Origin of the sequence: Thalassotalea eurytherma (assembly GCF_030161415.1) — a bacterium.
Lineage (GTDB): Bacteria > Pseudomonadota > Gammaproteobacteria > Enterobacterales > Alteromonadaceae > Thalassotalea_G > Thalassotalea_G eurytherma.
The window spans coordinates 1-57,671 of record NZ_BSSU01000006.1; the positions used below are offsets into that span (position 1 = coordinate 1).

At 39.0% G+C, this 57,671-nt stretch carries 51 protein-coding genes, 1 pseudogene and 1 riboswitch (1 of these 53 running past the window's edge); of the genes and pseudogenes, 25 read left to right on the plus strand and 27 right to left on the minus strand.

What is annotated here, in order from left to right; genetic code table 11:
* From QQK02_RS06350 to ppsR, 3 genes are all read right to left on the minus strand, one after another.
* The coding region (locus tag QQK02_RS06350; RefSeq protein ID WP_284207148.1) for an exonuclease domain-containing protein at positions 1-1,986 on the minus strand (1,986 nt) is incomplete at its 3' end.
* Between the two features lie 259 nt (positions 1,987-2,245).
* Positions 2,246-3,286: a 3-deoxy-7-phosphoheptulonate synthase gene (locus tag QQK02_RS06355; protein WP_284207149.1), complete on the minus strand. Its 1,041-nt coding sequence runs from the start codon at positions 3,284-3,286 to the stop codon at positions 2,246-2,248.
* Between the two features lie 307 nt (positions 3,287-3,593).
* Positions 3,594-4,403: a posphoenolpyruvate synthetase regulatory kinase/phosphorylase PpsR gene (ppsR, locus tag QQK02_RS06360; RefSeq protein ID WP_284207150.1), complete on the minus strand. Its 810-nt coding sequence runs from the start codon at positions 4,401-4,403 to the stop codon at positions 3,594-3,596.
* 181 nt (positions 4,404-4,584) lie between these two features.
* Here ppsR and ppsA point away from each other — a divergent pair, with 181 nt between their 5' ends.
* Both ppsA and QQK02_RS06370 read left to right on the plus strand, forming a co-directional pair.
* Complete coding sequence (ppsA, locus tag QQK02_RS06365; protein ID WP_284207151.1) at positions 4,585-6,960, plus strand: phosphoenolpyruvate synthase; 2,376 nt, start codon at positions 4,585-4,587, stop codon at positions 6,958-6,960.
* 234 nt (positions 6,961-7,194) lie between these two features.
* On the plus strand, positions 7,195-7,737 hold the full coding sequence (locus tag QQK02_RS06370) for a hypothetical protein (RefSeq protein ID WP_284207152.1): 543 nt from the start codon (positions 7,195-7,197) through the stop codon (positions 7,735-7,737).
* Between the two features lie 86 nt (positions 7,738-7,823).
* On the opposite strand, the gene QQK02_RS06375 is transcribed toward QQK02_RS06370, so the two are convergent.
* The 13 genes and pseudogenes from QQK02_RS06375 to QQK02_RS06435 form a co-directional block, all read right to left on the minus strand.
* The gene (locus tag QQK02_RS06375; protein ID WP_284207153.1) at positions 7,824-8,183 is read right to left on the minus strand and encodes a helix-turn-helix domain-containing protein; all 360 of its coding nucleotides are present in this window, start codon (positions 8,181-8,183) and stop codon (positions 7,824-7,826) included.
* 110 nt (positions 8,184-8,293) lie between these two features.
* A pseudogene (gloA2, locus tag QQK02_RS06380) lies at positions 8,294-8,677 on the minus strand (SMU1112c/YaeR family gloxylase I-like metalloprotein).
* Between the two features lie 10 nt (positions 8,678-8,687).
* A complete protein-coding gene (locus QQK02_RS06385) occupies positions 8,688-9,293 on the minus strand; it encodes a class I SAM-dependent methyltransferase (protein ID WP_284207154.1) in 606 nt (201 codons plus the stop codon).
* Positions 9,294-9,356: 63 nt separating this feature from the next.
* Entirely contained in the window at positions 9,357-9,650 is a 294-nt protein-coding gene (locus QQK02_RS06390; protein ID WP_284207155.1) for a hypothetical protein, read from the minus strand.
* Positions 9,651-9,659: 9 nt separating this feature from the next.
* The gene (locus QQK02_RS06395; protein WP_284207156.1) at positions 9,660-10,016 is read right to left on the minus strand and encodes a hypothetical protein; all 357 of its coding nucleotides are present in this window, start codon (positions 10,014-10,016) and stop codon (positions 9,660-9,662) included.
* 238 nt (positions 10,017-10,254) lie between these two features.
* Complete coding sequence (locus QQK02_RS06400) at positions 10,255-11,289, minus strand: Leu/Phe/Val dehydrogenase (RefSeq protein ID WP_284207157.1); 1,035 nt, start codon at positions 11,287-11,289, stop codon at positions 10,255-10,257.
* Between the two features lie 190 nt (positions 11,290-11,479).
* Positions 11,480-11,941 (minus strand): GNAT family N-acetyltransferase, encoded by a 462-nt coding sequence (locus QQK02_RS06405; RefSeq protein ID WP_284207158.1) that lies wholly within the window; start codon positions 11,939-11,941, stop codon positions 11,480-11,482.
* A complete protein-coding gene (locus QQK02_RS06410; RefSeq protein WP_284207159.1) occupies positions 11,931-13,091 on the minus strand; it encodes a cupin domain-containing protein in 1,161 nt (386 codons plus the stop codon). The genes QQK02_RS06405 and QQK02_RS06410 overlap by 11 nt, the downstream gene beginning before the upstream one ends.
* A 97-nt stretch (positions 13,092-13,188) precedes the next feature.
* A complete protein-coding gene (gene purB / locus QQK02_RS06415) occupies positions 13,189-14,559 on the minus strand; it encodes an adenylosuccinate lyase (protein ID WP_284207160.1) in 1,371 nt (456 codons plus the stop codon).
* 21 nt (positions 14,560-14,580) lie between these two features.
* Positions 14,581-15,204: a high frequency lysogenization protein HflD gene (gene hflD / locus QQK02_RS06420; RefSeq protein WP_284207161.1), complete on the minus strand. Its 624-nt coding sequence runs from the start codon at positions 15,202-15,204 to the stop codon at positions 14,581-14,583.
* Between the two features lie 9 nt (positions 15,205-15,213).
* Entirely contained in the window at positions 15,214-16,353 is a 1,140-nt protein-coding gene (gene mnmA, locus QQK02_RS06425; RefSeq protein WP_284207162.1) for a tRNA 2-thiouridine(34) synthase MnmA, read from the minus strand.
* 64 nt (positions 16,354-16,417) lie between these two features.
* The gene (locus QQK02_RS06430) at positions 16,418-16,897 is read right to left on the minus strand and encodes an NUDIX hydrolase (protein ID WP_284207163.1); all 480 of its coding nucleotides are present in this window, start codon (positions 16,895-16,897) and stop codon (positions 16,418-16,420) included.
* Positions 16,898-16,914: 17 nt separating this feature from the next.
* Entirely contained in the window at positions 16,915-17,499 is a 585-nt protein-coding gene (locus QQK02_RS06435) for a pseudouridine synthase (protein ID WP_284207164.1), read from the minus strand.
* A 233-nt stretch (positions 17,500-17,732) separates the two neighbouring features.
* On the opposite strand from QQK02_RS06435, the gene QQK02_RS06440 reads away from it, so the two are divergent.
* Positions 17,733-19,967, plus strand: a complete 2,235-nt coding sequence (locus QQK02_RS06440; RefSeq protein WP_284207165.1) for an NADP-dependent isocitrate dehydrogenase — start codon at positions 17,733-17,735, stop codon at positions 19,965-19,967.
* 94 nt (positions 19,968-20,061) lie between these two features.
* Here QQK02_RS06440 and QQK02_RS06445 read toward each other — a convergent pair whose 3' ends face one another.
* Both QQK02_RS06445 and queC read right to left on the minus strand, forming a co-directional pair.
* On the minus strand, positions 20,062-20,955 hold the full coding sequence (locus QQK02_RS06445; RefSeq protein ID WP_284207166.1) for a prenyltransferase: 894 nt from the start codon (positions 20,953-20,955) through the stop codon (positions 20,062-20,064).
* 217 nt (positions 20,956-21,172) lie between these two features.
* On the minus strand, positions 21,173-21,829 hold the full coding sequence (gene queC / locus QQK02_RS06450) for a 7-cyano-7-deazaguanine synthase QueC (RefSeq protein WP_284207167.1): 657 nt from the start codon (positions 21,827-21,829) through the stop codon (positions 21,173-21,175).
* 61 nt (positions 21,830-21,890) lie between these two features.
* Here queC and queE point away from each other — a divergent pair, with 61 nt between their 5' ends.
* Positions 21,891-22,613 (plus strand): 7-carboxy-7-deazaguanine synthase QueE, encoded by a 723-nt coding sequence (gene queE / locus QQK02_RS06455; protein WP_284207168.1) that lies wholly within the window; start codon positions 21,891-21,893, stop codon positions 22,611-22,613.
* Positions 22,614-22,662: 49 nt separating this feature from the next.
* Here the strand turns inward: queE and dinG are convergent, their stop codons facing one another.
* On the minus strand, positions 22,663-24,741 hold the full coding sequence (dinG, locus tag QQK02_RS06460) for an ATP-dependent DNA helicase DinG (RefSeq protein ID WP_284207169.1): 2,079 nt from the start codon (positions 24,739-24,741) through the stop codon (positions 22,663-22,665).
* 70 nt (positions 24,742-24,811) lie between these two features.
* Here dinG and QQK02_RS06465 point away from each other — a divergent pair, with 70 nt between their 5' ends.
* From QQK02_RS06465 to QQK02_RS06555, 19 genes are all read left to right on the plus strand, one after another.
* Positions 24,812-27,190, plus strand: coding sequence for a DNA polymerase II (locus QQK02_RS06465; protein ID WP_284207170.1), 2,379 nt, complete (start codon positions 24,812-24,814; stop codon positions 27,188-27,190).
* Between the two features lie 91 nt (positions 27,191-27,281).
* Positions 27,282-28,457 (plus strand): cystathionine beta-lyase, encoded by a 1,176-nt coding sequence (locus tag QQK02_RS06470; RefSeq protein ID WP_284207171.1) that lies wholly within the window; start codon positions 27,282-27,284, stop codon positions 28,455-28,457.
* Positions 28,458-28,496: 39 nt separating this feature from the next.
* A complete protein-coding gene (hinT, locus tag QQK02_RS06475) occupies positions 28,497-28,847 on the plus strand; it encodes a purine nucleoside phosphoramidase (RefSeq protein WP_284207172.1) in 351 nt (116 codons plus the stop codon).
* A gap of 119 nt (positions 28,848-28,966) precedes the next feature.
* Positions 28,967-29,104, plus strand: a riboswitch (TPP riboswitch).
* Positions 29,105-29,165: 61 nt separating this feature from the next.
* On the plus strand, positions 29,166-31,262 hold the full coding sequence (locus QQK02_RS06480; protein WP_284207173.1) for a TonB-dependent receptor: 2,097 nt from the start codon (positions 29,166-29,168) through the stop codon (positions 31,260-31,262).
* Positions 31,263-31,273: 11 nt separating this feature from the next.
* A complete protein-coding gene (locus tag QQK02_RS06485) occupies positions 31,274-31,546 on the plus strand; it encodes a hypothetical protein (RefSeq protein WP_284207174.1) in 273 nt (90 codons plus the stop codon).
* A gap of 16 nt (positions 31,547-31,562) precedes the next feature.
* Positions 31,563-32,198 (plus strand): nicotinamide riboside transporter PnuC, encoded by a 636-nt coding sequence (pnuC, locus tag QQK02_RS06490; RefSeq protein ID WP_284207175.1) that lies wholly within the window; start codon positions 31,563-31,565, stop codon positions 32,196-32,198.
* Entirely contained in the window at positions 32,191-33,033 is an 843-nt protein-coding gene (locus QQK02_RS06495; RefSeq protein WP_284207176.1) for a phosphotransferase, read from the plus strand. The genes pnuC and QQK02_RS06495 overlap by 8 nt, the downstream gene beginning before the upstream one ends.
* 126 nt (positions 33,034-33,159) lie before the next feature.
* A complete protein-coding gene (locus tag QQK02_RS06500) occupies positions 33,160-34,227 on the plus strand; it encodes a sensor histidine kinase (protein ID WP_284207177.1) in 1,068 nt (355 codons plus the stop codon).
* The gene (locus QQK02_RS06505; RefSeq protein ID WP_284207178.1) at positions 34,228-35,052 is read left to right on the plus strand and encodes a LytR/AlgR family response regulator transcription factor; all 825 of its coding nucleotides are present in this window, start codon (positions 34,228-34,230) and stop codon (positions 35,050-35,052) included.
* Positions 35,053-35,191: 139 nt separating this feature from the next.
* Positions 35,192-36,838, plus strand: a complete 1,647-nt coding sequence (locus QQK02_RS06510) for a response regulator (protein WP_284207179.1) — start codon at positions 35,192-35,194, stop codon at positions 36,836-36,838.
* Positions 36,839-36,884: 46 nt separating this feature from the next.
* On the plus strand, positions 36,885-38,267 hold the full coding sequence (locus QQK02_RS06515; RefSeq protein WP_284207180.1) for a sensor histidine kinase: 1,383 nt from the start codon (positions 36,885-36,887) through the stop codon (positions 38,265-38,267).
* A 155-nt stretch (positions 38,268-38,422) separates the two neighbouring features.
* A complete protein-coding gene (locus tag QQK02_RS06520) occupies positions 38,423-39,031 on the plus strand; it encodes an ANTAR domain-containing response regulator (RefSeq protein ID WP_284207181.1) in 609 nt (202 codons plus the stop codon).
* Between the two features lie 323 nt (positions 39,032-39,354).
* On the plus strand, positions 39,355-40,737 hold the full coding sequence (locus QQK02_RS06525) for a CmpA/NrtA family ABC transporter substrate-binding protein (protein WP_284207182.1): 1,383 nt from the start codon (positions 39,355-39,357) through the stop codon (positions 40,735-40,737).
* Positions 40,738-40,821: 84 nt separating this feature from the next.
* Positions 40,822-41,751, plus strand: coding sequence for an ABC transporter permease (locus QQK02_RS06530; protein ID WP_284207349.1), 930 nt, complete (start codon positions 40,822-40,824; stop codon positions 41,749-41,751).
* 15 nt (positions 41,752-41,766) lie between these two features.
* Positions 41,767-42,612 (plus strand): ABC transporter ATP-binding protein, encoded by an 846-nt coding sequence (locus tag QQK02_RS06535; protein WP_284207183.1) that lies wholly within the window; start codon positions 41,767-41,769, stop codon positions 42,610-42,612.
* Positions 42,613-42,706: 94 nt separating this feature from the next.
* Positions 42,707-43,885, plus strand: a complete 1,179-nt coding sequence (locus tag QQK02_RS06540) for an alginate export family protein (RefSeq protein ID WP_284207184.1) — start codon at positions 42,707-42,709, stop codon at positions 43,883-43,885.
* 91 nt (positions 43,886-43,976) lie between these two features.
* The gene (gene nirB / locus QQK02_RS06545) at positions 43,977-46,523 is read left to right on the plus strand and encodes a nitrite reductase large subunit NirB (RefSeq protein ID WP_284207185.1); all 2,547 of its coding nucleotides are present in this window, start codon (positions 43,977-43,979) and stop codon (positions 46,521-46,523) included.
* Between the two features lie 9 nt (positions 46,524-46,532).
* Entirely contained in the window at positions 46,533-46,880 is a 348-nt protein-coding gene (gene nirD, locus QQK02_RS06550; protein WP_284207186.1) for a nitrite reductase small subunit NirD, read from the plus strand.
* Positions 46,881-46,890: 10 nt separating this feature from the next.
* Positions 46,891-49,620, plus strand: a complete 2,730-nt coding sequence (locus tag QQK02_RS06555) for a nitrate reductase (protein WP_284207187.1) — start codon at positions 46,891-46,893, stop codon at positions 49,618-49,620.
* On the opposite strand, the gene QQK02_RS06560 is transcribed toward QQK02_RS06555, so the two are convergent.
* Both QQK02_RS06560 and QQK02_RS06565 read right to left on the minus strand, forming a co-directional pair.
* Positions 49,613-49,852, minus strand: coding sequence for a hypothetical protein (locus tag QQK02_RS06560; protein WP_284207188.1), 240 nt, complete (start codon positions 49,850-49,852; stop codon positions 49,613-49,615). The genes QQK02_RS06555 and QQK02_RS06560 overlap by 8 nt on opposite strands.
* A 108-nt stretch (positions 49,853-49,960) precedes the next feature.
* A complete protein-coding gene (locus QQK02_RS06565; protein ID WP_284207189.1) occupies positions 49,961-51,202 on the minus strand; it encodes a tyrosine-type recombinase/integrase in 1,242 nt (413 codons plus the stop codon).
* A 283-nt stretch (positions 51,203-51,485) separates the two neighbouring features.
* On the opposite strand from QQK02_RS06565, the gene QQK02_RS06570 reads away from it, so the two are divergent.
* Together QQK02_RS06570 and QQK02_RS06575 are read left to right on the plus strand one after the other, a co-directional pair.
* A complete protein-coding gene (locus QQK02_RS06570; protein WP_284207190.1) occupies positions 51,486-52,214 on the plus strand; it encodes a sulfotransferase family protein in 729 nt (242 codons plus the stop codon).
* A 131-nt stretch (positions 52,215-52,345) separates the two neighbouring features.
* A complete protein-coding gene (locus tag QQK02_RS06575) occupies positions 52,346-52,903 on the plus strand; it encodes a cold shock domain-containing protein (protein ID WP_284207191.1) in 558 nt (185 codons plus the stop codon).
* Between the two features lie 439 nt (positions 52,904-53,342).
* Here the strand turns inward: QQK02_RS06575 and QQK02_RS06580 are convergent, their stop codons facing one another.
* The 6 genes from QQK02_RS06580 to yejK all read right to left on the minus strand — a co-directional run.
* Positions 53,343-53,540, minus strand: a complete 198-nt coding sequence (locus tag QQK02_RS06580; protein ID WP_284207192.1) for a hypothetical protein — start codon at positions 53,538-53,540, stop codon at positions 53,343-53,345.
* A 33-nt stretch (positions 53,541-53,573) separates the two neighbouring features.
* Positions 53,574-53,762, minus strand: a complete 189-nt coding sequence (locus tag QQK02_RS06585; RefSeq protein WP_284207193.1) for a hypothetical protein — start codon at positions 53,760-53,762, stop codon at positions 53,574-53,576.
* A gap of 160 nt (positions 53,763-53,922) precedes the next feature.
* A complete protein-coding gene (locus QQK02_RS06590; RefSeq protein WP_284207194.1) occupies positions 53,923-54,753 on the minus strand; it encodes a M23 family metallopeptidase in 831 nt (276 codons plus the stop codon).
* Entirely contained in the window at positions 54,740-55,621 is an 882-nt protein-coding gene (locus QQK02_RS06595) for a 6-carboxytetrahydropterin synthase (protein ID WP_284207195.1), read from the minus strand. Before QQK02_RS06595 ends, QQK02_RS06590 begins: the two co-directional genes overlap by 14 nt.
* 8 nt (positions 55,622-55,629) lie before the next feature.
* Positions 55,630-56,661 carry a dihydroorotase gene (gene pyrC, locus QQK02_RS06600; protein WP_284207196.1) on the minus strand — a complete coding sequence of 344 codons (1,032 nt, stop codon included), beginning with the start codon at positions 56,659-56,661 and terminating at the stop codon, positions 55,630-55,632.
* 63 nt (positions 56,662-56,724) lie between these two features.
* On the minus strand, positions 56,725-57,671 hold the 3' portion of the coding sequence (yejK, locus tag QQK02_RS06605) for a nucleoid-associated protein YejK (protein WP_284207197.1). Its footprint extends 109 nt past the window's final position; only the last 947 of its 1,056 coding nucleotides appear in the window; its start codon lies off the right edge, out of view; the stop codon is at positions 56,725-56,727.

The following is a 57,671-nucleotide window of genomic DNA, read 5'->3' on the forward strand; positions in this document are numbered from 1 at the left end:
TTCTTCTTTGGTGATATCTGGGTTGTCTTTTGTTAATTCATTTCGAATTTCTTTGAAACGCTCTAATGATATATCATCAAGGTACTGAGCGCTTCCTGACTTGTCAGCAGAGATTTGAAAGGCGTAAAGCTTATGATGGGCTATCCAATCACAGAAAATGGCTCCTAGGGCCAATTTGATGCCTGAATCGTTATCGGCATACAAGTGAACACGGTTTGCATATTTAAGCTTTTCTTTAAGCAATGCATAGTGAGCTAACACGCTGTAAGTTTGTTGGACCAATAACCCTTTTGGTGGCATCTGTAGCTCAACATTACGCTCAGTTTCTGGTGCTTGCTCGTTAACATCATCGTCACTTAATACGTATTGTGCATAACGTCTGTAATATGGAAACTTCTCTTGCTCTTTCTTTTCTCTGTGCTCTTTGTTTATTTCTTGGTAATCACTGGTAAAGTCAAAATTGACGTTAGAGACAAACACAAAGCCAGAATCATTATCCACTGTTGAGGTGTTCACTATAGGCGTAGGCTTTGGCATATCATGGTCGCCCCAGTTGCTTAGGTAGAATTGTCTATCTGAGCTTAAATTAAGCTCTCTAGTGGCTACAGCATGGTCAAGCATTTGTGAGTGATAATGGTCAAACGCTAAGGCTTGCTCATAGAAAAAATTGATTTTATCGTAGATGACTTTAGCACCAATCTCATACTTATCCATCATCCGATTGATAATGTCTTTGTTCATTAAATCTTTAAAGATTGTAACGTTAGTTAAATCTCGGTAATGACGGTTAGCGGGGTTTACCTTAATGGCAAATTTACTGCCACACTCCTTACAGGTTATAAGTTGAGAGCCTAATCTATCTTCTTTAACAACTTGAGTTACTGGCTTGCCACCTTTTTTCAGTGGCTCTTTGATTATATGCTCAATAATGCGGTCAGGTTGAGTTTTACCATCTAATTTATAAAGCTCTGGGTGAGTGTAAATGCCTTTATCTCTATTTTTACACCTTGGCTTTTGAATACGAGTCCCGCGCCTGTTTTCAGGTGAATGCGGAATGTAATAATACCGATAACTGCTTGGTATGGCTGGTATCGCTTTATTAGGGCAATTAGGCTCTATTGGTTCATATACCGTTGATAAACGTGTTACTTCAGCGTCAAAGCAACGGTTGTGTATCATGGTCGTGCTGTGCCCACATAGTTTACAGGTCAGCATATGCTCAGATTTATCATCACTCCACGTAAGTTTGTATTCATTTCCTAAGCCACGCTTTAGTTCTCCGTTGTCTTTATACGTTGGATTTTTAGCTATAACACCAAAGTTTTCACACTCTGGATTTTTACAAAAATTGAGTTGCGTGTAATTTTCCGTTTCTTTGTTTTTATACGCTCTTGGGATTGATATCGCTTTTGTTGGGGTATGCTTCTTCTGTTGAGGTGTTGACTTAAGTGGTATTTCAGTTTCATCGCGTAATTTAAAAAAGAGTTGTGCGCAAAGGGATGAATCAAGAAATGCGCTGTGTTTAGTTCGACTCGAAATATCTATACCATATCGCAGACAAGCAGCATCTTGTCTGATTTTTCTCACGCCAATTTTTTTCTTGGCAAGCTCCATAGCACATGTCACTTCAGCGCAAATATCAGAAATCGTAGACAGGTAATTTATACGGTTTAGCTCTGCATTTAAGAACTTTAAATCAAATGGGGCATTGTAGATAACAAGGTGGGTATCTTTAATAAATTCGATGAATTTCTCATGGATATCCTTAAAGGTGGGCATATCCACCAAATCTTCATCTAGGATTCCGTGAATTTGAAAAGCCTTCTTAACAGACTTTTTGCCTTCAGGGTTAATTTTGAGGTTAAATACATTACCTGTCGGAGTGGCACCTTCATACTCTATGCAGGCTAGGTCGATTATTCGATGACCACCAACATGAGGGTCTAACCCTGTAGTTTCCGTATCTAAAAAGACATACTTCGTCATTATTACCACTCCTATAGGTAATATTATAGGAGGTTTTAGCGAGTTTTAAATAACTTATTGAAAAAACTAGCTAATCGTACAATATCTCAATGGTGTTTATCGAAGCATGCGAATAATTGAAGAAATTTAATTGTTATTTTTCAGTGGTGAAAAACGAAAAAGAGCTACTATCGTAAAATAGTAGCTCCGAGTTGACTCAATAGCCCGCGCCAATAGCGAGCTTTTTTTGTCATTAGCTGAGCTAAATAATTACGTCGAACTACTTAATCGCATCAGCTAGGGTAGATAAAATACGATTGGTTTCTTCGATATCTACACATGCGTCGGTAATACTCTGGCCATATGTTAATGCTTGGTCATTCACTACTGCTTGATTACCTTCTTCAATAAAGCTTTCAATCATTACACCAAAAATATTCGTTGCTCCTTGCGTTATTTGGTTTGCTATTGCTTGTGCTACAGTCGCTTGCTTTTTATGATCCTTACTACTGTTGCCGTGGCTACAGTCAACCATCAACTTGTCGTTTAGCCCTGCAGTATTTAATTTGCTATGTGCGTCATCAATGTCTTCTTGATGATAGTTTGGTGCTTTACCGCCACGAAGGATGACATGTGCATATGGGTTGCCATGAGTGCGATAAATACACATTTGACCGGTTTTATTCGGTGAATATAAAACATGTGGAACACTAGACGCTTTTATTGCGTCCATCGCTATTTTTACATTTCCGTCGGTGCCATTTTTAAAGCCAACAGGGCAGCTTAATGCTGAAGCAAGTTCTCTGTGTACTTGACTTTCAGTTGTACGCGCACCAATAGCACCCCAACTGATAAGATCGGAAATATATTGGCCTGTCACCATATCTAAAAACTCTGTACCAGCGGGTAAGCCTAGCTTGTTGATATCCATCAGTAAGTTACGTGCTAAACGCAGGCCCTTGGCGACATTAAATGATTTATCTAAATCAGGATCACTAATTAAGCCTTTCCAACCAACTGTCGTACGCGGTTTTTCAAAATAAACACGCATAACAATATACAATTCATTTTTGTATTTTTGACTTAACGTTTTAAGTTGATTTGCGTAGTCAATTGCAGCTTCAGTATCGTGAATTGAACATGGACCAACGACTACAAGTAAACGTGAATCAGTTCCTTTGATAATGTTCTCAACCGTTTTTCGGCTTTCTAAAATAAAGTCGGCAGTTTCTTGATCTAACGGAATGTCTTGCGCAAGTTGTGCAGGTGATACCAAGTTTTCAATTAAACTGGTTCTAAGTTCGTCTGTTTTAATGGTCATGGGAAATTAGCCCGTAGGCTAGGAAGTAGAGATAATTAATGGCGCTTAACATAGCTAATTTACTCAGATAATACCAGTAAATTCCATTTGATAGCGCGAAAAAAGCAGACAATTTATCTGCTTTTTTCGTTATATATTATTAGCGTCTGTTGATTTTTCAGTTTGTAACTCTGTTGCCTCGAAAAAGATTAGATTCGCGGCGCTTAAAGTAATGTTTGGTTGTTCCAAATACACTTTAAGCAACAAAAAATATCGCTTTTTCAAGTCAACCCAAAGGGCTATGGCTAAAATGAAAGATCAACAGCCCCTAATATTTGTGTCGTTGTAATCCTGTGATAGACAAAATTTTTGCTGAGATTTCTTCAACACTAAAGCGTGTACTGTTGATATAAGAAATTTTTTCTTTTTTATAGAGCTTTTCTACTTCCCTCAACTCCATTCTACATTGCCTTGCTGAAGCATATTTTGAGTTGGCTAACCGATTAACCCTGATATCCATTAATCGCTCAGCATCTATTGTTAGGCCGAATATTTTCTTTTTATGCGGCTTTAAGAAGTCAGGTAGCTTTAATTCATCCATGTCATCGTCGGTGAACGGATAGTTAGCTGCTTTAATACCATATTGTAAGGCGAGGTAGAGTGATGTAGGCGTTTTCCCTGAGCGTGATACACCAACTAAAATAATATCGGCATGTGCATAGTTGCTAACGTTTGAGCCATCATCATTGGCAAGTGCGTAGTTAACAGCATCTATTCTGTGCTCGTAGCTATTTTGATTAATGCTATGCGTTCTATGTGCTTTAGGTTTTGCTTCTACGCCTAGGTGTTTTTCTAACGGTGAAACAAAATGTTCGAGGAAGTTATAAATAATGCCATCGCAACTATCGATAATCATTCTTATTTCAGGGTTAACAAAGGTGTGGAAGACTAAAGGCTTTTCACCCGTTCGCTTGTATACGTCATTAATCGCTTGCTTGGCTTGTTCTGCTTTTTCAATATTCTCAATAAAGGAAATGGTTTGGTGCTTAAAGTCCACCGGGAAAAGGGAAAGTAGAGCGTGACCAAAAACCTCAGAGGTAATCGCTGTACCGTCAGAAATATAAAACGCAGTGCGCATGAACCTTCCTTTTTGTAATCTAGTATGAAAACTTACAAATATTCTTTTAGTTTGTGTTAATTGCAGTGTAGAATGTTGGCCAATTGAAATAAAGCGCAGTTTTGAATTTATTCGAATATCTTTGATTTACACCAAAAGGTATTCGAATAAATTTAATTTAATTCCTTATGGAGAGATTGCTGTGCAAGAAAACGTACTTTGGTATGAAGAGTTAGGTATGAATGATGTAGACCGTGTAGGCGGTAAAAATGCATCATTGGGTGAAATGATTTCTAACCTAGCTAATGTAGGCGTACAAGTACCTGGTGGCTTTGCTACAACGGCCTTTGCTTTTAATGAATTTTTAGAGCAAAGTGGTTTAAACGACAAAATTTATCAACTTCTAGATACATTAGATGTGAGTGACATTAATGCATTAGGTGAATGTGGCAGCACGATTCGTCAATGGATTATCGACACACCTTTCTTACCTCAAATGCAAGCTGACATTGAAGCTGCATACCAACAACTGGCCGGTAACTTTACCGAAGATGCTTCTTTTGCTGTACGTTCGTCAGCAACTGCAGAAGATATGCCAGACGCTTCATTTGCTGGCCAGCAAGAAACTTTCCTAAATGTTCGCGGCTTAGATGCTGTAATGGTCGCCATTAAACATGTATTTGCCTCGCTATTTAATGACCGCGCTATTTCTTACCGTGTACACCAAGGATATGATCACCGTGGTGTAGCATTATCGGCTGGTATTCAGCGTATGGTACGTTCAGATATTGCTTCTTCAGGTGTCATGTTCTCTATTGATACTGAATCAGGCTTTGAAGATGTCGTTTTTGTAACATCAAGCTATGGTTTAGGTGAAATGGTTGTGCAAGGCGCTGTTAACCCAGATGAGTTTTATGTGCACAAGCCAACCCTTGAAAAAGGTAACCCTTCTGTTGTTCGTCGTAACCTGGGCTCTAAGGCCATTAAAATGGTTTATGCCGATACCCAAGAGCATGGAAAACAAGTTGAAATTGTTGATATTGAAGAAGCACAGTCTAACCAGTTTTCTTTAACCGATGATGAAGTTCAAGAGCTTGCAAAACAAGCTGTTATTATTGAAAAACACTACCAACGTCCGATGGATATTGAGTGGGCTAAAGACGGTTTAGATGGCAAGTTATATATCGTGCAAGCTCGTCCAGAAACCGTGCGTAGTCGTGAAAATGCTAACGTTATGGAACAATTCCAATTACAAGACAGTGCCGATGTTATCTGTGAAGGCCGTTCAATTGGCCATAAAATTGGTGCTGGTAAGGCAAAAGTGCTTGCGTCATTAGATGAAATGGACAAAATTCAGCCTGGTGACGTGCTCGTTACCGACATGACCGACCCAGATTGGGAACCGATCATGAAACGCGCATCAGCGATTGTCACAAATCGTGGTGGCCGTACCTGTCACGCGGCTATTATCGCACGTGAAATGGGTATTCCTGCAGTGGTTGGTTGTGGTGACGCAACATCACGTATTAACAATGACGATGAAGTGACGGTGTCTTGTGCCGAAGGTGATACCGGCTTTATCTATGATGGAAAATTAGAATTTAGTGTAACGACTTCTGAAGTTGATCATATGCCTGACTTACCACTGAAGATAATGATGAACGTTGGTAACCCAGACAGAGCATTTGCTTTTGCCAAACTACCACATGCTGGCGTTGGTTTAGCGCGTTTAGAGTTTATCATTAACAAAATGATTGGTATTCATCCTAAAGCATTACTTAACTTTGATGCTCAAGAAGCTGATCTGAAAGAAGAAATTAACGATATTATTGCTGGCTATGAAAACCCAGTAGAGTTCTATATTGCAAAACTTACTGAAGGTATTTCAACACTTGCTTGTGCTTACGCACCTGAAAAAGTGATTGTTCGTATGTCTGACTTCAAATCTAATGAATACGCTAACTTAGTTGGCGGTGATGTATTTGAACCGGATGAAGAAAACCCGATGATTGGTTACCGTGGTGCTTCGCGTTATATTTCAGAAGATTTCCGTGAGTGTTTTGCACTAGAATGTGAAGCAATTAAGCGTGTGCGCAACGAGATGGGTTTAACGAATGTTGAAATTATGATCCCATTTGTTCGAACACTTGAAGAAGCTGAACAGGTTATTGAAATCTTAGCAGAAAATGGTTTAAAACGTGGTGAAAACGGTTTACGTATCATTATGATGTGTGAATTACCGTCTAACGCGTTATTAGCAGATCAATTCTTAGATCATTTCGACGGCTTCTCTATTGGCTCAAATGACTTAACTCAGTTAACGCTTGGTCTCGATCGTGATTCTGGATTGATTGCGCATTTATTTGATGAGCGTAACCCTGCGATTAAAGTGCTACTTTCTATGGCGATTAAAGCCTGTAAAGCGCGCGGTAAATATGTAGGTATCTGTGGCCAAGGCCCATCAGATCATGCTGATTTTGCTCACTGGTTAGTAGAGCAGGGTATTGAAAGCGTTTCGCTTAATCCTGACACTGTGCTTCCAACATGGTTATATTTAGCTGAACAATATAACAAATAGGTTTATGCCTAAACCCGTTTGAAAAAAGAGGCCGAACAGCCTCTTTTTTTATGCTTTTATTCATACCATTCCCTAATGTTTTTCACATTGTTCCTGTAGATTCTCATTTTAAAATTTACATCAGTAAAAGTGACTTTCTACGTTAAATTAGGGAGAGGTATTGAAAGAAAACTGCAGTATTACGTGATAGCGTTATTTGTTGCATTGATTTATTTACCAAGTGCGTAAGCAGGCTTGATCTATTTTGATGATAGAGATGCTTTTGAGTTAGCCCTTAACAGTCAAATTGCGACTGAACGATTTGGTGATGGCGTTGAGTCAGAAGATTTTGTGATTACACGTGGTAATCGAGGCATTTACTCAACTTCAAGCTTAAATAGTGATGATGAGACTTTAGCTGTAACGGCTAGAGAGCGCAGTACATTATTGATAACATTTAATTATGAAGTGTTTGCCATTGGTTTTGATTTTAACCAATTAAACGTGAGTAGCTTAAACTATTTTGATAGTGCAGGGCATGAAGCAATAAATGCATTGTTAGCGACAGAGCAATGGGATGCGAGTGCTTTCTTTGGGGTAATAAGTGATACGGCGATTACGTCATTTTCACTAGTAGGCTCTGGCACTTCTAAGAACCTATACGGGTTTGATGATTTTAGTTATACCGCTAATCCGGTGTCAGTTAACGAGCCAACCACCCTATATTTAATGTGCTTTGCCGTCATTGCTATGCTATTGCTTGCAAGTCGCAAACGTATTAAGCAAATGTTAGTGTAGGTATAAGCATATAAAACCTGCGTATGCTTGGTTGATTAGTTAAAGGCTAACAAAGTGATGTTAGCCTTTTTTATCTCTATTTTTGGTTAGCTGCGCTTTAATTTTGAAAGTAAGTTTTTAGCGTGTTTAATCGCTTTTCTTTCGATAGACAGTAACTGCGTTGAATCGTTATCATCGATGAGCTCCTTTACCTGCTCAAGCGCCTTTTTTTCTAATTGTGTTAATGGTAATTCGTTGCTTTTATTCTCTATATGTACGGTCATCATGAGTTCCTTTTGCAAAGTTGAAGTAGATTCTGCAAACACAGCAGCAAGACATTTTAGCGTTTCAGCGCCGACTTTTTCCCCACGCTCTACACGTTGAATCGTTCTTGTACTTAAGCCTGAGTGAAGGGAAAGGTCTTCTTGTGTCCAACCTTTAGCCATTCGACGCTGTTTGATACTCATTCATTTTCCTTTTGCTGTGCTAGTGGAAAGTTATGGCACAAGCCTTCCTGTAGATACACGACAATTTCCCGCCAGCAGGTTAATTGGCTATCACGCAACGGTTCAACCTGCTATTTTTTGTAGAGTTCTAATGGCAGATTATCTGGATCAGAAAAAAAGGTAAACTTTTTACCGGTATATTCATCGATGCGTATTGGTTCAACGTTTACCTTTTTAGCGAGAAGATAGCGCTTGACCGATTCAATGCACTCGACACTAAACGCTAAATGTCTTAACCCTTGTGCTTCTGGATAACTGGGGCGTTGCGGTGAATTAGGAAATGAAAAAAGTTCTATTTGATGGCCACTAGGTAATTCAAGATCAAGCTTGTACGAGTTTCGTTCTTTTCTGTATTATTCACTTTTTATCGTTAACCCTAATATATCAACATAGAATCGTTTTGAAATTTCATAGTTTGAACAAATGATGGCAACATGGTGAATGTCATTAAACATTGTTGAGTACTTAGTTAGTTATCTTTTGAGCGATTATAACAACGTGCTTTTCTGGATATTGATCAATATCGACATGCTTTATCTTTAAACCCTTTGCTAAAAGAACTTCCAGCGTTCTATTGATACCGATTGAGCTATAGTAAAAAGACGCATTATGCCATTGATCTTCATGCTCTCCTTCGGCGTCGCCAAGGGTAAACATCATCACACCACTTTCGCTTAAGCAATCGCACAACCGATTAAGAACCGGTTGATGCTGATCCAACGGTAAATGAAATAAGCTATCCCATGCGTAAATAAAGTCGTACTGCTTATCAGGTATCCAGGTACAGATGTTTTGTTGATGAAAACTATGTTCGGGGTGATTTTTTTTTGCTAAAGCGATCATCTTTGATGAAACGTCTAACCCGGTGACTTGGTAATTACGCTTATTAAGTATGTTGATAAATCGACCACCAGCACCGCATCCAATATCTAAGGCGTTACCTTCTGGAGGAACAAAGTTTAGTGCGTGGTTAAACTGGGTAACGCCGTAATTCGAATCTAAATGCCGGTCGTTCCACCATGTTGCGATTTTATCGTATAGCCTACCTAATACGTTTGGGTCTTTAGACATAGGTTGTTTCAATTGTTATGAGTGTGTGGGAGGTTGCAGGTTATCTTCATTAACGTTAGACGGTTAAGTAGATAACAGCACGTAGCTAACAATAATGAAAAAGCTCAATGTGATACAAGTACCTAAGGTCAACATACACTTTTCAAATAGGGTTTGGTTTACCCGCTGATTAAATACGTCAACTAAACGGTAAAGCGTACTTGGCACAACAAGCAATAACCCCAACAGCGTTGGGAAAAACAAAATGACCAAACCAAAACCAGGCTCTTCAAAATTTAAGGCATAGAGCACTAGTCCAACACCGATCCCCGAGATAAGCAGTAATAATATGCCTACTGATATTGATAAAATAGCCATAACTATCGATTAAGCGTTTGGTTGATTAGCGACTAGAGCAAAAGGCATTTCAACTAAAATAGCGATGAAAGGTACCCATATCGCGTAAGAAAGCGCTTTTTGTGTTTTGTAACCTAACATAAATTTGATAATGCCAAGCGGGATGATCAGGTAGAAGAGGGCACTGATTAGCGTTAACTCACTTGGTAATGCTAAGCTAATAACAGCAATATTAAACAACGCAATAATAACTGATGCTACCATCACGACGGCAAATGACAGATACCAGTCGATAACGGCGTGAAATTGATCCTTTTTAAGGTATCGCTTGTCTAGTAATTTAAAAATGGCGAGTAAGATCAATCCTGTCAGTGCAGCGTGCAGCATCGTTTATTCCCTATATGTAATTCTAAAACCAATGAAACGGTTTAAAGGATAGCTAAGTTATTGTTAACTATTAATTTAGCCTTCTGTTAGGATAATGTAAACAGGAAAAATTAGGCGTAACTAACGATGAGTTTTTCAAGCTGTGAACTCGCTTTAGTAAAACATGTAAATGCAGATACAAAAAAGGGTAGCAAGTGCTACCCTTTGTACTATATTACTTTGACCTTAAGGTAACAGTTTATTTACCGCCTTTCGCGATAATTTCACGAGCCATTTCATCGGCTACTTCACCGGTAGGCTTACCTGTTGAGTCTGCTTTTTCAAATACATCGAGTAATGTATTATAAATTTCTTCAACTTTCGCTGTTGCTTGATCAACGCAGTAATTTTCTTCAAACGATACGTTAATAATACCACCAGCGTTAATCACATAGTCTGGCGCATAAAGAATACCACGCTCGACTAATGCTTGATCGTGGCGAGGTTCTGCTAATTGATTGTTAGCACAGCCAGCAACAATCTTTGCCTTAATACGATCAATCGTACCGTCATTAATCGTAGCACCCAATGCACAAGGCGCGTAGATATCAGCGTCTTGATCATAAATTTCATTTAAACCAACAATTTTAGCGCCAAACTGCGTTTGTACTTTATCTAATGCTTCTTGATTTAAATCGGTCACTACCAGTTTTGCACCTGCATTATGTAAATGTTCACACAAGTATAAACCTACACTGCCCAAGCCTTGAACCGCGACGGTTAAACCTGACAAATCGTCAGATTTTAACTTATGTTTTACTGCCGCTTTAATACCTAAGAATGTACCTAACGCGGTAAAAGGAGCAGGGTTACCACTTTTTCCTTCTGTACCGGTGACAAAATCAGTTTCTGTATTAACTACTGCGATATCACCAGTCGTAATATTAACGTCTTCAGCACTGACATAGCGGCCACCTAGGCCGTTTAACGCGCGACCAAATGCTTTAAACAAAGCGTCAGACTTAATCTTTTTAGCGTCACCAATAATAACCGACTTACCACCGCCCATTGTTAAACCGGCCATCGCATTCTTATAGGTCATACCTTTTGATAAACGTAATACGTCAGTAATGGCATCTTCGTCGCTTGCATAATCCCACATACGACAACCACCAACAGCTGGACCAAGTTTCGTTGAGTGAACAGCAATGATAGCTTTTAAACCAGATTCATCATCGCTACAAAAAACCACTTGCTCGTGGTTATCAAAGTCTTTTAAATCAAATAATGCCACCGCATTTTCTCCGACTATAGTGTCTTGGGTTTTGAATTTTATTTATATCCCAATGACTGATGTAATAATTGTGCGCACAATATCACTGAATATTTTGTCGTGCTATAGCTGCTAAACAGAAAGTTTGGTTGAAAGTGTTCATTAAAAAGTACATTTGAAGGAATTACTTAAAAAACGTTTAAAATTAAAGCTAGTGGCTTAAAAACTGTGCGTTTGTATTGAGCTGTTTTAGTGAACACGCCATTTTTTGAAAGGGGATACCAGCTTCCATATATACGCCACCTTGAGGTGAGAACTTACGCTGCTGATATCGAGTGACATCATCAAGTGGTGCATTGATGAATACTTCTGTTAGTTCGAGTTCGTTTGCTATTTGTATAAGACCTTGAATGACGATCGTATCTATGTCTAAATGCCGATAATTAATTAAAACGGCTATTCGGCTAATTTCGCCAGTTGGTTTGATCCTGCCGGTTGCGATAGGCTCTTGGGATTTATCATCACAAACAAGAATATGGAAGGCGGTTTTATCGTGACGATCAAACTCTATGCGCTTTGGTATCCGCCATTCACAGACGAATACCTTTTCGCGCACATTTTTTAATAGTGGTGCTGCATGTTGCCAATCAACTCGGCAAACGCTATAACTCATCGTTTTGATCAATATACCAGTAACCCATATTAATAAGCGTAGTTAATAAGTTGACATTATTCAAAGAGTCGAGGGAACTTTCTAAGTCAAAAGCGGTCAAAGGGTGTCCTTGAGCGATTTTTTTCGCTAAATCTACGCAATCTCCACCTAAAACAAACTTGTTGCCATTAACAAACAAGCTTGCATTGTCGCAATTATAGAGCGCTTTTATACCTAAAACGGGCTTAATGATGATATCACCACTGGCGACTAGCGATTCAAATGCTTGATGACTAAGTTGCTCTTCAGGTTCAATAATCTCAAGGGTATGATGGTTATGCGTTAAGTAACCGCCAATAAAGTTATTAAATAACTTTCTATCTTTAATCGCTTCAACCATAAAGTTCTGCAAACTCACAATATCACTGTGGGTAAGTTCTTCAGGCTTATCGGTTGGTTTACGTTTAGGATCGCCATAACGTGAATTGCCAATATCTCGGTCTATCATTAAGTCGGCAAAAGTTGAAATTAATTCTTGGGAACTTGGTGCCTGAAAACCAATTGAGTAGTTCAAGGCGTTATCAACGGCAATGCCATCATGAGGGTGATTTGGTGGGATATAAAGAATATCACCTGATTCAGTGATTACATCGATAATCGCTTCAAAATCGCTAACCTGTTTAAGGTCTTCATGTGGTACCAAGGTTTCCAAAGAATCGTCAGGCAGACCGACTCGCCAATGCCTTTTGCCTTGACCTTGAATGATAAACACATCATAACGATCTAAATGAGGGCCTACGCCACCGTTAGGTGTAGAAAATGACACCATGACATCGTCTAAACGCCAGTTTGGCATAAAGCGAAATGGCTTTAACAAATCGTGAGTTTCACTAGACCAGTTATTGGTTGCCTGCACAAGAAGTGTCCAGTCTTTATCGCCGTAGTCATCAAAACTCTCAAATGGACCATGCTCTACAGACCACATATGATCCTCGCCTTTAGCAATTATGCGAGACTCAATTTCTTCTTCCATCGAAAAGCCAGCTAATTCTTCTGGTGTTAATGGATCAATAAAGTTTTTGAAGCCACCTTTAATAAGCAATGGCTTTTTTTGCCAATATTCTTTTAAAAACGTCTCTGGCGTAAGATCGCCCCAATCTAAATGGTTCATTAAGTGTCCTTGAAACGTAAAAAAAGGGATCTGAGATCCCTTTATATTCTATTACAATGCAAGCGTGTGACTAAGGTCATACACTTTAATTATATAATTAGTCTAGTTCTGCGATAAACGCTACTGCACGACCAATATATGACGCTGGTGTCATTGCCTTTAACTCAACTTTAGCCTCTGCTGGTAACGCTAAGTTATCAATGAATTCTGCCATGATTTCAGCATTAACGCGTTTGCCACGAGTAAGTTCTTTTAACTTTTCATATGGCTTTTCAATGCCGTAACGACGCATAACTGTTTGAATGGGTTCAGCAAGTAATTCCCAGTTTTGATCAAGTTCATTGGCTAATGAACCTTCGTTAACTTGTAATTTGCTAATACCTTTTAAGGTTGCAGCGTAAGCAATTAATGCATGACCAAAACCAACACCTAAGTTACGCAAAACTGTCGAGTCAGTTAAGTCACGTTGCCAGCGAGAAACAGGTAGTTTTTGTGCTAGGTGAGTAAATAATGCATTAGCGATACCTAAGTTACCTTCCGAATTTTCAAAATCAATCGGGTTAACTTTATGAGGCATAGTAGAAGAGCCAATTTCACCAGCGATTGTTTTTTGCTTGAAGTGACCTAAAGCAATGTAACCCCAAACGTCACGATCAAAGTCAATTAAGATAGTATTGAATCGTGCTACCGCATCAAATAATTCAGCAATATAATCATGTGGTTCAATTTGTGTTGTAAACGCATTCCACGTTAAACCTAAACTTGTTACGAACTCATTTGAGAACGTGTGCCAGTCAACATTAGGGTAAGCAGATAAGTGTGCATTGTAGTTACCTACAGCACCATTAATTTTACCTAGCATTTCTACCGCAGCAACTTGATCACGTTGACGCTTTAAACGCACGTAAACATTCGCCATTTCTTTACCCATGGTTGTAGGTGAAGCAGGTTGTCCGTGTGTACGAGCCATCATAGGAATCGTTTGATATTCGAAGGCTAACTTTTTAACTTCAGCAAGAATCTCATCAATGATTGGTAACACAACTTCGTCACGCGCTTCGGTTAACATTAAACCGTGTGAAAGGTTGTTAATGTCTTCTGAAGTACAAGCAAAATGAATAAATTCCGTTACAGCATTCAATTCAGCATTGTCAGCAATCTTCTCTTTTAAGAAGTACTCAACCGCTTTTACGTCGTGATTCGTTGTTGCTTCGATGTCTTTAACTTGTTGTGCATCTGCTTCACTAAAGTTAGCTACGATTGCATCAAGTACATCGTTTGCTTCAGTCGAAAACGCTGGAACTTCAGCGATATCTGCTTGAGCCGCTAGTTTTTGTAACCAGCGTACTTCCACGGTTACGCGGTATTTAATTAAACCAAATTCACTGAAGATAGGGCGTAAGGCTTTTGTTTTACTGCCATAGCGGCCATCTACTGGTGATATAGCACTTAATGCTGAAAGTTCCATAGTTGAGGTCCCAATAAGAGGTTAGATTTTGTTAGTTAACTCTGTTTCTGTCTCTAAATATTTAGAGCGTGCAAATAATATGTGTCGTCGTTTACCGCCAACCTGGCGCCATAATACTGCACAGCGAATACCGGCAAGTAGTAGTGCTCTAATCTTAGCTTGATTAACGGGGTTTTTTAGTATTTGTGGTTCACCTGCCACTTGGATTTTCGTACCGAGTGGACTAATCACATCGCCATAGGTGGCTGCTAATGAACCAACGATAGTTTCACTGGTCAGTTCAAAATGCTGCAATTGGCGTTTTGTGTCGTCGATATGTGTGCCAAGCTGATTCAACGCAAGATTCGACTTGGCCAATTTACGCTCTAGGGCAAGCAAACTTACGAGGTAACGGGTAATTTCTGCATCTTTTGTTTGATTTTGATTACCTAATTGCTCTTGCAGTACTTTAAAACCTGGACGAAGGTTGTTTAGGTCACCACCAAATACAGCGAGTGTATTTTCCGGTGATGTTTCCATGACTGTGTTAATCAGTAAATGCAATTGTTGATCGTCAATCACACCAAAGCGCGCAATACGCTGAACGGCGCTTGATATTTGGCAGATAGCGGCAAAAGTAAACGTTTGTTCTTGTAACGGTGTCATAAGTCCTCGCTATCGAATCAGGCTGTTGATAATGCCGCCACCAAGACATACTTCATCTTGATAGAAAACAACCGACTGACCTGGCGTAACTGAGCTTTGTTGCTCGTCAAACGTTATTTCATATTCGCCATCTGCTAAGGGAGTCACTGTGCAGGCAACATCGTGCTGACGGTAACGAGTTTTCACCGTACAGTTAAAAGACGCTGTAACGTCTCTACGATCTACCCAATGTAACTGATTGGCGATTAATCCTTTAGAAAATAGGCGAGGGTGATTGTGGCCCTGACCAACAATTAATACATTGCGTTTTAAATCTTTTTCTACCACATACCAAGGCTCTTCACCCGCGTTGGCTAATCCACCGATACGCAAGCCTTTACGTTGACCAAGTGTATGATACATAAGACCGTCGTGCTCACCAATGGCTTCGCCTTCGGCTGACTCGATAACACCCGGTTGTGCTGGTAAGTATTTACCTAAAAAGTCTTTAAACTTGCGCTCACCGATAAAACAAATGCCGGTAGAGTCTTTCTTATTGTGGGTAATTAAATCAGCTTTTTCTGCGATAGCGCGTACTTCTGGCTTTTCTATATGACCAACTGGGAATAGCGTTTGACCCACTTGCTTGTCACTTAACGTGTATAAGAAATAACTTTGATCTTTATTACTGTCTAGGCCACGAATCATTGCCCATTGACCATCTCTAAATTCTCGTTGGACGTAATGGCCAGTGGCTATGTAATCAGCGCCTAAGTCTTCACAGGCAAATTCTAAGAATGCTTTAAACTTAATTTCTTTATTGCACATAATATCTGGGTTAGGCGTTCGGCCAGCTTTGTATTCTTCAAGGAAGTATTCAAAGACGTTGTCCCAGTATTCTGTTGCAAAATTAATGGTGTGTAGTTTTATACCAAGCTTTTCACAGACCGCTTGTGCATCAACTAAATCTTCTGCTGCTGCGCAATATTCGTCAGTATCATCTTCTTCCCAGTTTTTCATAAACAAGCCTTCAACTTGGTAGCCTTGTTCTTTCAAAAGGTAAGCAGATACAGACGAGTCAACGCCCCCAGACATGCCCACGATAACTTTCGTTTCGCTAGGCGTATGGTCAAGCGTTTGAGATGCACGATATAGAGAAGATTCAGTCATTAATAATCACACAGCATTTTAAAAGGCGCGCATTATAGCATAGTGATATGGGCGATGTAATAGTTTAAAGATTACTTTTTAGGGTATTTAGATCTATTTTTTTGCCTGCTAAATAGTCTTCAATACACTCTAGCACCATTGGGCTACGTAATTGACTTTTCTGGGCTTTTATTTCGTCAAATGTAAACCAGTGGCAGGCGACAATTTCGTTGTCTTCTGGTTTTGTTTGAGGCATTTCTTCTAGCTCAATGACAAAACAAAAACGCAAAAAATACAGATCGATATTATTGTGATTAAATGGTCGATGATAATAGTAAATACCTGAAAGGTACTGTGGCGATAAAGTTAAGCCTGTTTCTTCTTTAACTTCTCTTTGTACCGCTTCAATTAGGTTTTCTTTCGCTTCGAGGTGACCGGCTGGCTGATTATAGACAGTCACGCCGTTATCAACTTCTTCAACGAGTAAGTATTTGTTGTCACAAATAATGACCGCAGCTACTGTCGCGTTTGGTTTAAATTGTTCATCTAAGTGGTTATTTGACATATTGTGTGCAGTCGCCGTTATTTGATGACTTGATATTCGCCATTGGCGATGTTTTCAAGGGTATATGAGCCAATAGCATACCGGATAAGACGTAACGTAGGAAAACCAATGTTTGCTGTCATACGTCTTACTTGGCGATTTTTGCCTTCTATTATTTTTATTTCTAGCCAGGTTGTAGGGATATTCGCACGTTCTCGTATAGGCGGTGTTCTTGACCAAACACTTGGCTCTGTTATTTCTTTTACTTTGGCTGGCAAGGTCAAGCCATCATTTAGAACAACGCCATGTCTTAACTTTTCCAGATCTGCGTCAGTTGGTTGACCTTCAACTTGTACCCAGTAGGTTTTTTCAGTTTTTTGATTAGGATTGGCCAGTTTATGTTGTAATTTACCGTCATTAGTTAACAGTAATAGGCCCTCACTGTCCTTATCTAAACGACCTGCTGCGTAAACATGTGGAATATCGATGTAGTCTTTAAGTGTTTTTCGCTTTTCATCATCAGTAAATTGGGTAAGGACATCAAAAGGCTTATTAAAAAGAATAACTTTCCGTTCACCCTTAAAGTCATTTTTTGAACTGGTAAGATGACTTTGTCTTGCCATTCGTCTACTTTTATTATCTTTCGCGTATCTTGTGCGTTTGCTATACGAATTTGTCACAATTTATTGCCTAATTTTCTTATTCGACCTTTGTCGGGCTATTTTAATGTGCTTTGAATTCCTATACTATGCGCGCACAAAAATAAATTTAGATCATCTACAAGTAATATAGATGAGTTAGGGTAGATGGCTTTAGTTGCTGTGACTAAATGCTGTAATTTTTAACGGGATTATCAATGACAACGAATAAATCAAACATTATTTATACGATTACTGATGAAGCGCCTGCATTAGCAACGCAATCATTATTACCAATTATTCAAGCTTATACTTCTTCTGCCAATATCAACGTAGAAACTAAAGACATTTCTTTAGCTGGCCGTATTATTGCTAATTTCCCTAAGTATTTAACTGAAGAACAGCGTATTAATGATGAGTTAGCATTGTTAGGTGAACTTGCTAAAACACCAGAAGCTAACATCATTAAGTTACCAAACATCAGTGCTTCTATTCCACAGTTACAAGCAACGATTAAAGAGTTACAAACTGCAGGTTATAACCTTCCTGATTACCCAGAAGAGCCGCAAAACGAAGCTGAGCAATCTATCAAGTTAACGTACGCGAAAGTGTTAGGTTCTGCTGTAAACCCGGTATTACGTGAAGGTAACTCAGACCGTCGTGCGCCAGGCTCTGTTAAGCAGTATGCTCGTAATAATCCTCACTCTATGGGTGCATGGTCAAAAGATTCTAAATCACACGTTGCAAATATGGCATCAGGCGATTTCTACGGTAGTGAAGTATCAACAACTGTTAGTGGTGCTACTGACATGCGTATCGAATTTGTTGATGCAGCGGGTAATGTTTCAGTATTAAAAGAGAAAGTTGCCTTAGAAGACAAAGAAGTTATTGACGCTTCAGTAATGAGCAAAAAAGCGCTTGTTGAATTCTTTGAACAAGAAATTGAAAAAGCAAAAGAAGAAGACGTTTTATTCTCGCTTCATATGAAAGCGACAATGATGAAAGTGTCTGATCCAATCATCTTTGGTCATTGTGTTAAAGTTTACTATAAAGACGTATTTGCTAAACATGCTGCTACATTTGAACAGTTAGGTGTTGATGCTAATAACGGTATTGGTGATGTTTACGCGAAAATCGATCGTTTACCGGCTGAGAAAAAAGCTGAAATCGAAGCTGATATCCAAGCAGTTTACGAGACGCGTCCACCAATGGCGATGGTAGATTCAGATCGTGGTATTACTAATTTACACGTACCAAGTGATATTATCATCGATGCTTCAATGCCAGCAGCATTGCGCGCTTCAGGTCAAATGTGGGGTCCAGATGGTAAGCAAAAAGATACGAAATTTACTATCCCTGATCGTAACTACGCAGGTGTTTTCCAAGCAGTAGTTGATTACTGTCGTGAAAATGGTGCATTTAGCCCAACAACAATGGGTACTGTACCTAACGTTGGTTTAATGGCTAAGAAAGCTGAAGAATACGGTTCACACGATAAAACGTTTACTGCAGTAAGCGACGGCGTGATTCGTGCAATAAATGTTGCTAACGGTGACGTATTGCTAAGCCAAAATGTTGGTGAAGGTGATATCTTCCGCATGTGTCAAACGAAAGACGCACCAATCCAAGATTGGGTTAAATTAGCGGTATCACGTTCACGTTTATCAAATACACCAGCTGTATTTTGGTTAGACGAAAACCGTGCACATGATGCAGAAATTATTAAGAAAGTTAACCAATACTTACCAGAGCACGATACTGATGGATTAGACCTACGTATTCTTGCGCCAACAGAAGCGTGTAAGCATACGCTTGAACGCTGTGGTAACGGTGAAGATACTATCTCTGTAACGGGTAACGTATTACGTGATTACAATACTGACTTATTCCCAATTTTAGAGTTAGGAACGTCAGCTAAAATGCTTTCAATTGTGCCATTAATGAATGGTGGTGGTTTGTTTGAAACTGGAGCAGGTGGTTCAGCACCAAAGCACGTTCAGCAATTCGAAAAAGAAAACCACTTACGTTGGGATTCGTTAGGTGAATTTTTAGCACTTGCCGCTTCACTAGAGCACGTTAGTCAGTTTGCTGAAAACCCTAAAGCAAAAATACTTGCAGATACGTTAGATGCAGCTACCGCTAAATTCTTAGAAGAGAACAAGTCGCCATCACGTAAGGTAAACGAACTTGATAACCGTGGTTCTCACTTCTATTTGGCTATGTACTGGGCACAAGCATTAGCAGCTCAAACCGATGATGCTGAATTGCAATCTCAGTTTGCACCTGTTGCACAAGCATTAAATAATCAAGAGCAAAAAATTGTTCAAGAATTAAATGATGCACAAGGCGTTGCAATGGATATTGGCGGTTATTACTTCCCTAATGTTGAACAAGCATCTAAAGCAATGCGTCCAAGTGAAACATTAAATACGATTTTATCTACTCTTTTATAATTCGTTAGATTTAGCGTTTCAAAAAGCCAACCGATAGGTTGGCTTTTTATATGACAATTAAAACTATTTAATTGTGGTTTAAAAATGGTATTTATTAACTAATAAACAAGACAATGGCTAACGTTAAGGGAGTTAAATTAGCGCACGCAGCATTTAAGCCAAGGAAATGAAGTTTATTAACCACCTGGTCTTGGTACTTAACCATTCCATAAAATGAAACAGCCCCTAACATCACAGGTATAAACGCTAACGCCGCTAATGAAGGTATTGCTTGGCTGGCAATTAAATATGCCAAGACTAATGCACTTGCCATCAAGCTTAAGCCATAAACAATGTTGCTGACGTTGATACCAAAACGAATCGGAAAATGGTTTCGACCAACTTGTTTGTCTGCTTCAATATCAGGATATTGATTCAACAAAAGTAAGTTATTGATTAACAAGAACGGGATCACAGATATTAAGATACCTTGTTCAGACAAGCCACTCGATTGAACAAGCTCACTTCCTAAGGTCATTAATGTGCCAAAGCCTAGACCTGGCGCAATCAAGCACAACAGCGCGGATTTATTTAACAGGTTGGTGTAGGTAGCGATAATCAGTAAACCTAGCAAACCGCCATAGATGATAAGCGGACCACATTCGATCGCAAAGTAAATTCCGATTAAAAACGGGATAAGTGCACAAACTATCGATGCGTTAAAGACACTTTTGCTGTATTCAGGGTGTTCAACTAGCCAACCCGTGCCACCGCTAAATGGCGTGCGTTTCGTTTTTGCATCCAAACCTGATTGAAAATCACAATATTCATTAAGTAGATTTACACTCATTGCGGCACTTATACCGCCAACTAATGCGAGAATCAAATGCAGTATGTTTAATGATGAGCCGTTAAATATAGCGATGCTTGTTCCTAAAAGCACGCAGACTAACGACAGTATTAAAAAAGGAGGGCGAGCTGACGGAAAAATCTGTCTAAATTTATTCATATTGCTTTTAAAAATAGGGACTTGGTAACTTATATTAAAAGCGATGTTCGTTAAAAATCAATTAACTATATGTAATCAATGGTTCCACTGATGGGTATAACATCATTAGCTATTTAGTCAGGAGTCAACTCATCTACTGCAAATTAAAAAAAGTTTGACCAATAAGAGCGTTAAAGGGTGTCACAGGAACACGCGATACCCTGTTAATCGTTTTTCCTTATTCGTAGCTAAGGGGATCTGTCACATTATTTTTTTCAAATGCTTCTAAACGTTCTTGGCACGCACCACATTTACCGCAGGCTTTTTCACGACCGTTATAACAGGTCCATGATTTACCATAATCAAGACCCATGTTTAGCCCGTCTGTTAAAATATCAATTTTTGTTTGATCTAAGTAGGGACAGTAAATTGTTACCGGCTCGTAGTTGGCTATTTGGCATACGTCACTCATTTTTTCTACGAATTCAGGGCGACAATCAGGGTAAATTGCATGATCACCTGAATGGGCACCGTAATATACTTTGCTAGCACCTTTTGATACCGCATAACCTACCGCTAAACTCAGTAGGATCATGTTCCTATTGGGCACAACAGTCGACTTCATGCTTTCTTCTTCGTAGTGGCCTTCTGGTATGTCGATATCATCTGTTAAAGATGAACCCGCTAACAATTGATTAATTGCTGATATATCAATGACTTTATGCTCAATGTTTAATTCAGCACACACGCGCTTTGCGTAGTCAATTTCTTTGATGTGCTTTTGACCATAATCAAAGGTTAACGCAAACACTTCTTTACCGTCTTTACGTGCACGATTGAGCACGGTAAAAGAATCCATGCCACCTGAATAAATAACAACAACTTTTTCAGTCATTTAAAAATCTCTTAGGGTATAATTGATGAATTGAGCATTAACGCTCTTCAAGATGTAAACTATGTTGCTAATTTTACTGCAACTCGACGATAAGGCAAAAGGTAAAGTGTCAAAACTGCGCTATAAAATCAATGAATTGTTTGAAACCATCCAAGGCGAGGGGAGTTTCACGGGTCAACCCTCTATATTTTTGCGACTTCAAGGCTGCCCTGTTGGTTGCAGCTGGTGTGACACCAAGCATACTTGGGAAATAAACGAGACATTATTGATCCCATCGACAGATATGCTCGCTAAACGTAAAGAAGATGATCGTTGGGCAAATGTCAGTGTTGATGAAATTCTTGAGATTTTCAACGCACAAGGCTTTCAGGCAAAACATATCGTGATCACAGGTGGTGAGCCTTGCATGGTAGATTTAAGACCGTTGTGCAATGCGTTAGAAGCCAAAGGGTTTTCTTGTCAGGTAGAAACCTCTGGCACATTTGAAATACTGGTTTCAGAAAGCTGTTGGGTCACGGTATCTCCCAAAGTAAATATGAAAGGCGGCTATGAAATTTTAACTTCAGCCATGCAGCGAGCCAATGAAATTAAACATCCTGTAGCAACCGAACAACATGTAGATGATTTAAAAGCCTTGCTTGTTAAACATTCGATTGAAGACACACCCGTGTATTTACAGCCAATTAGTCAAAAGGATAGGGCAACTAAGTTAGCGATAGACACTTGTATTGAAAACAATTGGCGATTGTCAGTTCAAGTACATAAATATATTGGTATAGAGTAATAAAAACACAAAAAAAGCAGCGTTTATGCGCTGCTTCATAGGTAACTCGTTAATAATCAATTTGCCGTTTAAACGGCGGTAAAGAGTCAAGTAAGTCTTTACCGTAACGCTTAGTTACAATGCGCCTATCTAATAGCGTGATTTTACCGACGTCTTTCTCATTTCTTAATAATCGACCACACGATTGAATCAATTTCTTAGACGTTTCGGGTACCGACAATGCCATAAACGGATTGCCTCCTTTTGCCGTAATAAATTCCGCATGTGCTTCTTCTACAGGTGAGGTAGGTACAGCAAAAGGTAGTTTTGTGATGATCAAGTTGGTGAGTAATTTACCTGGTAAATCTAATCCCTCTGAAAAGCTCTGTGTTCCAAATATAATACTCTTCAAGCCTTTTTCTACCCGCGTTTTATGTAGCTCTATAATAAACTGGCGCGCATGTTCGCCTTGCACACTGATAGAAAGTTTATGGGTTTTACGTAATGTTTTGGCCACTTGCTCCATTTGCCAATAAGACGAAAACAACACGAGGCTAGCACTTTCATTTTCGAGTAATGTTGGTAACTTTTCGCAAATCTCATCAGTGAACTTATCGGCACTTGGCTCAAACTTCATAACAGGAACGTGTAATGTAGCGTTGTCTTGATAATTAAATGGCGAGTCGACATGCAGATATTGGCTACCATCATTAGACGTTAAGCCCGCTTGACGCTTGAAATGATCGAAACTGTTAAGTGCTCTCAATGTTGCTGAACATAATACAGCGCCTTCACACTGCGTCCATAATTTATCTTCTAAGGTAAAACCAACTTCAATGGGTGACGCACTGATCACCATATCGGTTTTTTTGCCTTTGGACTGCTCTACCCAACGAGCAAGTGGGGCAGATTTTTCGCTGTCGGTCTTTTGATACATGTACCAAAGATCATTAAAGTTTTCTAACCGCTGAATAAAGAAACCCGATTCAGCCAATAATGCTTCAGCTAAATAAGGTTTAGTGTCACCATCTTTGACTGATTCCATTAAACCGTTATAAAGCTTGTTAAGTTGACTAAGGGCTTTTTGGCTAGATTGGGTTAAATCTTCTGCCCAATTTTTAATGGTTTTTGGGATCACGCCATGTTCAAAACGATAGGCATGCTCATTAGCAAAATATACCTGAGCGTTAGTTAATAAAAATTCATTTACCTTGGTCATGTCAGCCAAAATATCGGTAACATAATCAGCAAGTTTAATTGATGGCTCGATTGCACTACGTTTATCGACAAGATTTGCAATATTATCGCCACAGGTCGCTATTTTATTGAGCCAATCAATAGAGCCTTTTACGGCGATACTGGCACTAGAATGGTCACGCGTTACTTTTGGTAGGTGATGCGCTTCGTCTATGATGTAAAAACAATCGTCTGGCTCTGGTAAAATTTTACCACCACCTAGATCTAAATCGGCCAGCAGTAAACTATGGTTAATAACCAATACATCGGCTAATAACATCGCTTCACGCGCGGTATGAAAAGGGCAGTTTTTATGTTCATCTAAGTGGCGTAAACAACTATGTTTATCAGATTGAATTTGCTGCCAAATATAGTGGGGAACAGGCGTTGTCCATGAATCAATATCGCCATGCCAGCTACCATCGTTTAATGCCTTAAACATTGCCTTTAATTCATCTAGATCTTCTTTTTTAGGTTTTTCCGCAAAGGTGAAGCCAGCTTGAGGTTCGTCTTGAGACTGGCAAGCCATCGCTAATTTTTGGCTACAAACATAACGTTGTCGGCCCTTTACTAGGGTAAATTTAAAATCGAGTGAGCCATGCTTTGCAAGAAACGGTAAATCTTTATCTACTAGCTGCTCTTGTAATGCAACCGTTGCTGTTGATATGCAAACTTTTTTATTTCTTGCTAGGGCAAGGGGGATTGCACCTAAACTATAGGCTAGTGACTTGCCGGTGCCGGTACCTGCTTCAATGGTAATTATCTTGCGATCTTTTGCGTATTCACCGGCGAGTGTTTTAGCTATTTCAGCGATAAGCAATGTTTGTTGTTTACGAGGGGTAAAATTTTCTAAGCTATCGCCAATAGCTTTGTACGATTTACGGATTGTTGTTTTAATCTTGTCGCTTAACATCGGCGAGCTATTCCCTAATGATGAGGTATCGAGTAAACTGCTGTATATATTACCAGTTTAAATTGCATTAATGAATCAAATTCAAGAGATTGGTTTTTTACTCACTCGCCATACTAAAGATATCAATAATGCTTTAGAAACGAGCTATTGGGTAAAAACACCTAATGGCCCATTAAAATTGCTCGTTGAACAACAGCAAGCCGTATTTTTTATCGAGCAAAATACTGAACAGCTAGCGCTTGAATTACTACAGAAGCAAGGCGTAATGCCTGCCTCAACAAAGCAGTTAACGCTATCAACATTTAATCATAAATTGGTTTCTGGATTTTATTTTAATCGCTTGTCTGATTTTTATCAGGCTAGAAAAGCCCTAAAATCAGAGGGTATTATCTGTTTTGAAGACGATTTTAGGCCTGAAGAGCGCTATTTAAATGAACGATTTATTACTGCAGGCATTGAGTTTTCAGGCGAGTTGACCACTAAACGTGGCATTAGCGTGATAAAAAATGCTAAGTGCCGACCATCGGAATGCGACATAAGCCTGACGATGCTCTCAATTGATATAGAGTGCTCAATGAAAGGTGAGTTGTATTCTATTGGGGCTTACAGTGATCAAACGCAAGTTGTTTTTATGATAGGTACGCCTGAACCAACAGCAGAGCCTTATATTCATTGGGTCAGCGATGAAAAAGACTTACTTGTTTCATTTCTCGCGTGGTTGTCGGCCTATGATCCCGATATTATTATCGGTTGGAATGTGGTGAATTTTGATTTACACCTGCTAGATAAACGCTGTGATCTTCATCATATTAAGTTTGCCTTGGGGCGTGATGGTTCAACACCATATTGGCGAAAACATCAAAGTAGTGACCAACAATATATTGAAATAGCAGGGCGGGTGGTGCTTGATGGTATTGATTTACTTAAAACAGCAACCTATAACTTTCCTAGTTTCTCTTTAGAGAACGTTTCCCATGAATTACTTGGTGTCGGCAAGAAAATAGACGATGTCGATAATCGTGTTTATGAAATAACTCATAAGTTTATTCATCATAAACAAGCACTTGCTACGTATAATCTAGAGGATTGCCGTTTAGTTTGGGCTATCTTTGAAAAAACAGATTTATTGGCATTTGCCAAACTTCGCGCTCAACTAACGGGATTAGAGATTGATCGAAGTGGCGGTTCAGTTGCAGCGTTTACCAATCTATATTTACCAAAATTACATCGTGCAGGTTATGTCGCTCCTAACTTAGGTGATGGACTCCAGGGCTTAGTTTCGCCTGGCGGTTACGTAATGGACTCTATTCCTGGGTTATACAAGAATGTTTTGGTTCTTGATTTTAAATCACTTTACCCAAGTATTATTCGTACATTTCGGATCGACCCTATGGGCATGGTTGAAGGCCTTTCAGCGCCTGATGATGCAATTGATGGTTTTGATGGAGCAAAGTTTTCTAGAGATAAACACTTTTTACCAAAAATAATTGAACAGCTTTGGCAAGCAAGGGATGTCGCGAAGAAAGATAAGAATGCTGCGTTGTCTCAGGCAATTAAGATTATCATGAATTCATTTTATGGTGTGCTTGGCTCAACAGGTTGTAGGTTCTTTGATCCAAGGTTATCGGGTTCCATTACCAAACGTGGTCATGAGCTATTAAAAACTACCAAGGATTGGATTGAGAGTCTCGGCCATCAAGTGATATATGGCGATACCGATTCTATTTTTGTTTTTATTGGCAATGAACATACGCTAGACACTGCCAAAGTATTGGGCGATGAGTTAGCTGTCTATATTAATGAAAAGTGGCGAAAAACACTTGAAGATAAATTTAATATCCCATCATATTTGGAGTTGGAATTTGAAACACATTTTTCCAAGTTTTTTATGCCAACGATCAGAGGGCAAGAAGTTGGCACCAAAAAGCGTTATGCCGGTTTAGTTGAATATACAGATAGTGAAGGTTTAGCTAACCAAAAGATCATATATAAAGGCTTAGAAACCGTAAGGACCGATTGGACAGACTTAGCAAAGGAGTTTCAACAAGGCTTATATTATCGGGTATTTAATGATTTACCCGTAAAGGAATATGTTTACGAAATGGTAAACAAAACCCTAGAAGGCGAGTTCGATGGCAAACTCGTTTATCGTAAGAGGATAAGACGAGCGCTCGATAAATATGTTAAAAATGTGCCGCCACACATTAAGGCAGCAAGAGCAGCTGATGAAAAAAATAAAGCATCTGGTAAACCCCTCAAATACCAACGTCGAGGGCGAATATCTTACTATTTAACGACACAAGGCCCTCAAGCAATCGAATACTTATCTGCGCCTATTGATTATCATTTATATGTTGAACGACAACTAAAATCTGTGGCAGATGCAATTTTACCGTTTGTTGGAACAAGCTTTGATGAGATAACCGATCATCAAATGTCGTTATTTTAAGAGAAAACTCATCGTTATTCCTTGCAGTTGAAGCGTGTCTAGATTATTTTAGATGGCTAGATAGCTAAAACAATCAAATGTAGGTAATGCGGTGAAGAAGCAAACAAAAATTGTTAACGCAGGTCGCAGTAAAAAGTGGACAGGCAATGTAGTTAACCCGCCAGTTGAACGGGCATCAACAGTCGTTTTTGATTCAATTAAAGAAATGAAGCATGCAACGGCTAACCGTGGTGATCAAGTGCTGTTCTATGGTCGACGCGGTACGTCTACGTCGTTTGCTTTTTCAGATGCGATGACTGAACTTGAAGGTGGGGCAGGTTGCGCACTTTATCCATCTGGTACTGCAGCAATTACCAACGCCATATTAAGCTTTGTTGAGTCAGGTGACCATTTGTTAATGGTGGATACTGCGTACGAACCAACCCGCGATTTTTGTCATAAAGTACTAACTAAACTTGGCATTGAAACAACCTTTTATGATCCATTAATAGGCGAAGGTATTGCCGAGTTGATTCAAGAAAATACTAAAGTGCTATTTTTGGAGTCGCCAGGCTCAATTACGATGGAAGTGCAAGATGTACCAACTTTAGCTCGAATTGCACACGAGCATGGTTGTATTGTAATGCTAGATAATACCTGGGCTTCGCCGATCAATTTTCAGCCTTTTGAGCATGGCGTAGATATTTCAATTCAAGCGGCAACTAAGTATGTTGTTGGTCACTCTGATGTCATGTTAGGCACGGCTACAGCAACTGCAACTCACTGGCCACAACTCCGTGAAAATAGCTATTTAATGGGTCAATGTACTTCGCCCGATGATTTATATTTGGCGATGCGAGGCATTCGCACTCTAGGTGTTCGGTTGAAACAACATCAAGAAAATGCGCTTATTGTTGCCCGTTATATTGACGCTAGAGAAGATGTAGATGTCGTGTTACATCCTGCATTTGATAGTTGCCCTGGACATGAATATTTTGAACGCGACTTTTTAGGATCAAATGGCTTGTTTTCGTTTGTTTTTAAAGGTGGTAATCAACAAGCGTTACATGCCTTCTTAGAAGGGATGAAACATTTTAAAATGGGATATTCTTGGGGTGGTTTTGAAAGCTTAGTTATCGGCGTAAATAATGTTCAGGGCTTACGAACAGCTACAAAGTGGCCTTATAAAGCACCACTTGTTCGTTTACATATTGGCCTTGAAGATGTTGAAGACTTAATTGATGATCTTGAACAAGCGTTTGTGCGCTTTCATCAAGCGTTGATTTAGCCTAGTATTGAATTAATTAGTATTAGTTAAGGTTTAGACATGGCAGAAGAAACCATATTTTCCAAGATTATTCGTCAAGAAATACCAACAGAACTGTTATTCCAAGATGAATTGGTCAGTGCTTTTAGAGACATCTCTCCGAGAGCGAAAACCCACATTTTAATTATTCCCAATAAATTAATACCAACCGTTAATGATATTACCCAAGAAGATGAACTTGTGATGGGGCGTTTATTTACTGTAGCTCGTAAACTCGCGGCACAAGAAGGAATAAGTGATGATGGTTATCGTTTAATTATGAATTGCAATAAACACGGTGGCCAAGAGGTTTACCATATTCATATGCATTTGTTAGGTGGTGAGCCATTAGGTCCAATGTTAGCAATATAATTTCGGCCAAATTTTATTAAGGAGGGTTTGTGTTATGCGACCCTCTTTTTGTTTGTGTTGGAATATATCTAATAGCGAAAAAAATACTGTTATTTTTTAAATATGTTGTTAATATGCGCTCCGAAACCAAGGGGTGTATTTTACTGAGACTCAAAGTTGGTAAACGTTATGTAAGCAATTGCATGATGTTAACAGCGTGAGAACCCTTAGAACCTGAACTGGATTATACCAGCGTAGGGATGGTTTGAGCGTTATCAATATATAAAAAATAACAAAACAGCCTTCCTGATTGCTGGTCCCATTTTTAATGAGATCAACATGACAATTTATAAAAAAACACCTGTCGCACTTGCGTTAGCGGCATCTTTAACTTCGTCAATTGCTTTAGCAACAAACGCTGATGCTGACATGGAAACGATCATCGTCCAAGGTGACTTTCGTCAAGCTGAATTAAAGCGTAGTGCAAGTGCTGTATCTATTGTAGGTGCAGAGCAAATGGTTGAGCGCGGAGCGCAGAACCTTGAAGAAATCATTGCGTTAACACCAAATGTTAACTTCTCTAGCGGCTCTCAACGCGCCCGCTACTTTCAAATTCGTGGTATTGGTGAACGTAGTCAATTTAGTGAAGCTATCAACCCTTCAGTTGGTGTCATCATTGATGGTGTTGAGTTTAACGGTATTGGTTCAATCTCTTCTTTGTTTGACGTTGAGCAAACGGAAGTCTTTCGTGGCCCACAAGGTACGCGTTTTGGTGCCAATGCGTTAGCCGGTATGATCAACATTGTTACTAAGGCGCCAACCGATGAGTTTGAAGGCAATTTTAAACTGTCTGCTGGTAATTACGGTAGTTACAGCGCTGGTATAGCGTTATCTGGTCCAGCTTCTGATGCGCTAAACTATCGATTCGCCGTTGAGCAATACAATAGCGATGGTTTTATCGAAAACGATTACCTTAACGCCGACGACACCAATAATCGTGATGAATTAACAGTCCGTGGTAAGTTGACTATCGATGCGACAGAAGATTTAGCTATCAACCTAAATATCATGCATTTTGATTTTGATAATGGCTACGACGCGTTTTCTTTAGACAACACTCGCCACACATTATCTGATACTCCAGGCGTTGATAAGCAAGAAACGAGTGCCGTGTCAGCTCAGTTCAATTACCAAGGCCTTGACGGCATATATTTCCAAACATTGGTGTCACTTGCAGATACTGACTTAGGCTATGGCTATGATGAAGATTGGTCTAATCCAACGTTATGTCTAGAGAACGATTGCCCTTACGGTGACTACGCGTCGACAGATTATTACGCACGTGACAAAGCGGCTAATACACTTGAGTTTCGTTTTAGCTCAAATGAAGGTAATGCGATTTTTAATGGCACAACGTCATGGGTTGCTGGTGTTTACGTTAAACAAGAAGATGAAGACCTAACACGTGAATATACGTATTTAGCAAGTGATTTTACATCAAGGTTTGATGCGGATTCATTTGCTGTTTTTGCGCAGTTTGATAGCCAACTTTCTAGCAAGACTACCCTTACTACAGGTTTACGTTATGAAACACGTGATGCAAGTTACAGTAACAGCGATGGTTTTAATGAAGATTTATCAGACAACGCACTAGGCGGAAAATTAGTACTTTCTCATCAGTTAGATGACGACAATATGGTGTTTGCTGGTGTTCATCGAGGTTATAAAGCCGGTGGGGCTAATACTGATGGCACTTTACCTGACGAGCTGCGTACTTTCGATCCTGAATATTTATGGAATTATGAAGTCGGTTATAAAGCTAGCTTGTTAAATGGCGATGCGTATTTTGCTGCAACCGCTTTTTACATGGATCGTAAAGACGTTCAAGTCAAAAGCTCACAGACGGTAATGCGCGATGATGGTAGCTCTGAGTTTATTGATTACTTGGGTAATGCTGCAGAAGGCACTAACTATGGTGTAGAACTTGAATCAAATTGGTCGGCTACTGAAAACTTAAATGTGTTTGCTATGGTGGCTTTATTAGAAACTGAATTTACGGGTTTTACTAATGCCAATGGTGATGATTTATCAGGTCGCGAACAAGCACATGCGCCAAATTACCAATTCCATTTAGGTTTCGAATATTTCTTAACGGAGCAACTATCATTTAGTGCGTCGGTTGAAGGTAAAGATGAATTTTACTTTTCTGACTCACATGAACAAAAATCAGATTCAGTTGTACTGGTAAACGCGTCAGTAACTTATCAAGCAGAACAATGGTTAGTAAAAGCGTGGTCTCGTAACTTAACAGATGAAGATTACCAAACACGTGGCTTTTACTTTGGTAATGATCCTCGAGATGGTTATACTGCTAAGCCATACTATCAATATGGTGAGCCTATGGTATTTGGCGTAACCTTTGACTATCAATTCTAAGGAGCAAAACAATGCAAGTGTCTTTTGACATTAGCTTGTATCCTTTAGCCGAAGCGCAGTATAAAGATGAGATTTGGGCGTTCATTGAACGCCTAAATCAAATCGATGGACTTAAGGTTATTACGAACGGTATGAGCAGCCAAGTATTTGGCGAGTACGAACATACGTCTAAACATGTAATGGCTGAAATTCAGCGTGTACATGAGCAATTAGGTAGTGCTGTGTTTATTTTAAAAATTATCGCAAGCGATCGCTCTCACATTATTAATCATCAAGGCAATTAAGTTAGTTTGAATCACTATGGATTTTTTAAGTACCTTTAATTATTACCTTAATATGCCAGTGCTTGAATTAATCGCTGTCATTACTGCGCTGTTATATGTGATTTTTGCTGCCAAAGGAAGCATTTGGTGCTGGCCAATGGCGTTGATTTCAACCTTATTGTATACCGCTATTTTCTACGATGTTTATTTGTGGATGGACAGTGTGCTGCAGGTATATTACTTTGCCATGGCAATCATTGGTTGGTTAAATTGGCAACAGGCAAAACAAAAGTCTAGCCATTTGTTGCCAATTCATACTATGACTTTAGGTTTTCATTTAAAGGCAATAGCAGGCTTAGTTGTTCTTGGGATGTTAGTTGGCTATTTGATGGCAACATACACGCCAACCGATTTTCCATTTATTGACGCACTAACCACGGTTTTTGCCGTATTTGGTACCTATTTAGTGGTAAAACGAGTACTCGAAAACTGGTTGTACTGGGTGGTCATCGATTTAGTGTCGATATTCTTATACATTGAGAAAGATCTTCAGCCAACTGCAGCGCTTTTTGTTTTTTATACTGGTTTTGCCTTATTTGGTTTTATCCAGTGGTATAAAATGTATCGACTACAAAATGCAGAACAATTGAGTCTTGCAACAAATAATGAATAGCACGTCTCGTCAGTTAGTTCAGGATATTGAACGGCTGATTAACGAGCCCGTTATTACTTGTCAGGCGATTAGGAGAGGGCACAGTCAACAAGGTTTTCGTTGTCAAACTAGATATAATCACTATTTCGTAAAAGTCTTTCATAACACTAAGGCTTTGAACACTGAACTTAGCTTTTTATTGAGTGGCATAGATAACGTGCCAAGCTTAATAGCACATGACAGCAAATTATTTGTTCAAGCGTTTATTGACGCGCCATTACTTTTTGACGTTGAGCAGGACAAAATTAAACGATTAGTCCTGCTTATTCGAGGGTTAACAACGTTTCATCAAGATGCACAGCAGCATGTTGACGAAAGTCAATTTACGCGATTGCGAATGATCGATGCACTCACATCTTTACATGTACCTGATTTGCTAACTAAACAACAATCTTTTAGCTATCACACCGTGCTAGAGCAAGCGCTATTTATTGATAGCTTAGATATGCATTCAATTGTTTGTCATGGTGATTTTAACGCTAATAATGTGTTCTATAGCGACGGTCGCTTTGTTTTTATTGATTTTGAAGCTGCAAGTTTAGCGCCTGCTGCTTATGATTTAATGATGATGTTAAGCATTAATGGCTATTTATCATCTGATATTGAAGAAACAATCCGCCTTTATAATCAATTCATGGTATCTGCTGGCTTTTCTACAATAGACCTATGCGCCAAGCAACTAGAAAGCCTTTTCAATATTGCCACCGTGATCAATGGATTGTGGTATCTCAAAAAAGCAAAAGATGAAAACCGTTTCGACGAATACGCTACAAGACACTTCAATCAACTGCGTTAACCTGTAATAACAACCTATCATTTTATTCAAAAATGCGATAAATAGGCAGTAAGTCACGATTAGTCGTAATGACGATTTCATATGTCTAGCTCATAATTAACTTGTTGCATAACGTGAGAATTATTTGTGAATTGGAAAGCTTTAATTGAAGATAGAAACCGATTTTTCTGGGTATTACATACCGCTGGATGGTTTGGTTTTGCATTAGTTCATTACCTAGGATCATTACTCCATGATCTTAGAGACATATTTGCCGTTATTATCTTTTTAAATGCCTATGCAGGATGGATGATTACTATTCCATTACGTTACGTTTATCGTCGTGCATGGAATTTCAGCCCGCTTAAAATAGCGATGGTTGTCGTGATAAGTTCCTATATTGTTGGCGTTATTTGGCAGGTGATTAAAAACTTCACCTATTGGACCATTTATAAGCATGGATATGAGCCAGACTTTTGGTTGTACTACACCCAAAACAGTGTTTGGTCTTTTTATATTATTCTAAGTTGGAGTGGTTTGTACTTTGGTATCAAATACTACCAGATGCTGCAAAAAGAAAAGCAAAATGTCCTTAAAGCCAATACGATTGCTCATCAAGCGCAATTGAAAATGTTGCGTTATCAACTTAACCCGCATTTCTTATTTAATACATTGAACGCTATTTCTACCCTGATATTGGTCGAAGAAAACAACAGTGCTAATAAAATGGTAACGAAGTTAAGTGAATTTTTGCGTTACACCTTAGACAAAGATCCCATGAAGAAGGTGACGCTTTCTAGTGAGATAAAAGTACTGGAATTGTATTTAGATATTGAGAAGGTACGTTTCGAAGAACGCTTAAGGGTTGTTATTGATATTGACGAAGGCTGTCAGAACGCGCTTGTGCCTAGTATGATTTTTCAACCAATAGCAGAGAATGCGATTAAATATGCTATTGCTACACAGGAAAGCGGTGGTACTATAGCAGTGACTGTTAGTCAATTTGGTGATGATTTGCTGCTAGAGCTTGCCGATAATGGCCCTGGAGCACAAATCAAAAACGGAAACTTACACCGTGAAAATGGCGTAGGTTTAGCAAATACCCGAGAGCGCCTCCAAGCCTTATATCAAGACCGGTACTCTTTAGTAGTGGCTAACAACACACCATCAGGTGTTAAGGTTAATATTAGAATTCCATTCCAAAAAGGTAGTTAAATGGACAGTGTGTTAACAACAATTATTGTTGACGATGAACCCCTCGCACGTAAAGGCCTTCGCGTAAGGCTGAACAAACGCTCTGATATTAATATTGTTGCTGAATGCTCTAATGGCCGAGAGGCCATTAATACGATCAAAGAACTTACCCCTGATTTAGTATTTCTAGATATTCAAATGCCAGGCATGAGCGGTTTTGAGGTGTTAGAAAGCCTGATTCAACAACAAATTTGCTTGCCTAACATTGTCTTTGTTACTGCCTTTGATCAATATGCACTTAAAGCCTTTGAGGTGCATGCGCTCGACTACTTGTTAAAACCTGCCGATGAAGCCCGAATTAAACAAGCAATTGATAAAGTTCAACAAAAAATTCAATCTGATATCGACAAACAACACAAAGACCAGCTTTTACATTTCGTGAGTGATGTCACAGGCAACAACTATGAACAGCTAATTGAAGGTTTAGAAAAGGAAGAAATCAATAACATACCGAGTTATTCGGATATATTACCAATCAAAGATGCTGGCGAAGTATCTAGAGTGCCTGTTAAATCGATTATGTGGATAGATGCAGCAGGCGATTATATGTGTGTTCATACGACAGATACGACGCATATTTTACGGAAAACGATGAAAGAGTTAGAAGAGAGTTTAGATCCTCGTCAATTTATTCGTTGTCATCGTTCAATTATCGTAAACAAACATTTTATTGCTAAATTTTGCTCTCAAGTAAATGGAGAGTATTACTTGGTGATGAAAAATGACAAAGAACTAAAAGTCAGTCGAAGTTATAAAGACAAAGTTAAAAAAGCGGTAACTTCGTAGTGTTTATTTAGGCTTTACAGGTTACTTTCCTTTTATTAACAGTTGATTATAAAAAGCTAGATTAAAGAGTTTATGCTTTGCATTATGACAATATTTCAGGCATAAATTACCTAGTAGTTAAAATAAGGACTGTGTCAAAATGGAACTCACCCATGCCAGTGAATTGGCGATTAGTCATCAACTCAATGTTCTAATTGTTGATGAAAATGAGTTTGTCCATCATCTATTACAATCTTCATTACTCGACTTAAATATTGAAAGAGTCAGTGTCTGTACCAATGCGTATAAAGCAGTCAAACTTTGTGAGAAGAACTATTTCCATATTGTTATTTGTGCATTCAATGTAAAAAGTGACAAAGATGGTTTCCATCTGCTAGAAGAGCTTAAAGACAAGGGGTATGTGGATAAGCGTACCGTACTCATCTTTTTAAGTAGTGAAACCAGCGAAAGCTTGGTTAATTCAATTATTGAATTACAGCCTGACGATTTCTGGTCTAAACCTTTAAGCCAAGGCAAAGTAACAGAGCGGTTACGTTACACGCTAGGCGTAAAGAAAAAATTGTTTACTATCTTTCTAGCGTTTGACAAAAAGAACTATGCTAAAGCGATATATTTTGCGGACAGGTTGTTACTAGATAGTTCGCTTAAACCGTATTTCTTAAATATATTGCGTCTCAAAGGGGAGGCGTACTTAAGGTTAAGGGAATTTGTTGAAGCAGAGACGTTTTATCGTAGTTTGCTTAAATCTTGCCAACATTCTTGGGTATATACAGGCTTTGTAAATGCATTGCTTAACCAAAATAAGTTAGATGAAATTAAAGATTTATTGTCTACGCTCGTTGAAAAGCCTGATACACGTTTTGCTACGTATGATTTGTTGGCGCAATACTATATTGATAATAAACGATATGAGCTTGCCTATGAGCAGATAAAACTAGCTTGTGAATTGTCTCCAAGAAACCTAGAACGTCAAAGAAAGCTGTATGAGTTAGCGCGTTTAAATGGCGACTTTAGCGGTCAGTATAAAGCCAGCAAAAATATGGTTAAGTTTGCCAAAAACTCCATTCATCAATCACCTGTTTTTGAACTGAATATGATTCGCTCTTGTTTAGATTATGCTAATTCTATGTCTGACGCACAGGCAACAAGCATATTTTCGGATGTCGAAAAAGCCATTAAAACGATGGAAAATAGTGCTGATACTGATGATAAAATCACTCAGTTATTATGGGTAATAAAAGCAAGACTTTGCACAGCACAAGGCCAAGAAGAAAAAGCCCTCAACATCGTTGAAAACCATTTTAGCGTTCGTCTTAGTGCTGACGTTGAGGATAACCTTGATAAGGTAAAAGTTTATCAAGAGTTAGGCCTTAAAGAAGAGATGCAAGATCTCTATGACGTTATTGCTAAACAAAGTGAGCATGATTCATTAAATAACGCCGCAATTAATGGCTATATTGAACAACGTGTTGAGCACAAAACACAGCAATTTAGCCCACGTAAACTAAATCAGATGGCCGTTGAGTATTATAAAAAAGCACGATATATGTCGTCTGCCAAATGCCTTGAAGAGGCGGTATTATTATCGCCTAAAAACAATAAATTTAGGATCAGTTTATTGAAAGTGCTTATAAAGCTTAAAGAAAAAGATCAGCATGAAACTAAGCATCTTGAATTGGCAGAAGAAACAATTGAAAAGCTAAGGTATGAGCAATTATCGGAAAATGATAACGAGGTTTACCTGCAGTTAAAAAACCGTTGGCAAGTAAACTCAATGGAAAATTAGCAAAAAATAGCTAACCTAAGTTAATACGGTATGTTGGTAACAATCTATGAAAACATCAGTTGATTATTGGAAAAGAGCGCAACAACTTGAGGCAGGGCGAAATGAAGTCCTACGACTTGTTGCGAGAAATGAACCTCTAACCAACATTCTTGATGTGCTTTGTCAACAAGCGAGTGTTTATAACCCTGATATGTTTTGCTCTATTTTAGAGTACAACGAAGTTGCTAAAAGTTTACATCCAAAAGCCTCTGTTGGCTTACCCGATTTTTATTGTGAAGCTCTCGAAGGCGTTGTAATTGGGCCAGGTGTTGGCTCGTGTGGTACCGCCGCGTTTATCAAAGAGCTGGTCATCGTTGAAGATATCAATACTCACCCTTACTGGAATCAATATAAAGATCTCGCTTTGAGTGCTGGTGTTCAATCTTGTTGGTCACACCCCATTGTAGGCGCTCATGGAAAGCTTTATGGCACATACGCGATTTACTATGCTGAGCCTAAAAAGCCTAGTGAAGAAGACTTAAAATTTATTGAGTTAAATGCCTATTTAGCGACGATAGTTTACGAGAATCACTTTAATCGCATTCAAATACTTGAGCAAAACAAAACATTAAGTCAAACACTTGATGCACGTTCACAGCAGCTTATGCAAGCCAATCAAGAGCTTAGTCGGTTAATTGAAGAGCAACGTCAGGCTCATCATGTTGAAATTTCGTCTGAAAAATCACAAACAACTAATCGGCTGGTAGCGGGATTTTCCCATGAAATAAGTACCCCTATAACCAATGCTCAGCTTTCTATTCACTCCATATATGATAAAACTTTATCGCTACGTAATGACTTTACTAGTAACCAAATCACTAAGCAGCAACTTAATAGCTACTTAACGAGCATTGAGCAGCTCTCGCAAATTTCTACCCAAAGTTTAGATAGGGTCAATGAGTTATTGAGCACTTTTAGGGGACTAAACTTTAATGACGCAACCAACGATAACGTGGCATTTAGCTTAGAAGACTTCCTCAATGATGTTATTGATGCAAAGAAACAGGTTTTGGAGGGACACGAAGTCACCATAGCGTGTGATGGCATCAAGATAACGTCACAAAAAGAAGTGTTATGGCAAATCTTCAACGAGCTTATTGATAATACGATTGTCCATGGTTTTGGTTCTACAGAAACTGGTCGCATTCATATCAACGCCCATGCGGACGAGAACTTAGTTGTCATCAACCTTCAAGATGATGGTCAAGGAATTGATGAGATAACGCGTAAACGATTATTTGAACCATTCTTTACGGATAAGCGTCACTTAAAAAAGTTAGGCTTGGGGCTAAGCTTGGTTCAAAACGCATTAACGACTAACCTCAATGGCAATATAGCAGTTGAAAACTCCCCCAAAGGCGTGCGATTTAAAATTGAGTTACCTCAATAAGGTGTCTCATTGACTGCTCGTTTTGGTGCACTCTCGAAATTAAAACCTGTAAAACGTATTCGTTAATCATTGATAATTAAAGATATAACTTTATGGCATGAATATAGCTTATTTAAACTTAGCATAGTGAATTATCAGTAGTTTAAAAGGGCATTATGGAAGCAAAAACAATAATTTCACCATTAGCATTTTGTGTCATTTATCAATCAGAAGATCGTGCACAACAGGTTGAAAAAGCTGTTGTTAACTTAGGCTTTAACAACCTAGGAGCGATGTCACTAAATAGTGTTAATGCCTCTAGCATTCCACAAAGCGTTCAGCTCATCATTTTAGTTGTCGACCAAGTCGATGATTCTGTATTAACTGTAATCGAACAGCTTTCAACAAGACAAACCTTCGCCGTTACAATCTTTTCTGATAAAAAAACAACGATATCACCAGGCCATCTAGCTGTACGAGGCGTTAATTGTGTTATTGAAGAAGTATTACCAATTGATAGGCTTGGTTCTATTTTATCTAATGCTCATGCAAGATTTTTAGTGTTAAACAAACTAAAGAAGGATCTTGATAAAACAAAACAAAAGCTTGGCTCCGTCAAAACAGTTGAACAAGCAAAATTAAGTCTCATGCGAGCAAACAACATGTCGGAAGATGAAGCCTATCAACTGATCAGAAAAACCGCGATGAATAATAGCCAAACAATTGAAGACGTAGCACGGAATATAATTGCTTTGGAACAGGTACTTGTTAGTCATGAGAAATAATAAATTTGAACCAGCTTGGTGCAAACAGAGTAGAATTTGCATCATCTACTGGCAGTTTTGTTAATTAACTCCTTTACTATTTAGTTAAGTGCATGTTTTTAAAGGGTTTTAGTCTTTGGCACTGAACTTGTAATAACAAAATTAGAAATAGAGTAATCAATCTAGTCCGGCAATAGCGTCGAATTAGCAGGGGATATCCCCAACATAACAATTAAATAACTAACAGTACTGCAAAGGCGTAGTGTGAATTAGTTTGGCATCGTAGCCCGTCACTTCAAGTGTTGACTTGTACAGTGGTGGGCTTTTTTATTTGGAGAATGACAATGCTTACTAAAAAACTTTCAAAGTTCAATAAGTCTATATGTTCCGCAGTACTAATTGGTTGTAGTGCAATTACATCTTTGACTGCTCAGGCCCTCGGGTACCCTGAGAAAGAGGAGTTAAAGTTTGGTTTTATTAAACTAACAGATATGGCGCCAATTGCTATCGCTTATGAAAAAGGCTTTTTTGAAGACGAAGGCCTATATGTAACGATTGAAGCACAAGCCAACTGGAAAGTTCTACTTGATGGTGTCATTGATGGTCGTTTAGATGGCGCCCACATGTTAGCCGGTCAACCTATTGCAGCGAGTATCGGTTACGGTACGTCAGCTGAAATTATTACACCATTTTCAATGGACTTGAATGGTAATGGTATTACGGTATCGAACGAAATTTGGAAACAAATGAAGGTCAATATCCCTAAACAAGCTGATGGCAAACCTGTCCATCCGATTAAAGCTGATGCACTTAAACCCGTTGTAGAAAAGTATGCCGACCAAGGTAAGCCTTTTAACATGGGTATGGTTTTTCCAGTGTCAACGCATAACTATGAATTACGTTACTGGCTAGCCGCTGGTGGTATTCACCCAGGATATTATGCGCCGCACAAAGGTGATACTTCAGGCCAACTTGATGCTGAAGTATTGCTATCAGTGACGCCACCACCTCAAATGCCTGCGACGTTAGAAGCCGGCACGATCTATGGATATTGTGTAGGTGAACCTTGGAACCAACAAGCAGTATTTAAAGGTATTGGTGTTCCGGTTGTAATTGACTATGAAATCTGGAAAGACAACCCAGAGAAAGTTTTTGGTATTAGCAAAACATTTGCTGAAAAATACCCTAATACAACCATTCGTTTAACGCGTGCACTCATTCGCGCAGCTAAATGGTTAGATGAAAACAACAATGCTAACCGCCCAGAAGCTGTGAAAATCTTATCTCAATCAAATTATGTAGGTGCTGACTACGACGTTATAGCTAACTCAATGACAGGTACCTTTGAATATGAAAAAGGTGACAAGCGCGCGGTTCCTGATTTCAACGTATTCTTCCGTTATAACGCGACCTATCCATACTATTCAGATGCAATTTGGTATTTAACGCAAATGCGTCGTTGGGGGCAAATCCATGAAGACAAGCCTGATAGTTGGTACAAAGACGTTGCTGAACAAGTATACCGTCCTGACATTTACAAAAAAGCAGCTAAGTCACTTATCGACGACAAGCTAATGACAAAAGAAGATTTTGTTACTGTATTTGATGAAGATGGCTACCGTAATCCACAAACCCACTTTATTGATGGCATCGTGTACGACGGCACCAAACCAAATGAATACATTAATAAATTTTCTATCGGCTTAAAGTCGGGCACGACACTTTAATTGGACTTGGAAGATTAAACGATGACTACAATCAGTAAAAAGTTAGCGTCAAACACCAGTGGTATTTCATTTAAATCATTGAGCATGGCAAATGATAGTATGAAAAATGTGTTGTTGCCTTTAATAGGTGTAGCGTGCTTTCTCGTGATTTGGGCGATTGCTGCGAGCAACATTCAAACATCGCTGGGTCAATTTCCTGGGCCATCACATGTGATGGAACAGTTTGGTACCTTGTATCAAGAACATGTGGCAGAGCGAGACAAAGCAACATCGTTTTATGAACGCCAAGAAAAACGCAACGCCGAACGCGTAGCAAAAGATCCAAATTATCAACCAAAAACTCGTGCTTATACTGGTAAAGAAACATTCATTGACCAAATTTTCACGAGTTTAACAACCGTATTGAGTGGTTTTATCTTAGCCGCCATTGTTGCTATTCCATTAGGGATCGCGATTGGCTTAAGTAAGTCACTTAACACGGCGATTAACCCTATTATTCAAATTTTTAAGCCAGTGTCACCGCTAGCATGGCTGCCACTTGTCACTATGGTGGTAAGTGCCGTCTATACAACAAGTGATCCAATGTTTGCTAAGTCATTCATCGTCTCACTTGTCACGGTTACCCTGTGTTGCTTATGGCCAATGGTAATAAATACATCAGTTGGTGTTTCTTCAATAAACGCAGACTGGGTCAATGTGTCTAAAGTCCTAAGTTTACCGTCATGGGTTCATATCCGTCGAATCGTGTTGCCTGCAGCTGTCCCATCAATATTTGTCGGTATGAGAATGTCGATAGGTATTGCATGGATGGTGTTAATAGCAGCGGAGATGTTGGCGCAAAACCCTGGTTTAGGAAAGTTTGTCTGGGATGAATTCCAAAATGGTAGCTCGCAGTCGTTAAGTCGAATTATGGCTGCAGTGATTGTGATTGGTTTGATTGGATTCTTGCTCGACCGTTCAATGTTGTCATTACAACGCATCTTGTCTTGGGACAAAGACAGCGCTAAACGCTAATTTAAGGAAGCAAACATGAGTATTATTTTAGATATCAGCAAAATTGATATGGTGTTTCCAACACCAAAAGGCGACTTTACAGCCCTACAAGGTGTTGATCTTCAAATTAGCAAAGGCGAGTTTATTTCATTAATAGGTCATTCAGGTTGTGGTAAATCTACCGTACTAAACATTGTTGCAGGTATTCATCAAGCAACAAGTGGTGGCGTACTGCTCAACAATAAAGAAGTTAATTCACCGGGTCCAGAAAGGGCGGTTGTATTTCAAAACCACTCTTTATTACCGTGGTTAACGTCTTATCAAAATGTTGAGCTTGCTGTTAAGCAAGTTTTTGCCAAAACAATGAATAAGGCTGAAATGCATGAGTGGATTGAGCATAACTTAAACCTTGTTCATATGAGTCATGCCATGCATAAAAAGCCTGATGAGATATCTGGTGGTATGAAGCAACGTGTAGGTATTGCACGTGCGCTTGCCATGCAACCAGAAATCCTCTTAATGGATGAACCATTTGGTGCTTTAGACGCGCTAACTCGTGCGCATATGCAAGATTCATTAATGGAAATACAGGCTGAACTCAATAACACCGTGATTATGATCACTCATGATGTTGATGAAGCCGTGTTGCTATCAGATCGTATCGTAATGATGACTAATGGCCCAGCGGCGACCATTGGTGAAATTTTACAGGTTGATTTACCTAGACCACGAAATCGCGTAGAGCTTGCACAAGATGCAACGTATAACGACTACCGGTCTCAGGTATTAAGTTTCTTATATGAAAAGCAACGAAAAATTGAAACGCTTAGTCAACCGGAAAGCAAAGAAAAGTCTAGTAAAACTAAAGAAAAGGTTGCTTAGCAACAAAATATTTACATAAAGACTATGATATAAAAGTGATATTGCACAAAAAAAGTGCAACACGCGCATAAAAAATAATTAATAAGGGATACCCATGAATAAGCAAACTCTTAAAAAACAGAAACTCGCCCTCATCGTAGGCGGATTAATTGCTTCAACTTCAACGGTTTATGCTGAGACTGATTTTGGCAAATTTAGTGCTGATTTTCGTTTACGTTATGAAGGCGTAGACCAAGCCAACGCTAAGAAAAATGCAGACGCGTTGACACTACGTACGTTACTTAACTTCAAAACGAAAGAATACAATGGTTTTTCAGGCATGATTGAAGTTGAAGATTCTCGTGCGCTTATCGATGACTATAACGATACATTAGGTAACAACCCTGATTATTCTGTCGTCGCCGATCCAGAGACAACTGAGCTTGATCAGCTTTATGTTCAGTACGTTCAAGATGGTTTTAAGGCGAAGTTAGGTCGACAAGTTATTGTGATGGATAACCATCGTTTCGTTGGTCATGTTGGTTGGCGCCAAGACAAGCAAACATTTGATGCGTTTAGCTTTGGAGCTGGTCAAGACAAATGGAAGTTTGACTACAGCTATATTAATCAGCGTAACCGTATCTTTGCTGATGAGAAAGATATTGAATCAAACGATCACCTCGTTAATGCAAGTTATAAAACTGAGTTTGGTAAATTTACAGGTTATGGCTACTTACTTGAAGTTGATAATGCAATAAACAACGCGTTAGATACTTGGGGTATTCGTTACGCTGGTGGTTTTGAATCAGTATTGCTACAAGCTGAGTTTGCTCAACAAGATTACGAAAATGACACAACCGAATATTCTACAGAATACATGATGTTAGAAGCGGGTTATAAGTTTTCAAAAGTGACAGCTAAAATTGGCTTCGAAATTTTAGGTACTGACAGCGGCGAATATGGTTTCCAAACACCATTGGCCACGCTACACAAATTCAATGGTTGGAGTGACCAATTTTTATCGACACCTGATGTTGGCTTACAAGATTTCTATGTGTCAGTTGCTGGCAAAGTGTGGGGCGGTAAATGGTTATTGGCTTACCACGACTTTAAAGCCGATGAAACACATGCTGAATTCGACAACTACGGTAGTGAATTGAACGCGCAGTATGCTCGCAAACTAACTAGTTACTTGAGTGGCGGTATTAAGTATGCCAATTACTCTGCGGGTGATGAAGGTACAGGTAAAGTTGATACCGATAAACTTTGGTTGTGGTTACAAGCTAAGTTTTAATCGTTAAAAATTGTGGGCGCATGCCAGTGCGCTCATTACGTCTAATCATAATAATAAATTGTCGAACATAAACCGGTAAAAAGGGTAAAACATGTCTTCTTTAGTAAACATACTTGTCGTAGGTAACGGCATGGTAGGACATCACTTTGTTGAACAGCTGATAAAACAGCAGGAAACGCTTGATAGTGCAAGTAAATTTCAAGTCACTGTGTTGTCGGCTGAGCCAAGAATGGCCTACGATCGCGTCCACTTATCTGAGTATTTCTCAGGGAAGACGGCACAAGATCTTTCTTTAACAACTAAAGAAGAATACGACCAATGGCAAGTTGATATAAAAACCAACGCAAAAGTGACTAATATTGACCGCCAGAATAATCAAGTCACATTGCAAACAGGTGAAGTGTTAACCTACGACAAACTCGTGCTCGCAACAGGTTCTTACCCCTTTGTACCACCTATTAAAGGTAATGATCAGCCACATTGTTTAGTTTACCGAACGATAGAGGACTTAGAAGACATCCAAGTAAGTGCTAACGAGAGCAAAACTGGTGTTGTCATTGGTGGTGGTCTACTTGGGTTAGAAGCAGCAAATGCCTTAAAAGAGTTAGGCTTAGAAACACATGTTGTTGAGTTTGCGCCACAATTGATGGCGGTACAAATCGACCAAGGTGGTGGCGCTGTATTAAAAGACAAAATTGAAGCACTTGGCGTTAAAGTACATACCCAAAAAGCAACAACGGAAATCGTTAAGTCAGACCAAGCACGCTATAAATTAGCGTTTAGTGACGGTACTGAATTACATACCGACCTGATTTTATTTTCAGCAGGTATTCGTCCACATGATGAACTTGCGAAAACTTCCGCGTTAGCAATGGGTGAACGTGGCGGGATTGTTATTAACAATCAATGTGTCACTTCTGATGAAGATATTTATGCCATTGGTGAGTGTGCCTTATGGAATAACTTTATTTTTGGTTTGGTCGCTCCTGGTTATCAAATGGCGAAAGTCGCTGCTAGTCATTTGCTAGGACAAACTGAGTCGTTTACTGGTGCAGATATGAGCACCAAGTTAAAACTTATGGGCGTAGATGTTGGTTCAATTGGTGATGCACACGGCAAAACACCTGAATCACAAGCATATACCTATGAAAACCAACCTGAAGGCGTTTATAAAAAAATCGTTGTAAACAAAGATAAAACTAAATTACTCGGTGCTGTATTAGTGGGTGATACTAGTGAGTACGATACGCTTTTACAGTACATGTTAAACGGCATTGATTTACCTGAAGCGCCAGAAGGACTTATTTTGCCGATGTCAGATGATAAGCCTGCTTTAGGTGCTGATGCATTGCCTGATACGGCAATAATCTGTTCATGTCACAACGTATCTAGAGGTGACATTGTTACAGCAGTAGAGCAAGGCGCATGTGATGTCGCCACTATAAAGCAATGTACTAAAGCAAGTACGGGTTGTGGCGGCTGTGCGGCGTTAGTTAAAACGGTCACTGACAATGAACTTGCTGCACGTGGTGTAGAAGTAAACACAGATTTATGTGAACACTTTGCCTATTCACGAACTGAGCTTTATCATATTGTTAAAGCAGAAAAAATTAAAACCTTTGAAGAACTATTAACTAAACACGGTAATGGCTTAGGTTGTGAAATATGCAAACCAACAGCCGGATCTATTCTTGCCTCAGTGTGGAATGATTACGTACTAGAAAAACAACATTTACCCTTACAAGATACGAACGATCTTTTCTTAGCGAACATGCAAAAAGACGGTACTTATTCCGTTGTTCCTAGAATACCAGGAGGAGAAATTACTCCTGATAAACTCATTACCATTGGCGAAGTCGCCAAGAAATATAACCTTTATACCAAGATAACGGGTGGTCAACGTATAGACTTATTCGGTGCCCGTGTCGACCAATTACCTGATATCTGGACTGCATTAATTGATGCGGGTCTAGAAACAGGTCATGCCTACGGCAAATCACTACGTACCGTTAAGTCGTGTGTTGGCTCTACCTGGTGTCGATACGGTGTTCAAGACAGCGTTTCAATGGCACTACTGGTTGAAAACCGTTACAAGGGGCTTCGTTCTCCTCACAAAATTAAGATGGCGGTTTCTGGTTGTACTCGTGAATGTGCAGAAGCACAAAGTAAGGATATCGGTGTTATTGCAACAGACAAAGGTTGGAATTTGTACGTTTGTGGTAATGGCGGAATGAAGCCTAGGCACGCTGATTTGTTCGCAACGGATATTGATGATGTCACATTAATAAAATATATCGACCGTATTTTAATGTTTTACATTGCGACTGCAGATCGATTACAAAGAACCTCTGTTTGGCTAGAAAACCTTGAAGGTGGCTTAGCATATTTACAAAAAGTGGTGATTGATGATCATTTGGGTATTAACGATGAGTTAGAGCAACAAATGGAGTACGTTGTTGGAACCTATCAATGTGAATGGAAAACAACCATTGAAAATCCGCAAGCCTTAAAACGCTTTAAGCATTATGTAAACTCAGATAAGAGTGATGACAACATTGTGTTTGTGCAAGAGCGTGAGCAAATTAGGCCAGCGCGCTCTGAAGAGAAAATCCCTGTAAAAACCATTGAAACAATATAGGAGCAAGTCATGAGTAATCAACAATGGCAGCGTGTTTGCGCTGAAACTGATTTATTTGATGATGCTGGTGTATGTGCATTAGTTGATAGTCAAGGAGCTGACTCTCAAGTAGCTATCTTTAAAGTGTCACAGAATGAGCAACAATTATATGCAATTGGTAATTTTGACCCAATTGGTAAAGCGAATGTCTTATATCGAGGCATTGTAGGGTCGGTAGCAAACGAACCGGTCGTTGCTTCACCACTTTACAAGCAACATTTTTCACTGACTAACGGTAAATGCTTGCAAGACGAAGATGTTAGCGTGGCAGTGTATTCGGTACGTGTAAATGACGGATTTATTGAGTTACTTGCGTAAAGGATGATGTATGAGTATTGAGTTGCCAAATAGTCACCTTGTTAACCCAGCAGCAGGCACTGTAGCAACGACATGTGCTTATTGTGGTGTAGGTTGTGGCGTTGATATTAATATCTCAAAGCAAGGTGACTCTCGCGATGTAGATACCTTAAATGGTTGTCGTTCACATCCTGCTAATTATGGCCGATTGTGTGTCAAAGGTAGCAATTTACTAAATACTCTGGAGCCTGAGCAACGTCTTATCCACGCCTATATTGGTAATGAGCAAGTAAGCGTAGATAAAGCAACCAGTTTTGTTGCCGAACAATTCAACAAAATCCGGCAAGAACATGGACCTGAGTCGGTTGCATTTTACGTTTCGGGCCAACTGTTAACAGAAGACTATTATGTAGCCAATAAATTGATGAAGGGTTATATAGGTAGTGCAAATATCGACACAAATTCGCGCCTGTGTATGAGTAGTGCCGTAGCCGCATACAAGCGAGCTTTTGGTGAAGATGTTGTGCCATGTAACTACACAGACATTGAACAATGTGATGTGTTCTTTACGATTGGTTCAAATATGGCGTGGACGCACCCCGTGCTATTTCAACGCTTAGAGCGAGCACGTGAGGTCAACCCAAACCTTAAGGTTGTGAGTATTGACCCAAGAAAAACAGCAACGACACAACTAGCTGACCTGCACCTACCACTTACTCCTGGCAGTGACAGTGGTTTCTTCAACGGGTTACTTAGATATTTAATCGATAATAAAAAGATCGATCAAAATTATATAGATCAGCATTGCAATAACTTTGCTTCAGCGATGAAAGCCTGCTCGTCTTGGACACTAGATAAAGTATCAGCATTTTGTCAGTTGGAGAAAAGCGATATTACGCAAGCCTACCAATTATTTGCTGATTCACCGAAAGTTGTAAGCTTTTATTCAATGGGCATCAACCAATCTAATACGGGTGTAGATAAATGTAACGCTATTATTAATTGCCACTTAGCGACGGGAAAAATTAATAAACCAGGTGCCGGGCCTTTTTCTATTACTGGTCAACCCAATGCTATGGGTGGCAGAGAAATAGGGGGCTTAGCTAACCAATTAACTGGTCATCTAGATATTGATAATGTTGACCATCAACAAGCGGTTAAATCCTTTTGGCAATCACCAACGATAGCCACGAAAGCTGGTCCAAGCGCCGTTGAGATGTTTTCAAAGATCCAACAAGGAAAAATTAAAGCGGTGTGGATAATGGCCACTAACCCAGCCGTTAGTTTGCCCGATCACCAAAATATTATTAAAGCGCTTGAGTCGTGTCCACTAGTTATTGTTTCAGATTGTGTAGAAAAGAACGATACCTTAGCCTTTGCAGATGTAAAACTGCCGGCAACGGGGTGGCTTGAAAAAGATGGTACGGTAACAAATTCAGAGCGTCGTATTTCACGCCAACGTGGAGTAAGAAAGTCATCAGGTAATGCAAAGCATGATTGGCAACTGATTTGTGACGTCGCAAATAAAATGGGCTTCACCGGTTTTGATTACCATCAGCCAGTTGATATTTTTACCGAGTTTGCAAAGCTTAGTAGTGTGTCTAAAACTCATGGTTTAAAGTTCGATATTACAGGGTTAAGCAAATTATCGGAGCAAGAATACAATGCATTGCAACCTATGCAATGGCCAATCAATGATCAATATCCATTAGGTTGTAGCAACGTATTTCACGATCACAAGTTTTCAACACTAAGCCACAAAGCTAATTTTATTGCCGTTGATGCCCAGCTTCCATTGCTTGGCTTTAAAGAGACGGATAATAACTTCATTGTTAATAGTGGTCGAATTCGTGATCAGTGGCATACCATGACAAGAACGGGTAACACGCATAAGTTATTTACGACACAAGACCAACCCTTTGTTTCAATCAACATTGAAGATGCAAAGGCGAAACAATTAAAAAATAACCAACTGATTAAAATTGCTAACTCTTATGGCAGTATTACGCTACCGGTAAAAATCGATGAAGGCGTAGGTCAAGGTCAGCTATTCGTACCCATTCACTGGAACAAGCAATATGCCTCGTCAGCTAACGTAACTAACCTATATCCTGCAATTGTTGATAAGATTTCTAACCAACCACAGCTTAAACAAACCAATGCAACCATAGAAACGTTGGACTTTAGTCAATACCTACATGTTTACACATCACAAGACATTTCGTTATTGAGCGACTATTGGCATAAATTAAGAGGTAATGGATTTTATGCCTTTGAAGCGGCCAATTTAGAAAATCAACAACATGAGTTAGCACAATTAAAACTAGCGATTACAGGCGAATGGCTAAGTTTTAGTAGTGATGAAAGGCAGGTTCATTTGTGCCTTAGTCAAAAACAATTAGTTTGTTATCTAGATATCAGCAACATTCAGAAGCCGATCAATACCTCTTGGCTTGAGTACATGTTTACCAAGGCTGCGTTAAGCTTTGCTGATATTCAGTCATTACTTATTGCCCAACCCAGTGATGAATTTATGCAGGGTAAAGTGGTGTGTAGTTGCTTTAGTGTAAGAGAAAAAAATATTGTAGAAGCGATAAATAAAGGTTGTCGTGATGTAACAACATTAGGCAGTCAATTAAACTGTGGTACGAATTGCGGATCGTGTCGCCCTGAACTTAAGCAATATATTAAACGATTTTTAGATAAGGAAACCTTGGCGTCTCCTTTACCTGAAACCATTGAAATAGAAGAGCTTACTTAAACTGACTAACGAGGTTTAGCCGATCAGTTAGACGGTCGAGTAGGTTTGTATTCAATTTAACAGCATGTGTGCCTTGCACTTCACTATGTGAGGACATATCACTGATATTTTTAACATTTTCATTAATTTGTTCAGTGACAACACTTTGCTCTTCAATTGCTGTTGCAATCTGATTGTTTACATCTGCTATCGCTGTGATTTCATTGTTTCCGAATAGTTGCTCGCTACTCATCACACTTGCTTACACGTAATTTAATGATGAAAGCGAGAGCAAAAAAGAATGAACAGATGAATTTTGTTATTTGATAATAGAAAGGGTGTGAAGGCTTAATATTGAAGTCTATGTTATATCTTTCAATCGCTTACGCTTACCTGATTGGTGGCGTTCACGTAAATCTGAGTCAATATAACGATCGGTTGTAGCCATCGATGCGTGACCGGCATCGTCTCTAACATGTTCTCTTGGTCGGGTTTTAACATCTTCAGAAATACCCGTATGTCGCAACCAGTGAACAGTTGCTGCTTGCAATTCGTTCGCATCATCCGCCAAGCCGTGGCTTTGCATACGTTCAAAAGCTTGGTTAAAGCAAGATTGCACAACATTTCTAATTTGCCGAGTAGATCTGATCGGACCTTTAACTTTAAAGCTTGTCACAAGTGGTTCGTATTCACCCGGTATAGGAAGAGCAGGGAGCTTTCGTGATAAACGGTAGCGCTTTAACGCTGTTAACATCTCATCACTGACGGTAATTATACGGTTTTTATTACCTTTACCTAGCACGTGAAACCACCAGTTTCCGTCGTGATCTTTACGAAAATCTTGCATCATCGGCATTGAACGTTCGTCAGCTACTAATTCTGAAATACGTAAATACATCGCAAATAGGCAGTTCATGATAAATAAAGTTCTTTCATGCTCTTCCGGGTGTTCCTGTGCGAGCATTTCAGCCGTTTCAATGACATATTCCCATTGTAAGTTACTGATCCTACGAATTTCTGCGCGTGTTTCCTTTTGAATGAATTTACTTTTTTGACGAATAAGTGCTACCGGGTTGTGTTCACAAATACCTTCTTGAACCAAAAACTCATAAAAGGACGAAAGTGCGGTAAACATTGCTTTAACTGCTGCCTGAGATAATTCAAATCCACTTACATCAGCAGATTTACCTGCTTTAAATTCAGATTTAGATACGCTAACAACAAATGGACGCCATTGAGGGTTCACAACCCGTAAACCGGCTTTTGATTTAAAACGCGCTACGTTTTTAGTTCCTATCCAATGACTTGGTGGCGCTTTGCAAAATTCAATATATGCTTCGATATCTGCACGAGCAAATGTAGTAATGGATCGTTTCTCAATAAGCCATGCCCATTGAATAATGCGTTCAATCTCACGACGGTAACTATTAAAAGTTGCTTGAGAACCATTGTAGCTGTAAACAAACTTTAAACAGAACTCTAAATCTGTTTCTACATTATCAATTTCGGTGATCGGGTGAGGCAACTTAGTGGTAATTTCTTTGAAGGGATTACCCAAATATTCGAGGTTATCAATAAACGGTCTAGGAATGATTGCTGCCATTGTTTAATTCTATATTGAGAAACGGAAATATTCTTATCGATGGTATTTGATAATTATATCAATAAGTTTGTAAAAAGCGTTGGTTATCAATTTTGTTAACTAACGACACAGTATAAGGTAAAGGTAATCAATGTCTATATGGTTTACAGGGTTAAAACAGGTAGACATAGTCAAAGATAAATAAAAGTAGGGCACTTGTATCAAAAAACCATAACAAAATAGTCATGTATTAGTCATTTAAGACACTTAGCATCCAATTAAACAACGTTAGATAGCTTATAGAATGATTTCACATACTCATAAATGCGTATTCGTCCATATTCCCAAAACCGCTGGGCAAAGTATTGAACATTTCTTTCTTGATTTACATGGCCTTACCTGGAAACAAAAAGAACAGCTATTCATCTCGAGAAATGAAGTTAGAAAGATAGGTCCTGCGCATTTATGCCATTTAACCGCCGAAGAATATTACGACTTAGGCCATATTTCAAAAGAAGATTTTGACAACTATTTTACTTTTGGCTTCGTAAGAAACCCGTGGGAGCGACTGGTATCTGAGTATTTACATAAGAAAATAGATAAACAAATGACATTAAAAGAGTTTGTCTATAAGGGGTTACCTAAAGAAGATGAATTTTGTGATAAGCATAGGCATATCATCCCTCAATCTGATTACTTATTTGACAATAAAGGCAATCAACTGGTTGATTTTATTGGACGATTTGAAAATCTAGTGGATGATTTCGACTATGTTTGTAAACAGTTAACTATTGAAGATAGTACTTTACCTCATAAAAACTCATCGCATAGCCCAAGGCGTTTATTATTAAGAAAACTCCGCCATATATTTTCGCTCAATAGCTCAGTTAAACAGCATTACACACAGTATTATGATCAAGAACTACATGACCGCGTTCAAGACATGTATGCACAGGATATTGCACGTTTTAATTATGCATTTGGTAAGCAGCAACTTAAGCTAGATACTCAACAACAGCTATTAATAGACTAAATACAGGTGTTAAGACGAGTAGCCAATACATTGTGAAAATTGACTATTAACGCAACTAATATACTGGCAAGCCTTAAACTTCTTGATGTTAATTGTTAATATTACAAAGAGTATTATTAACAAGGATTGTGATGTTTAGAGGTCAATTAACTCAATGGAATGGCGAAAAAGGCTTTGGTTTTATTAAGTGTGATGTATTTTCCCAAGAGATATTTATTCATATATCAGCATTAAAGCATATGAGCAGAGCACCAAAACCTGGTGACTATATTCATTTTGATGTTGAAGAAGACCAAGGTAAACGACGGGCAAACCATGCACGTATTGAAGGTGTAAAAGCTAAAGACCAAAGCAAATCTACTAGCAAAGCAAAATTACAACATTCACCTAAGCTCATTTATTCCGTACTAATCATTGTCATTACAGGTTTTGTATTTGAACGCTTTAGCGTAAAAACTAATGAACCGATAAAGTATCAACCAAGCCTTAATAGCAAATTAGCTAAACCAATAGCAAAAGAACAACAGCAACTAAGTGAGCCCACCAAAAAGTTTCGTTGCGATGGTCGTCAATATTGCAGTCAAATGACTTCAAGAAAAGAAGCCGAATACTTTAACGATTATTGTCCCAACACTAAAATGGATGGTGACAATGACGGCATTCCATGTGAAAACGATTCTAGGTTTTAATTCGAAACAATTCAGAGATGCTTTAAGATAAAACATTCGTATAGCCAAGCTTTGTTGAGACAATACGTAATGTGCAAAAGCGTTTGGTCATAAGATTTAAACTAACTTATAAAGGCTTAACTAGCATAAATGCGGCACTTTCACATGAATCACTTTATTTCCGATATTCACAAATATCGGAAATAAAAGGCATGTTTAAGTATCCTTCTTCAATCTTTTGGTTATCGTTTATCTATAACCATCTATTTTACGCAAATATACGCAAAACTACCGTTTCAAAATAGCGCCATTTTTTAAATTCTGACGTATAACGATAGCTAAAATGTTTCAGATTTTACGTAGCTCACCATAATAACCAATAGAATCAATGCTATACCGCCTGTTTTATATGGGTTTAGGACCATTTCATTCGAAAACAAATGAAGTATTACGTTCAGTTTCAGTAATCAACCTTCTGGATAATGATTGCTGGCGGTCTAGATGTTGTCACTAGTTGATACAACACGCCACATAGATCAGCATCTGGTGTTATTGAAAACTTCAGTCCAACGGCTCGATATATATCGTAATACCATTTGTTATTATTAGGTGAAGTATCAGGATCAAAAATACTCGTTCTGGTAATCTTCAAATCCATTGCCGCGACAATAACGTACTCGCTGTCTTCGGGCTATCCTAAAACTAAAGTAACCATTTCAGTATCTGAGTTTTCAATACCATCGATATTACTTGACGATGTATAGTCAGTTTTGCCGTGTATCAATGCTTTCATATGAACAAGGTTTGTTGCTGCGATCATGCTAAAAGTCACCTTGGTTACAACTAACTCAATTAAGGTAAAGCCTGTCATCATTTTCATCTCTATACCTTTTAAGCACTGAATTTGGCGTATTAATAATGATAGAGATAATAGAGAAAGATGCCGTTAACACGGTATAAAGCGTTGATTAATATCGTAAAACTGAAATAAAAAAGCCATTAACATCAGATGCTAATGGCTTGTTAAAGATAAAGAATGGTTATTTTAATGGTGTTATTTTTAGCGCCAATGCTGGGTCTAATCGTACGTTGTGCCAATTAATACGCCAGTCTAAATGTGGCCCAGTTGAGCGCCCTGTTGAACCAACTTTAGCAACCACTTGACCTTGTTTTACCAGATCACCAACCTTGACATGACTACCGCTTAAATGAAGAAATGTTGATGAAATCCCTTGGCCATGATCGATGATCATAGTACCACCAGAGTAAAACATATCTGGCACCCACATGGTCACTTTACCGTCTGCTGGAGCTTTAACTGGATCGCCAGTTTTCCCAGCATAATCAAGACCATAATGTGGTGTTTTAGGTACGCCATTGTAATAACGTTGACTACCGTAAACGCCAGTAACTGTGCCTTGAATAGGTGGAATGAAGCCTTGAGAGAATGCCGTTAACTCCGAGCTAACTGCCCTTGCCTGTTTTACCTGTGCTCTATCTTTTTTTGCACGTGCAACGGCTTTCGGGTTAGGGTTCATAATCTTTTTAGCAATACCTTCAACACGTTGAATGTTGTATTCTCGTGCGGTAGGTTTCAGTGTTTTTGATTCAACGTCACCATTTGGCTCAATCACTTTAAGCGCAATGGGCTTTGTTTGGTCTCGGCCAAAACCAAACGCAAAGTCACCTAATGTTGATACAGGTAATGCTTTACCATCAATAAACACCTTACTGCCAGGTAGTGTTTTACCGACAATTAATGAACCTTGGGTGATTTCACCGGCAAGTTGCACCTGAGCAAGCGTAACATGAGATACGAAATAAACCGCGGTAAATGCAATGGTCTTAATAACGTTGTTAAGCACGTGCAATAGCTCCTTTACCGACACCTTCATAAGCTACTACGGTAATATCGGTTTCTGTTTTTTGCTTTTTTAATTGGCGAGCAATAAAATCAGCTAACAATTCAACCGTTGAATCACAGTCAACAACATCTGTTCGATAATTTTCTACTGCAATATCAAAACGTCCTTGTGGTGCTTGGTAGGCAAAACAATCAAAGGTATCGTCAATTTTTTCTTTTGCTGAGGAAGATAATTGGACATCTTCGTGAGAAATGGCATCATCTTCACTGGCAATATAAATATCTCGCCAGCGCTCACACCAAAGTGTTTCTAGCTCATGACTACGTTCACCATTTTCAAAAATCTCAATCGTTGAACGATGGCCGTGTGCTATACGTTGGCAATTACCGTCATGCTTTTTCAAACCATGGGTGTAATGGTAAAACTCACCCTTAATATCTTCAGGGCGCAAGGTGATGGTCAATCCTGCAACATTTTCCGGCAAACTTTGTTTAATGACATCAGTTAAATGTTCCGTGACTGATGGAATATCCACCTGTGGTGTATCTATTTTTGCAAATGCCTGGTTTGGTGATTGCAAGTAATAGCCACCGTTTTGGCTTTCAAAATCTACGAACTCATGATCATCATGCAAAGTCGATGGCGATACAGCTAACCTGCCAGATTGCATTGGTAGCAACAATTTGTGATCAACAGCTTCATCAATAATCGCTTTGATTTGCTTTTTAACGATGCCAAAATCTAGCACCATGCTCATTTCATTTAATGCGCCATCAAGCAATACATCTACAATCCAACTTTCTCCAACGACACCACGTTGCTCACATAAGTAAGAAAAGTCGATTACCGTAAGATCTTTAACAAAAAGTTGCATAGTTTTCCTTATCCTTTAACTTGCCATAACATTTGCTCACCTGAGCGGATTGGCACCACTACATCACTACCAAAGCTTAGCGTAGTTGGCACATCCCAAGATGATTTTTCTAAGGTAATTTTATCTTCGTTTACCGGTAAGTTATAAAACTTTGGACCATTTAAACTTGCAAACGCTTCAAGGTTTTCAAGTTTATTTTCTTGTTCAAATACTTCCGCATATAGTTCAATAGCGGCATGAGCCGTATAAGCTCCGGCACAACCACATGCTGATTCTTTGGCATGCTGAGGATGTGGTGCAGAATCGGTACCTAGAAAGAATTTTTCACTACCTGATGTTGCCGCTTCAACCAAGGCTTGTTGATGAATGTTACGTTTTAAGATAGGTAAGCAAAAATAATGCGGACGAATTCCACCGACTAACATGTGATTACGGTTAAATAGTAAATGGTGCGCTGTAATTGTTGCGGCAACGTTATCACCAGCACTTTTAACAAATTCAACAGCATCTTTAGTTGTAATGTGCTCTAAAACCACATTTAACTCTGGGTATTTAGCAACTAGTGGCGCTAAAATGGTATCAATAAATACTTTTTCACGGTCAAAAATATCAATATCGTGATCGGTTACTTCACCGTGGATAAGTAGTGGCATTTCACATGCTTGCATTTGTGCAACGACCGCATCAATATTTTCAACATCAGTCACACCAGAAGATGAGTTTGTAGTAGCACCCGCTGGATATAGTTTTGCAGCATAAACAATGCCTGACGCTTTAGCGTCAATAATATCTTGTGGTGTTGTTTGGTCTGTAAGATAAAGCACCATTAATGGCGTGAAATTTTCTGTTTGGTTTTGCGCTTGAATACGATCAAAATAACCTTTAGCCATTTCTGCATTAACAACTGGCGGTACCAAATTAGGCATAACAATAGCGCGGCCAAAATAACGACTAATATCGCTTACAGTGTCTTTCAATACATCGCCGTCTCTAAGGTGAACGTGCCAATCATCAGGGCGTGTAATAGTTAACGTTGTCATTTTATCTTCCTATAAGTAAAACTTTATATCTTATTGAATTGGTTTGCTTTTCTTGGTAACGCGTTACTCAAAAGAGTCCGGCTTACTGTTATTTTCTTCTAATAAAGCTAATAATTGTGCTTTTAAGTTTGGCGGTACTTTGTGTATTGTCAATGTGTCTGCTGCTTGATTATAGACAACATCTTGGCCAAAGTGGCTACGCTCAAAACTCACGCTTATCCCATTGCCATAACCTGAATACTTAGTGACTTTATTAATCACTGCTTGGTCATGTGGAAAGTTTTCTTCTAAAGGATAGGCTTGTTCTTGGCAAAACTTATAAAAGTCTTGTTCTTCGCTTTCGCTAGGTAATACTTCACCAAGCGTTTTAATTGATACTTCTTGGCCAGACTCTTTTTGTTCTTTACAGTAACTTAAGAGTTCTTTACGGGCATTTTGTTTTTCTTCGGCATTCAGCTGATTGGTGCTTACATAATCTTCAACCGCTTGAACAAGCGTTAAACTTTGTTCTTTGGCATCTACACCTTCTTCACAATGTAAAAATTCCAAAAAGAAATCAGCAACCTTGCGCCCTGCTCGCCCTTTAATAAACGAAATATACGATTTAGTTTGAGCATTTTGTTGATAATCGAATAAATCGATACGTGCAGCTAGTTGTAACTTTGCGGTATCTAAGTGTTTATCGGCCGAAATATTCAATTCACCGTCTACACTGTAATGCTCGGTAACAGGAATGATCGCAACAAACAAATAGCGACCACCCATAAACTCATAATGACAAATAACAAGGTAGCCTGATTCTACCAACTCGTATTTATCAAGCTCTTGTTTCAAGCGCTCTGCACTATTTACTGCAAAATCGTTAAAATTTTCACCGTCGTCTAAATAGCGTCCTAGCAGTTCGTCAAAACCAACTTTGTCGCCTTCTGGTGGCATAGTATTGAATTTGGCGTAGGCTTTAGAACCTTTGCCATTATATAAATGGTGAAGCACATCTACAAAGTTATCAA

What these genes read in the sequence shown, in the direction of transcription:
- QQK02_RS06355 (WP_284207149.1), bottom strand. Translation starts at nt 3,286, where the DNA reads ATGACCATTAAAACAGACGAACTTAGAACCAGTTTAATTGAAAACTTG.
- ppsR (WP_284207150.1), bottom strand. Translation starts at nt 4,403, where the DNA reads ATGCGCACTGCGTTTTATATTTCTGACGGTACAGCGATTACCTCTGAG.
- QQK02_RS06375 (WP_284207153.1), bottom strand. Translation starts at nt 8,183, where the DNA reads ATGAGTATCAAACAGCGTCGAATGGCTAAAGGTTGGACACAAGAAGAC.
- QQK02_RS06385 (WP_284207154.1), bottom strand. Translation starts at nt 9,293, where the DNA reads ATGTCTAAAGACCCAAACGTATTAGGTAGGCTATACGATAAAATCGCA.
- QQK02_RS06390 (WP_284207155.1), bottom strand. Translation starts at nt 9,650, where the DNA reads ATGGCTATTTTATCAATATCAGTAGGCATATTATTACTGCTTATCTCG.
- QQK02_RS06395 (WP_284207156.1), bottom strand. Translation starts at nt 10,016, where the DNA reads ATGCTGCACGCTGCACTGACAGGATTGATCTTACTCGCCATTTTTAAA.
- QQK02_RS06405 (WP_284207158.1), bottom strand. Translation starts at nt 11,941, where the DNA reads ATGAGTTATAGCGTTTGCCGAGTTGATTGGCAACATGCAGCACCACTA.
- QQK02_RS06410 (WP_284207159.1), bottom strand. Translation starts at nt 13,091, where the DNA reads ATGAACCATTTAGATTGGGGCGATCTTACGCCAGAGACGTTTTTAAAA.
- purB (WP_284207160.1), bottom strand. Translation starts at nt 14,559, where the DNA reads ATGGAACTTTCAGCATTAAGTGCTATATCACCAGTAGATGGCCGCTAT.
- hflD (WP_284207161.1), bottom strand. Translation starts at nt 15,204, where the DNA reads ATGACACCGTTACAAGAACAAACGTTTACTTTTGCCGCTATCTGCCAA.
- mnmA (WP_284207162.1), bottom strand. Translation starts at nt 16,353, where the DNA reads ATGACTGAATCTTCTCTATATCGTGCATCTCAAACGCTTGACCATACG.
- QQK02_RS06430 (WP_284207163.1), bottom strand. Translation starts at nt 16,897, where the DNA reads ATGTCAAATAACCACTTAGATGAACAATTTAAACCAAACGCGACAGTA.
- QQK02_RS06435 (WP_284207164.1), bottom strand. Translation starts at nt 17,499, where the DNA reads ATGGCAAGACAAAGTCATCTTACCAGTTCAAAAAATGACTTTAAGGGT.
- QQK02_RS06440 (WP_284207165.1), top strand. Translation starts at nt 17,733, where the DNA reads ATGACAACGAATAAATCAAACATTATTTATACGATTACTGATGAAGCG.
- QQK02_RS06445 (WP_284207166.1), bottom strand. Translation starts at nt 20,955, where the DNA reads ATGAATAAATTTAGACAGATTTTTCCGTCAGCTCGCCCTCCTTTTTTA.
- queC (WP_284207167.1), bottom strand. Translation starts at nt 21,829, where the DNA reads ATGACTGAAAAAGTTGTTGTTATTTATTCAGGTGGCATGGATTCTTTT.
- queE (WP_284207168.1), top strand. Translation starts at nt 21,891, where the DNA reads ATGTTGCTAATTTTACTGCAACTCGACGATAAGGCAAAAGGTAAAGTG.
- dinG (WP_284207169.1), bottom strand. Translation starts at nt 24,741, where the DNA reads ATGTTAAGCGACAAGATTAAAACAACAATCCGTAAATCGTACAAAGCT.
- QQK02_RS06465 (WP_284207170.1), top strand. Translation starts at nt 24,812, where the DNA reads ATGAATCAAATTCAAGAGATTGGTTTTTTACTCACTCGCCATACTAAA.
- hinT (WP_284207172.1), top strand. Translation starts at nt 28,497, where the DNA reads ATGGCAGAAGAAACCATATTTTCCAAGATTATTCGTCAAGAAATACCA.
- QQK02_RS06480 (WP_284207173.1), top strand. Translation starts at nt 29,166, where the DNA reads ATGACAATTTATAAAAAAACACCTGTCGCACTTGCGTTAGCGGCATCT.
- QQK02_RS06485 (WP_284207174.1), top strand. Translation starts at nt 31,274, where the DNA reads ATGCAAGTGTCTTTTGACATTAGCTTGTATCCTTTAGCCGAAGCGCAG.
- pnuC (WP_284207175.1), top strand. Translation starts at nt 31,563, where the DNA reads ATGGATTTTTTAAGTACCTTTAATTATTACCTTAATATGCCAGTGCTT.
- QQK02_RS06495 (WP_284207176.1), top strand. Translation starts at nt 32,191, where the DNA reads ATGAATAGCACGTCTCGTCAGTTAGTTCAGGATATTGAACGGCTGATT.
- QQK02_RS06505 (WP_284207178.1), top strand. Translation starts at nt 34,228, where the DNA reads ATGGACAGTGTGTTAACAACAATTATTGTTGACGATGAACCCCTCGCA.
- QQK02_RS06510 (WP_284207179.1), top strand. Translation starts at nt 35,192, where the DNA reads ATGGAACTCACCCATGCCAGTGAATTGGCGATTAGTCATCAACTCAAT.
- QQK02_RS06515 (WP_284207180.1), top strand. Translation starts at nt 36,885, where the DNA reads ATGAAAACATCAGTTGATTATTGGAAAAGAGCGCAACAACTTGAGGCA.
- QQK02_RS06520 (WP_284207181.1), top strand. Translation starts at nt 38,423, where the DNA reads ATGGAAGCAAAAACAATAATTTCACCATTAGCATTTTGTGTCATTTAT.
- QQK02_RS06525 (WP_284207182.1), top strand. Translation starts at nt 39,355, where the DNA reads ATGCTTACTAAAAAACTTTCAAAGTTCAATAAGTCTATATGTTCCGCA.
- QQK02_RS06530 (WP_284207349.1), top strand. Translation starts at nt 40,822, where the DNA reads ATGGCAAATGATAGTATGAAAAATGTGTTGTTGCCTTTAATAGGTGTA.
- QQK02_RS06535 (WP_284207183.1), top strand. Translation starts at nt 41,767, where the DNA reads ATGAGTATTATTTTAGATATCAGCAAAATTGATATGGTGTTTCCAACA.
- QQK02_RS06540 (WP_284207184.1), top strand. Translation starts at nt 42,707, where the DNA reads ATGAATAAGCAAACTCTTAAAAAACAGAAACTCGCCCTCATCGTAGGC.
- nirB (WP_284207185.1), top strand. Translation starts at nt 43,977, where the DNA reads ATGTCTTCTTTAGTAAACATACTTGTCGTAGGTAACGGCATGGTAGGA.
- nirD (WP_284207186.1), top strand. Translation starts at nt 46,533, where the DNA reads ATGAGTAATCAACAATGGCAGCGTGTTTGCGCTGAAACTGATTTATTT.
- QQK02_RS06555 (WP_284207187.1), top strand. Translation starts at nt 46,891, where the DNA reads ATGAGTATTGAGTTGCCAAATAGTCACCTTGTTAACCCAGCAGCAGGC.
- QQK02_RS06560 (WP_284207188.1), bottom strand. Translation starts at nt 49,852, where the DNA reads ATGAGTAGCGAGCAACTATTCGGAAACAATGAAATCACAGCGATAGCA.
- QQK02_RS06565 (WP_284207189.1), bottom strand. Translation starts at nt 51,202, where the DNA reads ATGGCAGCAATCATTCCTAGACCGTTTATTGATAACCTCGAATATTTG.
- QQK02_RS06570 (WP_284207190.1), top strand. Translation starts at nt 51,486, where the DNA reads ATGATTTCACATACTCATAAATGCGTATTCGTCCATATTCCCAAAACC.
- QQK02_RS06575 (WP_284207191.1), top strand. Translation starts at nt 52,346, where the DNA reads ATGTTTAGAGGTCAATTAACTCAATGGAATGGCGAAAAAGGCTTTGGT.
- QQK02_RS06580 (WP_284207192.1), bottom strand. Translation starts at nt 53,540, where the DNA reads ATGGATTTGAAGATTACCAGAACGAGTATTTTTGATCCTGATACTTCA.
- QQK02_RS06585 (WP_284207193.1), bottom strand. Translation starts at nt 53,762, where the DNA reads ATGAAAATGATGACAGGCTTTACCTTAATTGAGTTAGTTGTAACCAAG.
- QQK02_RS06595 (WP_284207195.1), bottom strand. Translation starts at nt 55,621, where the DNA reads ATGCAACTTTTTGTTAAAGATCTTACGGTAATCGACTTTTCTTACTTA.
- pyrC (WP_284207196.1), bottom strand. Translation starts at nt 56,661, where the DNA reads ATGACAACGTTAACTATTACACGCCCTGATGATTGGCACGTTCACCTT.